The organism is Acinetobacter rathckeae (genome assembly GCF_015627125.1).
In the GTDB taxonomy this organism is placed as follows: Bacteria; Pseudomonadota; Gammaproteobacteria; order Pseudomonadales; family Moraxellaceae; genus Acinetobacter; species Acinetobacter rathckeae.
In genome coordinates this window covers 1-57,671 of the sequence record NZ_VTDO01000001.1, presented here as the reverse complement: position 1 = coordinate 57,671, position 57,671 = coordinate 1, and the positions used below count along the sequence as shown (strand labels likewise).

The window sequence follows — 57,671 nt, the reverse complement described above, 5'->3', positions numbered from 1 at the left end:
ACATTCAAAAAATAGAATATATCTTTTTATATCAGCAACTTAAAAAACACCATTAAGATTAAAAGTTTTTTTCGATAAAATTATTAAAAAATATTATATAAATCGATAATTATTATAAAAAAATGCCCTAACTAATTAGGGCACTTTTTTCAAGTAAATCTCTTTTAATAAAGCATATTATGCTAACGTAAAAATAACTATAGAAAAACCAATACAATACAAACCAAATATATGCCACTTTCCATGTTCTAACCAAGAAGATAGCCATTTGAGTGCCAGCATCCCTGCAATAAAACTTAATACCATACCTAAAAGACTGGGTAGAATAATGTGCTGTATGCCCTGAGTTGCCAGTGGGCTATGCATTAAGCGAAGTAACTCTTTTACAATAATGACAGGGGTTAAAACAACCGCCAAAGCAAAACTAAATTGCTCTGCCTTTTCCCTTGAAATACCTAAAAAAAGACTGGCTGAAATGGTTGCACCCGAACGAGAAAATCCTCTAAAAGGTAAACACAATGCTTGTACTGCACCAATAATTGAAGCGCGCTTTGTCGTCATGGGTTGGTTATCCCCCCGATCTAAATAAGATGACAGCCAAATCACTACACCGGCGGCACATAAAGCACATGCGATCAACTTACTGTTACTAAATAATTGTTCAATTTCAAACGCACTATCATGTGCAAAAAAAGTATGTTTAATGATAAATTGTAACAGTAACCCTAGAACACCGGTCACAGCAGTTGCAATCACAATATATTTAGCATGCTGTTTAAAATCCTGTACCGATGAAAAATAGCTCTGACGCCATGATTTCCAAAAATACAAAATCACCGCAAACATTGTTCCTGTATGCAACATCACCAATAAAAAAGTCATTTCAGGTGCAGAAGGGTCTAACTCTAATAGTTTTTCTGCCATAATCACATGGGCAGAGCTTGATACAGGCAGTAACTCAGCAAAGCCTTGTATCACCGCTAAAATAAATACATGCAATAATGTCATTGTTATACTCTATTTTAAAATTATGCTCCTTTATATAAAAATGCCATTAAGTCAAAATTAAAATTATTTTTTAAAGACCATATAACCAACATCTAGCTGAAAATCACCATTTGTTTGTATCTTAAAATGCGATGTCACCATACTAGATGCCATAGACTGTAAATAACGAATCGCATCTATGGCTTTATTTGGGGTATGCATACGTTTCACCCAATCAGCTAAGCAAATTGGTAATGTTTGTCGCTCAACATACAACGGCGTAAAACCATGACTTTCACTCAAATTTAACCATTGTCCTAAACTGTAATTACGTACATGGCTTGGGTCACGAAGCAACTCTACACTTTGCAAAAATGTATCTAAAATAGGTTGATTCGAGCCAATACTATCTACCACAATCAATATTCCATGTGGTTGAAGTACACGGTAAATATGTTGCATGGCCTGCTGTATATCTTGCCAATGATGTGCAGAGAAACGTGTTACCACAACATCAAACATGGCATCATCAAACGGCAAATGCTCCGCACAACCTTGCTGAATAGCTAAATTTTCTATGCCTCGTTCTTTCGCTGTTTTTGCCACTAAATCAAGCATTTCTGTAGACAAATCATATGCCACGACTTGTTCACATAAATTTGCAATTTGATAACTTACATGCCCTGCACCACACCCCAAATCAAGCACCTTTACAGGCTGAGATTGATTTGTGAGGACTTTCCTTATCTTTTCAAATTCAATGCCTTGTGCATGATTTTGGCTATTTAAATAATTCTGTGATTTATTGTGATATTGTTGCTGGTTAATCTGTTGTTGTGTTTTCATTGAACGGGCTCTTTTATACAATAGCTTTGAGCATACGCCAAAATACCAATATAAAAATTGATATATTTTTGGACAAAAAATAACTTAAAGTTATATATTTATTATTTAACTCAACTTTCACTCAGGTTCATTATGACAAAAACAAATGATTTAGATTTTATATGAGTGAACTCATTAAACTGTCAGGTAATCAAAGAACAAATGTGCCCTTACCAGATGATGACCTCATTGCTCAATATGAAAAAGAGATAGGATTTTCTTTCTGTACAGACTATAAACGTATGCTTAAAGTGGTTAGTAATATTCTATATGGAACAATAGAGTTATTATGTTTATCGAAAGATAAAATTTATTCTGATGAGCTCATTTCAACCTTACACACAGCGAGAGAACAAGGCTTAGCAAAAAATTGGCTACCTTTCTGTGAAGACAACGGTAACTACTATTGTATTAATTCAGATGGCATTATTAAATATTGGTCACATAATGGCTATACCAATGAACAATGGCCTAATCTAGCGAGTTGGATACACAATGTATGAATTTTAGAACAATGCTTTTATTTTCATTAACCCCATCTTCAGCATGAAAGCCATTACACTTGCACCACAACAGCACTAAAAATAAAATCTCCTACGGCGTTATGAACATTTTATTGACTTAAACATCTATAAATTAACACTTTAAAATATTTTTTCGCTTTACATTCTGTCTATTTAGACCCTTAATAGAGCCATAAGCGACATAACAATAGACCCTAAATAGATGTCAAAACAATCGCCTAAATATTTAGAACAACCACCCAATTGGGCAGAGGATGAACGCCCTGTCATACCAGGTTCACCACCTGCACTTGACCATGCCCGCTTCAAACGTTATGCCTACTTTATTATTGGTACTTTTATTGCACTCACTGCAAGTTTAAGCAATGGCTTTATTACGGCTAACCTACCACAACTTCAAGGCGAATACGGGCTAACACCCAGTGAAAGTGCATGGTTACCTGCTGTTTATGTAATGGCAAATGTGAGTGCGAACCTTGTTTTATTTAAAACCAGACAGCAATACGGCTTACGCCTGTTTACGGAAATTTCTTTACTGTGTTTTATTGCAGTCATGCTACTGCATGTATTTGTACAAGATGGCCGTATGGCCTTGGTTATTCGCTGTATTAGCGGTTTTGTAGCCGCACCGCTCAGCTCTTTGGGCATGTACTACATTATGCAATCATTTGGCAAAATCAACCGCTTAAAGGGCATCTATGTTGGTTTCGGATTTAACCAGTTAGGCATTCCTTTGGCGTGGGTGATTTCGCCATTTTTGGTCAATGCCAACCATTGGGTGAATCTCTACACCTTTGAACTCGGCTTAGCCATTTGCTGTTTTGCCATGGTTGTTGCCATCAAACTCCCTCGGGGTTTAAAAATAGATGTGATTGAGAAAAAAGACTTCATCACATTCTTACTGCTTGCTCCTGGGTTTGCTTGCTTATGTGCTGTGTTATCTCAAGGGCCTATTTTATGGTGGTTTGACTCGGCATGGCTTGCATATGTGCTTATGGCAGGGTTCACCCTCGTTGTACTTGGCTTTTTCTTTGAACATCATCGTGCAAACCCACTCATTTTAACCCGTTGGCTCGGCACTGCATCGGTCATACGTTTTGTCATTGGTGCATTTTTCTTACGCTTTTTACTGTCTGAACAAAGCTTTACCGCAGTTAATTTTTTAAAAACCATGGGAATGGGACAAGACCAGTTTGTTGGTCTATACAGTATTATTTTTATTGGCGTACTCCTCGGCACATTATTTAGTGCCCTGACTTTCTCAAGAAACCATCTATTTTGGCCATTGCTGTTAGCAACTTTACTCATTTTAGTGGCTTGTCGGCTCGATGCACATTTAACCAGTGATGTCAGACCACAAAACTTTTTCTACAGCCAGTTTTTAATTGCTTTTGCTAATGGTTTATTTATTGGACCTTTACTCCTCACAGGCATGGGACGGGCACTCAAACAAGGCACAAACCATGTCATTACCTTTATTATTTTATTTTCAGCCACGCAAAATTTTGGCAGTTTAGTTGGGTCATCATTTTACAACACCTACCAAAAACACCAAGCACAAGTCTATCAACTCGATATTGAACAAACACTTGATCGCACAGACCCAAACGTGACCAACCGCATCAAACAATATACTGCCATCTATAGCCCTCACCTGACCGACACCACCTTAGACCAAGCCAAAGCCACACAGCTATTAGCACAAGTGGTAACACGAGAAGCACAAGTACGAGCATATAACGATGTCGTCAATATCAATAGCATCATCGCCATTTTATTATTTTTATGGACACTCACATACATCGCTTGGCAAAAATACAGCACACAACGTAAATAAAACGAATGAGATCACATCATGACCGAAAAAAATAGCACTAAGCAAGAACCCAGTAAAACCATTCCGACCAGTTTACCCACGCTTGTGGTCATGGCTGTGGTACTGATGGTTGGGATTACTGCCATTTTATGGGCATGGCGTATTGGGCCATTTCATACCGCTATAGAAGAAACTGACAATAGCTATGTAAAAGGGACAACCACCGTTTTACCATCACAAATTAATGGCTATATTCAAGAAGTATTAGTCAATGACTTTGACCATGTAAAACAAGGGCAACCACTCATAAAAATTAACCCCGACCGTTATGACCAACAAGTCATACAGGCTCAAGCCAGCGTAGAACAAAGCCAAAATAACTTTGCCAATCAAACCCAAACCATTGCACAACGCCAAGCAGATATTATTTCAGCTCAGGCTAAAGTTGAGCAAACGAAGGTACAATATAACTTATCTCGTCAGCAACTGAGCCGTTATCAACAACTCCTCAATAGCGGTGCATCATCAAAAACCGAACAAGACACCGTTGCTGCCAACAATCAAAATAATTTAGCACTTTTAAAACAAGCTGAGGCAAATTTAGATGTTGCAAAAGAAGCCCTAAAAACAGCCCAAGTTGCACAAGTTGGTTTACAAGCACAAATTAGAAATGCACAAGCCAGCCTAGACCAAGCTAAAATTACTAAAAATTATGCTGTAATTACTGCCCCTATGGACGGTCAACTGGGTGAAGTTAGCCCTCGCCTAGGGCAATATGTCGCAGCAGGCACACAACTGCTTTTTTTAATTCCACCAAAACGCTGGGTCATTGCTAATTTTAAAGAAACGCAAATTGAGCATATGAAGATTGGTCAAAAAGCATCGTTTACTGTAGATGCATTGGGTCACGAAAAATTTACAGGTACAGTAGAGCAAATTTCCCCCGCCGCAGGTTCTGAATTCAGTATCATTAAAGCAGACAATGCCACAGGCAACTTCACCAAAGTGGTACAACGTATTCCCGTTCGCATTCAGATTGACCCTCAGCAAAAAGATACGGCATTATTACGTCCTGGTATGTCTGTGATAACCTCTGTAAATACACAGCAATAAATGATGTTATGTTGACACAAAGCACCCCTATTCAGTCTATTTTGCACAATCAAGACCTTGTACTAGATATAAAGCGTTTAGATCAAATTCACCCATTTGTATCTGGCAATAAATTTTTTAAGCTAAAATACAACTTACAAGAAGCCGTTCGCTTAAAAAAAACCAGCCTGATCACTTTTGGTGGTGCATATTCTAACCACATTGTGGCGACAGCATATGCCGCCAAACAATACCAGCTACAAAGCATAGGCATTATTCGTGGTGATGAACTGGCAAACAAACCACGCAACGCCACACTACAGCAAGCCCAAGCCTTTGGTATGCAATTACAATTTGTAAACCGCACCGACTACAAACAAAGACATGACCCACAATTTTTAGCACAATTACAACAGCAATACCCCAACAGCTATATTATTCCCGAAGGGGGAACAAACCAATTGGCCATACAAGGTTGCCAAGATATTTTAACCATTGCCGAAAAACAATATTACGATGTTATTTGCGTGGCGGTGGGTACAGGTGGCACCATTGCAGGGCTGATTGAGTCAACCACAGCCGCCACTCATATTTTGGGGTTTTCAGCACTTAAAGGTGACTTTTTAAAACAACAGATTGAAAGCTTAACGTCAAAAACACATTGGACACTACACAGCCAATATCACTTTGGGGGGTATGCCAAAATATCAGATGAACTGATTCAATTTATACAAGACTTCGAACAGCAACACCAGATTCCACTTGAGCCCATTTACACAGGAAAAATGATGTATGGCATGTTTGATTTAATCGCTCAAAATTATTTTCCTAAAAATAGCAAAATATTGCTCATTCACAGTGGTGGCTTACAAGGTAAAGCCAGTTTAATGCCATAAAACCACAGCGTATTTCACAAAAACTCAGGTATAATGCCCTGCTTTTTTCAGTACGGCGTAACTTTTATGAATAACCACTTTGATGTGATTGTACTTGGTGCAGGTGCAGCAGGACTCATGCTCGCAGCACTTGCGGGTCGTCGATGCCGTCACGTACTGGTATTAGAAAAAGCCAACAAAGTGGGTAAAAAAATACTCATGTCTGGTGGTGGTAAATGTAACTTCACCAACTTAGATGTTGAACCCAACAACTACCTATGCCACAACCCACACTTTGTGAAGTCTGCACTGTCTCGCTATACCCAATGGGACTTTATTGGCATGGTCTGTGACCACAAAATTGAATACGAAGAACGTAAACACGGGCAACTATTTACCACCAAAGGCTCAAAACTGATTTTAAAAATGCTACTCGATGAATGTGAAAAAAGTCAGTCAGTGACCATTAAAACCCAACACGATGTCAGCCAAGTAAGAAAACAACCCAATGGGCACTTTGTTGTAAAAACATCACAGGGCAATTTTAGCTGTGAATCGGTTGTGGTCGCTAGCGGTGGCTTATCTATTCCAACACTGGGTGGCTCTGGTATTGGTTATCAGATTGCAAAACAGTTTGGACATCATGTTTTTGATACTCGTGCAGGGCTCGTGCCTTTTACATTTTCAGATTATATTAAAGATACAGCCACAAAGCTCAGTGGTAATGCTTTAGATGTCACACTCTCTAACCATAAAACTGCATTTACAGAAGCCATGCTTTTTACTCACCGTGGCTTAAGTGGGCCAAGTGCTTTGCAACTGTCTAACTACTGGCAAGCAGGTGAATCTTTTGCAATTAACTTTTTTCCACAGCATGATCTTGCGCAGTTTTTTAAAGAGAAAAAGCAACAACAAGGCAAAGCTTTACTACGCACTATACTGCTTCCACTCACCACAAAAAGTATTATTTTAGAATTACAACAACTCATCTGGCCACAAGAAAGTGAACTTGCCATTGGTCAAATCAATGACCAACGCTTAAATGCGATTGCCAAACAACTGCATGCCTTTGATGTTAAACCCTCAGGTACAGAAGGCTACCGCACAGCCGAAGTCACACTTGGCGGTGTAGATACAACAGAAGTGTCTTCAAAAACCATGCAAAGTAACTATGTAAATGGTTTATTTTTTATTGGTGAGATTTTAGATGTGACAGGACATTTAGGTGGGTACAATTTTCAATGGGCATGGGCATCTGCGGCAGCTGCCGCAGAATACGTATAACACCTATTTAGACGTCAGTGGCTCGTCTGTCTCTGTATCATTGGCCAAATCATCAACATCTTTTGGTGCATTACTTACAGTACGAGGTAACGGCTTAGGCGTTTCTTCAACTGGATCGGCTGATGCACCCTCTACAAATATTGCTTTATAGGCTTTATAAAGCACACCTGCGGTGATTCCTGTAATCACCAATGGAGCTAAATAACCTGGTTTTTTATTACGACCAAACATACAACTCTCCTAAAAACCATTCGACTGTCAAAAGACAGCCGAATGGGTTAAACATTTAACAACCCAATTTAAGCACTTGGATTTTCATCTTTTGAATCTTTTTGCTCAATTGCTGATTTTGGCTCTTCTTTCTCTGCTTTTGCTTTGTCTAGTAAGCAAGTTAACAAGCGTTCTGCAGGTTGACGACCACCAAGACCAAAGGCCAAAGCAAATGCAACAGCCACCGCACCCAAAGTTAAACCAAATGCAAGGTTAACAATGGAGTCTGCAATGCCCATAGCACGTAAACCCATGGCAAGTACAAGACCCATTATAAGAATACGAACCACATTACCCAACCAACGAGAGCTACTATATTCACCACGTTGTACAATATTGGCAACCACATTAGCCAGCCAGAAACCGATCACCAAGATCACAGCACCAAGTAAGATGCTTGCACCAAACTGAATAAACATCGCAATCAGATTGCTAATTTGTTCAAAACCTAAACGGTTTGATGCCTCAGACACGGCAAACAGCATGGTGAAAAATACAATCAGTGTACCCACAACCGAAGAAACTTTTGTTTCTCCCATAAAGCGTTGCACATCTAATTTTGCAGGAACATTATCTACACCAGTCCCTGAAAGCACATCACGCACTAAACCTGCCACAAAGCGTGACACAATGTAAGCAATAATTAAGATCAAACCTGCCGCAATAATATTTGGCACGGCGTACATAATTTGATTCAACATTGCTGTTGCAGGCTGAGAAATTGCTTCAATGCCCAAAGCTTCAAATGCAACAATTAAGCTTGTTACAATAATTAAAGCAAAAGCAAATGAACCAAGCACTTTACCGATACTGGTATTTTTGAATAAGCCAATTTTTTCAACTTGTGCTTGCAAGCCAAAACCATTGACAACACCTTCAATAATTCCACGTACAATTTTGGCAATAATATAGCCAACAAAAGCAATCACACCTGCAATAAAGATATTTGGTATAAAGCCAACAACATCATTCACCATATTTTGAATAGGTAACAATAGGCCATCTAAATGCAAAATTGACAATACAATTGGTAAAAATAGCAATAAAATCAACCAATAGACAATACTAGCGATATTTTCACTAACAGGTTGCACACCCACTTGACTACTTAACTTCTCATCAAGTTCAGTTTTTGCCAAGAGTTTAGTCAGTCCTGCTTTAGCAAGACGCGCTAAGATCCATCCAATACCACCAACAACAAGTGCTGAAATAATATTCGGAATAAATACCAGTACTTGTGTAATCATTTGGCTAAACGGCGCACTCACACTATTAATATTTAAAATATTGAGTGCCGCAACAATCCCTAAAATGAGAATAAACCAAAACACAAACTTCGATGTTAAGCTCTCATAATCTGGCGTTTGACCTGTTGCTGAAGACAAATGTTTATTCATATTGGCCACACCGAGTGCTTTTTTAACACCCGCTGCGATTGCCAATGCCAAAATCCAGCAAATAATAAAGACAGCAACTGCCCCTAAAATTGGCTGTAATTGACTCCAATAATAATTAAAATCTGCACCGCCTCGCATATTCGACAAGTAATCATTCATTTTTATACCTCTTGTTTTTATTGCAAATTAAATATTTTGTCACTCAGCCCGCTGTATATATCAAATTAGCCATCTATGCTTTTTTCACAATACACATGCAGCTTTTTTACGAGCAACATACCTTCATTTCAAATAATCATACGGTAAAAATATTTTTGTATTGTCATAACAACAACGAACAAAAATGTGTTCTATTTATCACAAAAATAGCAAACAGATACTTTTTTATACGGATTAAGTATACAATCTAATCATTTTTTTCTTATTCTAAGTAACAATAAACATAAAAATAACTGCATGAATGCAATACAAAAACTCATGGCAACCGCAGAAGTAAACCGATTAACCTTATTTTATGTCGATATAAAAATGAGGTAAAATATGCATTAACCTTTAAAAACCGTTATTGTATGGCATACACACTCACTCCTATTTCACTTGACTTAAATACAGACATGACTCACCAATGCCACGTGCATTTAACACGTGACCAACATATTATTGGTATTATTGAGTTTTATAAGGCAGGCTATACCCTACAATGGGAAGACCTTGAGTATATACGCCGTAGAACAGATGAGTTTTCGCTTTTACCTGCACCATATGATTGTATTACTGCAATGGTGATCGATATTCGCAACGTTACGCCTTTTATAGACCAAGAAACACCAATTATTCCTTGGCGCTTGGTCGATGAGGAATGCCTTATTCGCCTTGTGATTCCGTCAGACCGTGTCGAACTGTATTCAGGTTTTTTTGAGCCAACATGGCTTACTTCCGACTTAAATACTGCATTGGCTGAAATACGTCAGACCTTAGATGCATTTGCACACTAAACTACCAATAGTTTTCAACTGCAATATTGCCTTCACCACGCCTATTCATGAGTAAACCTTTGGCTTTCAAGGCACTTTTAGTATCTTCAACCATTTGCGGATTACCACACAACATCACATGACTTGTTTCTACACTCAAGCAATGACCTGCAAATTCTTCAAATCTACCTGTTTCAATCAAAGTGGGTAATCTTTGGTTGAGTACTGCCTCTGGATCACGGGTAATAATTGGAATAAATTTAAAGCCCTGATGCCCTTCTGAAAACACCTCTAAAATCTGCTGTATTTTATCAGCATATGCCAATTCTTCAGGTGTACGCACGCTATAAGCCAAGAAAATATGTTGATAGTCTTTCCACACAGCAAAATCTTGTAACATCGACAAAAACGGTGCAACACCTGTCCCTGTTGCCAATAACCATAAATCTTGTGGCTGAGGTGCTTGATAACGTGCCAATGTTAAAAAGCCATAGGCGACTTTTTCTAAATAAATTTCAGTGCCCACAGTTAAATCTTTCAAATGTGAGGTAAAAGCACCATTTGGTACAACAATTGAAAAAAACTCTAAAGTATCATCATAAGGCGAAGACACTACAGAATATGCTCGAACCACCAACTCACCATCTACAGATAACCCAATACGAGCAAACTGCCCTGCGGTAAATTTAAACGATGCTGGACGAGTCATGGTAAAACTAAATAAATGATCCGACCAACGGGTCACTGACAATACAGTTTCAATGGTAAATTTTTCAAGACTCATAATTTCAATGTATGTATAAGAAATGGTAACCTCATGTTAGCATGACAATATAAATATTGATATTTTCCATTTAAGGCTACACTAACTATGCGTATGACGTTACGCCAACTGGCTGTTTTTGTCGCTGTCGCACAAGAAGGCACTGTTACCAAAGCAAGTGATGCCGTTAAGCTGACTCAAAGTGCAGCAAGTATGGCACTTGCCGACCTTGAAGATGGTTTAGGTGTTCCACTATTTGACCGCTTAGGTAAAAGACTACAGCTCAATGAGCTTGGTCGATTTCTACTTCCACAAGCACTGGAAATTTTAGGCAGATGTGAGTCATTTGAACTGGTTGCTCGGGGTGAGTTACAAAACATCGACTTACGTTTAGGTGCAACACTAACCATCAGTGACTACCTCATGCCAGACCTGATGGCAGACTTTTTAAAATACCAGCCACAAGCACACTTACAATTACAGGTCGGTAATACAAGACAAATGATTGAAGCTGTTAGTCAATTTCAATTAGATGTTGCACTGATTGAAGGTGAATGTCATTTGCCACAGCTACACACAATGCATTGGCATGATGATGAATTGGCGGTATGTTGCTCACCAGACCACCCTTTAGCCAAACTGAAACGCCCTTTAACCATCAAAGACTTTCAAGACATTGAGTGGGTTTTAAGAGAAGAAGGCTCTGGTACACGAGATGTGTTTAATCATGTGATTTTAAAAGACCTTAAAGGTGCCAGTATAAGGCTGACCCTAGGTCACAATGAAGCCATTTTAAAAGTGGTTGCAGGTGGCTTAGGGCTTTCTTGTATTTCTAAATTAGCACTCAAACCCATGCTAGAAACAGGACAGTTGGTCACGCTCAAAACACCGTTTTGGTCACTCAAAAGACCGCTGTATATGCTCATGCATCAACAAAAATACCAAGGGCCTGGGCTTAAATTATTTATGAAGTTTTGCGAGGCAAAAGTATCTAGACCACTTGAAGAGATTTAAAAAAAGCCTGTATCAAATCTGATACAGGCTTTAAAAAAATTAATCGCCTTTTTGCACACTACCAAAAATCTTATCGCCAGCATCACCTAAGCCTGGCACAATATAGCCTTGCTCATTCAATCCTTGATCAATCGATGCAGTAAAAATACGTACATCTGGATGTTTATCTTCTACTTTTTTAATCCCTTCAGGTGCAGCAACCAATACCATCACACGAATATCTTTACAACCGCTGGCTTTGAGTACATCAATGGCAGCAATCAAAGAATTACCTGTGGCTAGCATTGGATCGATAATCATCGCAATACGGTTTGCTACATCAGGAACGAGTTTTTTATAATAAGTACGTACTTCAAGCGTTTCTTCATCACGTTCTAAACCTAAAACACTAACTTTTGCACTTGGAATTAAATTTAAAAAACCATCAAGCATGCCAATACCAGCACGTAAAATAGGTACAACTGTAATTTTTTTACCTGCAATACGCTCTACAGTGACAGAGCCTGCCCACCCTTCAATCTCTTGATCAACCACATGTAAATCTTGCGTGGCTTCATAAGTTAGCAACATAGTCACTTCCTGTGATAACTCACGAAAGTTTTTTGTGCTTATATTTTCACGGCGTAATAAACCAATTTTGTGGCGAATGAGCGGATGACGAATTTCTTGAATGGGCACAGAGATATACCTAACTACAAACCAAATTGTTTTTAGTATACCGCTTTTCATTTAGAAATTAAAAAACTCTTGTACTGCAAACATGCAAATATCTGCCAAATACGTTTTAGCATGGCATTTTTTTTAAAGTCCAAATTAAAAATGCTTAAATTTACGTCTATTTACTATTAAACATATAAATACTGGTATAAATTTAAAAAATGTAGCAGTTCTTATACAGATCAAAATCGTTGAGATCAGCTAATATCAAAATATGGATACAATACCGAAATAATAGAGGGATTAGCTATGAATTTAGAATTTAATCATAAATCAAATTATTTTTTAGGAGCTCAACTGGTTATTCGCCATATCCAAGATAAACTATTTAAAGAAAAAACCGACCATCTTAGTTTCTCTTTACAAGAGTTTAAAACCTTATTTCAAAACGATATGGCCTCTGCTTCAGTCAACCTAGATGGCATTTTACACCTTGCAAGCAAGTATGTTGTTGAAACTCTTTCTGGTGATGTCACACTGATTAACCACTATGACATTCACTCTAATGAACACACCACAACCATTTTCCTCAATGAAAGTGCAGTGAACGCTTTAGTTGATGATGCACACCCGCTTATTCCACCTGATGCAGCAACCTACGAATAAAATAGGGGCTTTAAATGCCCCTTTTTTTAGTGTTATAGAATTGGTATTACTTTAATTCTATGAAATATTTAAATAATTAACTCAACCAAAAATCATTTTATATTGTTTTCTATACAGTAGTTCTTCCATTTATTTTTAAAGCTTTCTATAGATTTTTCTGCTTCTTCGTCTTTGCTATAAACAGGTGATTTCTTTACTTCATCTACGATCTGATTGAAAACCTCACTATCTTCTTTGAAAAGTTTTCTATAAATACTTTTCGCTTTTTCTACATCTGAACCCATCTGATGAAAAGTCATTAGTGTGTCTGCAGCATATGCAAGGCCATCACACTGTTCACTCTCTGCTGCATGTGAAATGGAACAAACAAACGGTAAAGCTAAGAAAATAATTGTTTTTTCATCATAGAAAACTTAATTTTAAAACTGAATACTAAAATATTTTATAAATAATAACATCAGTACAATTTCAAATCATTGAAGAAGATTTAAAACTTCCTTTCAGTTATATCGCTAAACTATAAATATTGACCGACTCGATTGTATTTTTGGTAAAAATGTGAGATCAATAATAAAACCGACATACACAATAATCTGACACACTAAAAAAGTATTTTTAAATGAAAGCACCTAAATTTGAAACAGAAAACCTTTTGCTCTGTCCCTTAGAATCAATAGATGCAGATCAGATTCAAGCCACTTTCCCACAATGGGAAATCGTTCGCTATCTTGCTGCTAATTTCCCTTGGCCATATCCTGAAGATGGTGCATACCAATATGTAAATAATATTGCCCTTCCTGCATCGGAAAAAGGAACTGCTTGGCATTGGACCATTCGACGTAAAGAAGAGCCAAATACAATCATCGGAATGATTTTACTCACAGAAAGAGAAGATGACCATCGAGGTTTTTGGCTTACGCCAAAATGGCAAGGCAATGGCTATATGACAGAAGCAAGTACGATTATCACTGACTTCTGGTTCAATAGCTTGAATAAAAAGGTTTTACGTGCACCAAAGGCAAAGATGAATTTTGCATCAAAAAAAATATCTGAAAAAGCAGGTATGCGATTAATATCAACCAGTAAAAAACAATATATCGCTGGAGAATTTGATACTGAGCTATGGGAAATAACAAAAGAAGAATGGAACGAAAAGTTTGCTTCAATTTAATATAGTAGAAGACGATATGAAACGAGGGCTACTCGCTCTCGTTTTTTTCAAAATGGCTACACTTTCCAATATGCGATTGGCGTATAAAAATTTATAACTAATATCCTTATCAAGTAAAGTGACACTATTTAAACAAGCTTGCATTAAATAGGTACTTAAAAGTGGGCTAAGCACCTTATAGAGTTATTCTCGTATTTTTATGCTTTATTTAGATTTAGAGTGTACGCTTGGACGGATAGCAGGCCAAGTCATGGTAAAACGAGCCCCTTTTAATGTTGGGCTTTGATCTACATTAATCGCTCCACCAAACCAAAATGCAATACGACTCACAATAGATAAACCCAAACCATAGCCTCCAGAAGCACGAGTACGACTGTCATCTAAACGGGCAAAAGCCTCAAAAACACGCTCACGATCTTCTTCTGCAATGCCCTCACCATCATCCTCAACACAGACAAATGCCAAACCATCTTCTTGAATACCGCCACTAATACGAACTTTCGTATGGCAATGCCTGACTGCATTTCCGACCAAGTTTTGTACAACTCTGTGTAAATAACGGCGCTCTGCTTCTGCCACTACATCTGCGGCAGGTGCGCTTAAAATAATCTCTTTACCTGTTTTTAAAGCTTGCGTTTCTGTAAGCACTTGGCTTAATACCGACGCAATATCAATCTCTTCAATATCTAACGATGGTGTACCCTGCTCAAGCTTGGCATAGGTCATAATTTCATCAATAAGTGTATTTAAAGCTTCAATATCTTTATCGATCATCTCAACTTGGCTTTGTCTAAACTCATAATCATCTTCATCTGCCAACATTTCCATACCAAAGCGAATACGTGCAACGGGGGTCCGTAATTCATGTGATACTGCACGCATAAGCTCACGTTGGGCTTCAATTAAGCGCTCAATATGATTTGCCATATCATTGTAGCTAGAAGATAAACTGGCCATTTCATCATAGCCATCTACATTTAAACGTGCCGATAAATCACCACTTTTAATCTGGTCTAATGCCCCAATGGTTTGTTTGACTTTGCGTTGGAGTGGAAAAATTGCAAAATACACACCTATACAGAGTAAGAATAAACTCAGCAAGGTGATCGCAGCCGCTAACTCTACAGGCATCCAATTAAACATAGGCACAGGGCCTATCACCAACACTTCGGATGGATTGTTTAATAGAGGTGAAACAATAGAGATGGTTGTACCACGCATGGTTGCACTGTCGCGGTACAACAAAATACTTTGGTCTTGTCTGAGACGACCAATTTGCTCAGAGTCTAAACCTAAATCGAGAACTGAACGCATTTCTATCGGATAAGAAAAATGCTGTTGTATGGTTTTTAGGTGTTGTTGCTCTTGACCAGGGTAATAAATTAAATAGTCTAAAATGAAGATCGGTAACGCCTTCATTTGACGTTCGCCAATTTTATTGACGTTTAATAATAGATAATGCTTGCTGTCTGTTTTTAAGCCCATATAAATATTTGCAACCATGCTTTGTGCATCATAACGCACCACGGCCTGCTGATTATCTATACGCTTTTGCTCTGAACTAGACAGTTCTATCTGGTTTGCATCAACCAAATGTAAAGGTAAATCTAAAAGATCAGACGCATCTGAAATCCAATCTTTCTTTTGTTGCATAGTGGCTTGACGCTCTACCCCTTGGGTCATCACATAAGAAATACCATCTGTGAGTGACTCTCGGTACTGCTGGGCACGGTTATAATTAACCACTTGCGTAGAAAAGTACGCAAAGACTGTGATTAAAACTACCATACCAACAACAGTTGCATAAATACGCAGGAATATACTGTGTTTAAGCACGAATCGTTTTCCTTAGGGTAAAGCAATCACACATTATGAATTAAAGGCCACTTGTTTCTTTAACAAATAAGTAACCTTTACTGCGTACAGTTTTAATACGTTTCGGGTTTTCAGGGTCATCGCCAATTTTTGGTCGAATTCTTGAAATACGCACATCAATTGAGCGGTCTTGGCCATCATACTCAATACCACGTAAACGCTCAAAAATATCTTCACGTGACAAAATACGGCCTGCATTCGATGCAAGTAACCATAATAGGTCATACTCAGCGCTGGTAAAATCAACAAGCTCACCATGTAATGTCACTGATCGACCACCGTTGTCAATCACAAGGTCATCAAATTCAATACGTTGTGAACCTTCATCTTCCACAGTGTTTTCTGTACGGCGTAATAATGCGCGAATACGTGCAAGTAAAACACGGGGTTGTACAGGCTTAGCAACATAGTCATCTGCACCCATTTCTAAACCAAGTACTTGGTCCATATCTTCTGTACGTGCAGTAAGCATTAAAATAGGTTGATGGTAATGTGCACGAACTTCACGGCAAACCGTTAAGCCATCTGCACCAGGTAGCATCACATCAAGCACAACCATATCTGGTTGTTCTGCAATAATACGGCGGATTGCACGGTTACCATCTGGCTCAACAGCGACTTCTAACCCATTACGAATTAGGTATTCTTGGGTTAAACGTGCTAGACGCTCATCATCTTCAACAATTAAGATTTTCGGTAGCTTTTCTTCTTGGCTCATTTACAGTCCCCTGTCAATTCTGATTTATATTTGTAATTTACATTTAACAAATACTTTCTCTCTAATGAGCAATATACACATGTTTACATTGTAAACAAGATCATTTTCACCAAACTGATACATGAGTAACGTAATTTGTAATAATTAGATTAGTTTATGAAAATCATAATTTTTTATTGAATAAAATACTGATTTAAAAATCAGCAAAGCTTTTTTTAGTCTCGTGATTTTGAAAAAAGATGCAACAAAATATTCTATATTGCGGTGAAGCTAAGCCCCCAATAAATCAAATTTAATACAACCAAAACAATCACTGCCCATGCTTCAACTTGTTGTTTATTAAAATACTAACCCACACATAAATACACTCAACCAAGATATGACAATTCATTTTACCCACTCACAAACAGCACCCACTCAAGCTATAAGCAACTGAATTAAAACATTAATTAAAAAGCCACACCCTTTTATAGCTTAATGAATTGTTATCCTCTTTGAATAAAAGATCTTACATAGCCAAGGAAACAATGCATCATTAAAAACGAATAGAATAAACATACAGAGGGCTACATGATGATTTGCTTCATAGGTCATTCAATACTTTGACCAAAAATCACTTATAGTATGTATAAATCAATAATAATGACTCTATATAGGTGATTGAACTGAATCAAATGGCTGATTACGCTAGAAATCAAAGCATAAAAGTCACTTTAAAGCACAAATTTATTTCAAGATAAAACACGCATTAGATTAAAAAAGGGCCAACTCATGCGAGTTGGCCCTTTTCATTTCAAGTCATCACTGACCTGTTAGTTTTTCTTTTTAGGCCCAAGAAGCATACCCATTTGGCGACCTTCCATTTTCGGTGCTTGTTCAACAACACCTAGGTCAACCACATCGGCTTCAATCTTTTGCAACTGCAAAAGACCAAGTTCTTGGTGTGCCATTTCACGACCACGGAAACGTAATGTGATTTTCACTTTGTTTCCGTCTTCTAAGAAACGAATGATTGCACGTAGTTTTACGTTGTAATCACCCACATCTGTGCCAGGACGCAGTTTAATTTCTTTGACTTGCACCTGATGCTGTTTTTTCTTCGCATCTTTTTGTTTTTGCTTTAAGTCAAACAAATGTTTGTTGTAATCCATGACTTTACAAACAGGTGGTTCAGCATTCGCCACAATTTCCACCAAGTCAAGATCATCTTGCTCGGCAACACGAATTGCTTCTGCTAAAGAGACAATTCCTTTTTGTTCTCCATCTGCACCAACAAGACGAACTTCTTTTGCACGAATTTCGTCATTGATAGCAGGGCGATTGCTTTTACTTGCTTGTTGGTTACGATCAGTCGGTTTAATCTTTCTTACTCCACAATATGCCGGCCACGTTCGGCAACGGCTGATTTTACTAGATCAACGAAAGCCTCTGTTGACATAGTACCCAAATTTGTTCCTGAACGTGTACGTACATTCACTGTACCTTCCTCTACTTCTCGGTCACCAAGAACCAATAGATATGGAATACGCTCTAAGGTACGTTCACGAATTTTAAAGCCAATTTTTTCGTTTCTCAAGTCTGAAATTGCACGAATCCCTTGGGCTTTCAGTGTTTCTACCACGTTATTACATGCTGCAGACTGAGTGTCGGTAATGTTCATCACGCAAACTTGCACTGGTGCTAACCATGGTGGCATAAAACCTGCGTAGTGTTCAATAAGTATACCAATAAATCGCTCAAAGCTACCAAGAATTGCACGGTGCAACATGACTGGCTGATCTCGTTCGTTGTCTTCTGTGACAAACGAGGCATCTAAGCGTTCAGGTAGGTTAAAGTCACACTGAATTGTACCACACTGCCAAACACGACCTAAGCAGTCCTTAAGAGAAAACTCAATTTTAGGGCCATAAAATGCACCCTCACCCGGAAGTAGTTCCCACTCTAAGCCTGCATCATCAAGTGCATCTGCCAGAGATTTTTCAGCCATATCCCATAATGCATCTTCACCCACACGCTTTTCTGGGCGTGTAGACAACTTCATTTGTACATCTTCAAAGCCAAAGTCTTTGTAGACATCTAGGGTAAGCTGAATAAATTCAGCAACTTCTTGACCAATTTGTTCTTTAGTACAGAAAATATGACCGTCATCTTGCGTAAAGCCACGCACACGCATAATACCATGTAGTGAACCTGATGGCTCATTACGGTGACAAGAACCAAACTCAGCCATACGAATTGGTAACTCACGGTAAGATTTCAACCCTTGGTTAAAAATCTGCACGTGACATGGGCAGTTCATTGGCTTAATGGCATAGTTACGGCTTTCTGAATGTGTGGTAAACATATTTTCAGCATAGTTTGCCGCATGGCCTGACTTTTCCCACAATACAAAATCAACAATTTGCGGTGTACGCACTTCTTGATAATTGTGTTGCGCTTGCACTTGACGCATGTATTGCTCAAGTGCTTGATAAATTGTCCAACCATTTGGGTGCCAAAACACCATACCTGGTGCTTCTTCTTGCATGTGAAATAAATCTAATGCTTTACCAATTTTACGGTGGTCACGTTTTTCTGCTTCTTCAATACGCTTAACATAAGCAGCAAGCTGTTTTTTATCTGCCCATGCTGTACCGTACACACGTTGTAGCTGTTCGTTTTTCGCATCGCCACGCCAATAGGCACCAGAAATTTTAGTCAACTTAAATGACTTTAAAAATTTAGTGTTTGGTACGTGTGGGCCACGACACATATCTACATATTCTTGATGGTAGTACAAACCCATTTGCTGTTCATCTGGCATATCATGAACAAGGCGTAATTTATACTCTTCACCGCGTGCTTCAAACACACTAATCACTTCAGCACGTGGTGTCATTTTCTTCACCACGTCGTAGTCTTGTGCAATCAAAGATTTCATACGTTCTTCAATTTTAGCCATATCCTCTAGTGTTAATGGACGTGGCATTTGAATATCGTAATAAAAGCCTTCTTCAATCACAGGCCCAATCACCATTTTAGCTTCTGGAAATAATTGCTTCACAGCATGACCAACCAAGTGAGCACATGAATGGCGTATGATTTCTAGACCTTCATCATCTTTTGGGGTAATAATTTGTAAAGTTGCATCATTGGTAATTAAGTCGCACGCATCGACCAATTGGCCGTTTACTTTTCCTGCAACTGTATTTTTAGCAAGCCCAGGCCCAATACTTTGTGCAACGTCCATGACAGATACAGCATGGTCGAATTGTTTTTTGTCGCCATTTGGCAAAGTTATAATTGGCATAAAAAATCCTTAAGGAGTGATGCCCCATACCAAGGAGCATATCACCGCAAGATTATGATGAAGGTTAGACCTCAAAAATAAAAACGGTGGTGGTAGAAAAAATAGTGGCATTGATTTTACACAACTGCAAAAACAGATCAATGCTTATATGACAATTAGCCGTGTGGAATGGCCACACTATTAACCACGAGATTTGCCCTGATCTGAAAGCAAAGCCACTTGTTGTACGTAATTCAGTACTTTTTGTCTGGCTTGTTCTAGCTCTTCAGCTGTCGCTTGTAGGCTTTTATCACGGTGGTAACGTAACACATGCTGACGTAAGGTATGCTTTTCAGTGGCATTAAAATGCTTACTAAAATCATGTATCGCACTGTCGCCTTGTTCAATCATACGATCAACCCAACGTACCAACTGAGCTTGCTTTTTCAAGCCTTGCTTTGGTGTTAGATAAGACAGTACCATCTCTTCATCTTCATTACGCAGTAGTTTACCAATACGTTGAAATTGGCGACGACGTGCTTCAAATGATGTGATTTGTTGCACATCAAGCAATGCATCGATCAGACGTTCATCAACAGGAAGCTGTTGAATCTGTTTTGTTGAAAGTTCTGCCAGTTGTTCACCAAGTGCGGCCATACGTTGTACAGCACGTTTTTGCTCACTTTTACTCGCGCGGCCTTCTAAAGATTCAAAATCTTCATTGCTATAGCTTTTTTGCGGTCGACGTGCCACGATTAATCTGCCTCATAAAATTTTGCGGTGAACAGTGCTTTCACATCTGTGACTGCCTGTTCTTCATCTGGCCCTGTGACCACTAAACGTAACGTTGTTCCTTTACCTGCACCTAACATGAGTAACGCCATAATATTTTTAGCATCAATCAGTTTTTCACCTTTTCCAAGTTGAATGCTCGATTGGAACTTCGTGGTCACTTCAATGAGCTTTCCAGAGGCTCGAGCGTGTAAACCAAGTTTGTTAATTACATCTACTGTTGTGTCAATCATGACCAGTGCTTCATTTCTCTATGTAAAATTTGAATAGCCCAATCAGCAGCAAGTGCTTTTTGAAGTCTATCTACCATGTAAACAGATCGGTGTTGCCCACCTGTACAACCAATCGATACCGTCAAATAGTGTCGATGGCCTTTTGAGTATGCAGGCAACCATTTTTGTAAAAATAGATAAATGTCATTATACATGTCTGTTACTTGGTCATGCTTGACTAAAAACTGCTGGACGGGTTGGTCAAGTCCAGAGAGTTTTCTCAGTTGCAAATCCCAGTGCGGATTTGGCAAATGTCTTACATCAAACACATAATCTGCATCTAGCGGAATACCGTGTTTATAACCAAATGATTGTAAAATGACAATCAGTTTATCTGACTGCCCAAGCTTCGTTAAAAGTGTATGTTTTAAGTCATGCACACTTTTATCTGTGGTATCTATATTTACAGTCGATCTGAGCTGTATGGGTAATAATAAACTTTTTTCTTCTTGAATGCATTCATTTAGGCTTTGACACCGTCCTGTAAGTGGGTGTGGTCGTCTAGATGCACCAAATCTTGCAATAATTTGTTCATCTTTTGTGCTTAAAAAGATAATATCGACCGAACCATGATGTTGCAGTTGCTCAAATACATTTTCAAAATCTTGCAAATCTGCTTGAGTGCTTCGAACATCTACCCCTAAAGCCAATTGCTCTAAGTTATTTTCATGGTCAAGTTTCGCCACAATTTCTGGTAACAAGGCCAACGGTAAGTTGTCTATACAGTAATAACCAAGGTCTTCTAAAACTTGAAGTGCAGATGTTTTACCTGAACCAGATTGGCCTGTAACAATCAAGATACGCTTCATCGCTCTATCCTTTCATACGAACATATTTAAGCTGTGATTAATTTTACGTGTAAATTATCAATTAAACGTGTTGTACCCAGTTTAGCTGCGACAAATAAAACCACATCGGTATCTGTACTTTGTATAGGCGTTAAATCAGGGGTAAATGCTTCTACGTAGTCAATACTAAAACCTACTCGTTTTAAATGCTCTTTGATACCATGAAGTACTTCGGCAAGTGCTGTACCTGCTTGAAGTGCTTGTGCTGCTTGTAAAAGACTTTGATAAATATTGGGAGCGATTGCTCTTTCTTGAGCGTTTAAATAGCCATTACGAGAGCTAAGTGCCAAGCCATCTTCAGCACGAATGGTCGGCGATGCAATCACTTCTACATTAAGGTTTAAGTCTTGTACAAATTGTTTCACTACAGCGACTTGCTGAAAGTCTTTTTGTCCAAAAAACGCATAGTGTGGCTGCACAATATTAAAAAGTTTGGTCACCACCAACGCCACACCATCAAAATGACCGGGACGTGACGCACCACATAAAATATCTGTAATACCCGTTACTTGTATGCGGGTGACAACAGGTTGTTTAACATACATTTGTTCAACAGATGGTGCAAAGATAATATCACAACCTACATCGACCAACAGTTGACTATCTTGTTCCCAAGTACGCGGGTAATTTTCAAAGTCTTCATTCGGGCCAAACTGGGTCGGATTGACAAAAATACTAACCACGACCACATCACAAATCTTTTTCGCCTCACGAACTAAGCTTAAATGCCCCTCATGCAAGTTACCCATTGTTGGCACAAAACCAATGATTTTTTTTGCACTACGTGCACTTTGCAATGATGCAGCAAGGCCATGTATGGTGGTTTCAGTTTTCATTATTTTAGCTCAATTTGAAAGGTCTGTTCTAATGCAGGAAATATATTTGTTGTCACTGCATGGTGGTATGTTTTTATTGCATCTAAAATAGCATAAGGACCAGATTGTGTGCTCATAAAATTATATACAAATTTTGCAACATGGCCTTGAGTCAGACCCAACATATCTTGTACAACCAAGACTTGTCCATCTGTATCTGCACCTGCGCCTATACCAATAACAGGTGTTTCTGGAAAGGCCTGTGCAACTTCTTTTCCAACTTGGGCAGGCACACACTCTAACAATAAAATTGCGGCGCCTGCTTCAACTAAAGTACGGCACTCTTGAAGCAGTGTGTCTGCAGCTTGGCGAGTTCTTGCTTGAACTTTATACCCCCCAAACACATTAACCGACTGTGGTGTAAGCCCTAAGTGCATACATACAGGAACACCATTACGAGTTAATGACGCAACGGTATCGGCAAGCCAAGCACCGCCTTCGATTTTGACCATTTGTGCACCCGCCTGCATGACTTTTTTAGCATTCTTCAATGCATCATTCGTCGTTGCATAGGCCATAAATGGCAAGTCAGCCATAATAAAAGCATGCTGGTTTGCACGGCGTACACATGCTGTATGGTACACCATGTCTCGCACTGTTACAGGGAGTGTGGAATCATGTCCTTGTATCGTCATACCCAGTGAGTCACCAATTAAGACACTATCAATCTGAGCAACTTCCATGGCTTTAGACATGCTCGCGTCATAGCATGTTAAGCATGAAAATTTTCGGCCTTCTTTTTTAAAGCGACGTAAATCACTTAGACTAATCATGGCGTATCCTTCAACGATTTCTTCACTGTATATTTTGCTTGAACCAATCAGCAGTCGCAATTGGTACCAAAGTACTGTGCTTTACAACATCTAAAGCCTTTAATAACGTACCTTGCACCACCATTTCTGGGTTTAAATCTAATAATGGTAATAAAACAAAGTCTCTTTCTAGCAAACCAATATGTGGCACAGTTAAACGATCACACTTTAGATTTTGATCGTCATACCACAACAAATCTAAATCTAAAGTACGTTCGCCCCAACGCCGTAACCGAACACGCCCAGACTGTTGCTCAAATGCTTGTAAGGCATCAAGCAAGGCCAATGGTTTAAGCGTTGTTTTTAGCTCGACCACAGCATTTAAGTAGTCTGGCTGATCTTGTGGTCCCATCGGAGGGGTTGAGTATAACTGCGACACATTAATAGTACCGAGCGTGGCAAGCTGTGCCACGGCTTGGCATAAAATGTGTCTTGAGTCACCTAGGTTACTTCCCAAACCAATATATGTGATGTGCATTATTGTGTTGGCCCAAAAGTGACATCAGATAAATTACGCTGTACACGCTTACGCTTTAAGATAGGATGGTTCACACCAATGTCTGTCACGTTTTGATCACTACTTTTACTCTGCTGACCATGACTTGCAACAGCATTTGTAGCTGTATTGGGTTTCGCTTTTCTTGAGAACTTCGATCTTGGTCGTTCCTCTTTAACCAAAGGCGCTTGCGTATCAATCACTTCTACAGGATGTTGACGTTTTTTATTACGCTGGCGATTATATTTGGCAATCACAACCTCTTTTTGATCACGAGATAGATGTTGGTAATCTTCCCACCATTGCCCCATACCCTCAGTGGTGGTATCACCTGATTTTTCACGCAAGTACAAAAAGTCAAACCCAGCTCTAAAACGTGCATGCCCTGCCAAAGCTTCGATATGCTGTGGTTTAGGGTTCAATAAACGCACTTGCATTTCCCACACTTCACGAATAAAAGTTTCAGTAAAGCGAGGAATCACCGTACGTGTGCATTGACGCTTAATCACATCTAAACCTGCTTGTGCTCGAGCTTCAGCAGGAGGCAATTGCTTATTTAAATAGAACTGGGTGCGTTCTACAAATTTTTCCCACAATAATACTGCATAGAAAAATGCAGGATTAATACTTTTACCCATTTGTATACGCTGGTCTGTATTGCAAGCAACACGCTCTATAAATGGGGTCACTTTGGGTGGGATATCTGCAAACAGTTGTTTCCATATATCAAATTTAATCAGTAAAGGTAATATCTGATTTAACGCACCCATAGTAAACATTTTCTGCGACTCATCATATAAACGATGAGGTGAGATATCTCGTAGCAGCTTCGCCATGTCTGGTGTAAAAACGTTTAAAATATCTTCTGCAATATCAAATTTCAACTTTGCAGCAAAACGCAGTGTACGTAACATACGGACTGGGTCTTCCTCAAAGCGTTTTGCAGGCTGACCAAGTAGACGTAATGTTTTACTTTCAATGTCATCAATCGCGTTGCAAAAATCTAAAATAATGCCCTTTCTTGGCTGATAATACATGGCATTAATTGAAAAATCACGACGTGCAAAGTCTTGTTCAATTGTACCCCAGTTGTTATCTCGTAAGATCATACCTTGGGCACTAGTCACTTCTTTTTTCGGTGGTGCACGAAACGTGGCAACTTCTATCAGATCTCGGCCAATATACACATGGGCCAACTCAAAACGACGACCAATAATACGACAACGACGACCAAAGGCGGCTTTAATTTGTGCAGGTGTAGCATTGGTCACAGCATCAAAGTCTTTTGGGCTTAAACCCAAGATTAAATCTCTGACACCACCCCCAACAATATAGGCTTCATAGCCAGCTTTAGTTAAGACATCAATCACTTCAATAATTGATGGTGGTAATTTTTTAATGGCTAAGCCATATTTTGACGCGCGTAAAGTGTGCAAAAGACGCTCTCTCCTACGTCTGTAATGAATAATTCATTGTTTCCAATTTTAAAACTGCATAACTTAGTATGGCAATTTCTTGGTATCTTATACTAAGCATGCCCCAGTTTCACCCTCAAGTTTTAAAGAACTAAAATATCTTTGTTTTTTTCAAAAAGTTTTTCACCAATACCAGACACATTTTTAAGCTCTGAGAGCTGCTTAAATGGGCCATGTGTTTGGCGATACTCAATAATGGCTTGGGCTTTTTTCTCTCCGACACCATGTAATTGTTGTAACGTTTTTAGATCAGCCTGATTAATAGAAATTTTACCCTGTACCTGATTTACTGTTTTACTTGTAGCTGAATTCTGCTGTTTGACATAACTCGACTGATTTTCTTTCCACTTTAAATACTGTTGGTCATACTGTGTTGGGTTCGTTGCATAAACCACACTTGTCATTATACACAGCAACCAAAGCGCAATTTGTTTCATCATCTGTTCTATTTTTCTTGCAGTTTGGCCTGATCCCACAATGCATCCATCTGCTCAAGCGTCATTTCAGCCGTTGTGGTCTTTTGTTGTTGGGCGGCTTGCTCAATAAAAGCAAAACGGCGTCTAAATTTTGTAATCGTTGAAAGCAATGCCACTTCACTCGATATATTGAGCTTTCGCCCCACATTAATCATGGCAAATAGGCAATCACCAAACTCATCTTCAATTTTAGACTGATCTTGGCTATGTATTGCCTCATCAAGCTCTGCCCATTCTTCATGCACTTTTTGCATGGCATCTTGCACAGTGGCAAAATCAAAACCCACTTGAGCCACATTCTTCTGAATGTCTTGTGCCTGTATTAAAGCAGGGCCATGTTTCACATCATCTAAACGTGACTCACTGTCGCCACGTTGCTGATTTTCTTGCTGTTTAATTTGATCCCAAACGACTTTTACTTGATCGGCAGTCAAGCATTCAAAATTTTGTTTATCAAACACATGCGGGTGGCGACGAATCAGTTTTTCAATAATGGCATTGACCACATCATCAAAATTAAATTGTTGCTGCTCATCATACATTTGTGACTGAAAAACTACTTGTAACAGCAAGTCACCCAGCTCATCTTTAATGGCATGAATCTGCCCAGAGCGTACCGCATCTTCAACCTCATACGCTTCTTCAATAGCATATTTCGTGAGACTCTGAGGGGTTTGCTTTTGATCCCACGGGCACTCTTCACGCAGGAGTTGCATAATCTGTTTTAGTTTTTCAATCGGTGCTTGGTCTTGCATGTTGTATACCTAAAAGGCCAACCAAATAATAGTTGACCTTTTTAATTAATTGCCTTGAATTAAACGTCTTGCACTAATAATTCCGGGTTGTTGCTCTAGGCGTGCTAGCAGCCGTGACAATTGTGCTAAACCCTTCACTTCTATCATGAGCTTCATATTTGCAATGCCATCACTCTCTGAAATAGTATTGACTTGACGAATATTAATATTGTCGGCAAAAATGACTTGGGTCAGATCTTTTAATAAACCACGGCGGTCGTAAGCTTCCACCACAATTTGTATGCTTTGGCCACGTGTGGGTTGTAACTCCCAATCTGCATCAACTGCACGTTCAGGTTCATTGGTAATCATACGAAGATAGTCCTGACAACCTTTTTTATGAATACTGACACCACGGTTTAGCGTGATGTAACCACCAATCAGCTCACCATGCACAGGCTGACAACACTGTGCAATATTCAACTCTACATTGTCTAAACCATCAATTAAAATACCATGTGCAGACAGTGTATGACTGGCTCTAGGGTTAAGTGTTGGTTTAAGAATCAGCTCAGGCTCGTCCTGATCTATATTCATATGGCGATTCACTTGGTTCATGAGTGCATGTAAACCAATATCACCATTCACCAAAGCCACTAAAATATCATCACCCGTTTTAACATTAAAGTGGTTACAATATTCATTGAGGTCAATACTTTTAGGATGAATTGCCAGACGTTGTAATTCTTTGGTGAGTAAATCACGCCCCACCTCAAGGTTTTTACTGCGGTCTTGCTGTCTAAACCAGTGACGTAACTTATCTCTAGCACGAGCAGTTTTAATATAACCCAGTGAACTGACTAACCAATCACGGTTCGGCTCTCGGTCTTTTTTGGTAAAAATCTCGACCTGCTCACCTGTTTTTAAACTATAGGTGAGTGGCACATAACGTTGGTTTACACGAGCAGCGTAACAGTGATTACCCACTTCAGTATGTACATGGTAAGCAAAATCTAAAACCGTAGACCATCGTGGTAGCTCTTTAATGTCACCATCACGGCTAAAGACATAAATTTTCTCAAAGTCTTCAAAATCTTGTATATTTTCGTAGTCTTCTTCATCTTTAGCATGGGCACTGGCTTCATTACGCTCTTGATAATTTTCAAGTACGGCACGTAATGAATGTAAACGATGATTAAATGAAAAATCAGTCGACTTCTCGCCTTCTTTATAATTGAAATGTGAGCAGACCCCAAGCTCAGCTTCATTGTGCATTTCATGGGTACGAATTTGTATTTCTAACGAACGATGATCTGCAATCACAGCCGAATGTAATGAGCGATAGCCATTGGCTTTGGGGTTGGTAATGTAGTCATCAAACTGATGCGGAATATGTCTCCAAATCTGATGTACAATGCCTAAAACGTGGTAACACTCAGACACTGAGTTCACAAGTACACGTAATGCCCGAATATCATATAACTGGCCAAAGCTGAGATTTTTACTCTTCATCTTACGGTAAATAGAGTAAATATGTTTGACTCGACCGCTAATGTCTGCCTCAATATTGATTTTCTTCAGCTCACCTTTTAGGCGATTTACAACATCCTCAATATATTGCTCTCGCTCTAAACGCTTTTCATTGAGTAACTTGGCAATTTCTTTGTAACGATCTGGTGCAAGATAACGAAAAGCTAAATCTTCAAGTTCCCACTTTAATTGTGCAATGCCTAAACGATGTGCAAGTGGTGAGTAAATGGTTAAAATTTCTCGAGCCACTCGTTCTTGGCGGTCTTTTGGCGACTTTGCCAGCTCACGAAGCTCAAAGGTTCGTTCTGCAAGTTTAATTAAAACCACACGGACATCTTCTGTCACAGAAATCAGCATTTTATAAATGCCTGTGAGATGCTCACGCTTATTGTTATTAAAATGATCTTCTAAACGTTTATTTTGCTCAATCAGTTCTGACAATTTACCCATGGCAAGCGTACCACGAACAAGATCTAAAACTTCTTTACCGTAGTTTTCTTCAACTTCTTCTAAAGAGGTTCGCCCTTCCCTGACACTACGGTAAAGTACCGCAGCAGAGAGTGTTTCTTCATCGACATATAAATGCGCCAAAATATCTGCAACGCCAATACCTGTAACAAAGGTATTGTTTCGACTAGGAACAAGTGATTGCTGTTCTTTTTCTAGTGTATGTTTCGCAACATCTTCAAGCTGTTTTAACTCACTGCCCGTTTGAAGACGTACTCGATCTAACCACTCAGCAAGGTCTTGTTGCTGTAAAGTATGGCTTACAGCAGTCTCTTCTGTGAGTTGAGTCAGTCGTTCAGGTAATTGTTCACGTACCGTGACCATACCTATCTCCTATTAATTGCGTCATTCACTTTCGTTATTACATTGCTGTATTTTTTCAAATAAGGTAATCGACTCGACATGGCTCGTATGCGTAAACATATCCATCACCCCTGCCTGTTTAAGTCTATACCCTTTTTGCACGAGTATGCCTGCATCTCGTGCCAATGTTGCAGGGTCACAAGATACATAGACAATTCGTTTGGCATCAAAGTTGGCAATATATTGCATCACTTGTTCAGCACCAGAGCGTGGTGGGTCGATCAACAATGCATCAAAGCCTTGTTTCGCCCACGGCTGTTTTGAAAAATCCTGGGTCAAATCTTGTGCATAAAATTCAATATTTTTGAGCCGATTACGTGTTGCATTTTCTCGTCCTCGCTCAACCATTGCTTCACTACCTTCAACCGCAACCACATGCCCTTGCTCGCCTACACATTGTGCAATCGGCAATGAAAAATTACCTAAACCACAAAATAAGTCGAGTACTCGTTCTCCAGCACGAAGATCAAGCAACTTACATGCCAAGTTAATCATTTGTTGATTCACGCCATCATTGACCTGTGTAAAGTCTGTGGGTGCAAAGCCCAGTTGTAATCCAAAGTCAGCCAACTGATAACTCAACCGCATCGGTGCATCTGTATCAATACGATGCACACTCCCTGCATCTTTCGGCTGTAAGTACAATTGCCAACGTTTTTGCTGTGCAAATTGTTGTAGCTTGTTTAGATCAGATGGCGACAAAGGTGCAGTATGCCGAATCAATAAGGCAATCTCATGACGCCCCATAGACAACTCAATATGACCGATGTCCTTTCGAGCAATTAAACGATTTAATAGTTGATATACCTCTGGCAAAGCCTGATCTAACTCAACGTCTAAAACTGGACAATGTTGTATCGGTACTAAGCGATTGGTCTGTCTCGCACGAAAGCCCATCACTAATTTTTTTGATGACTCAACATAACGTACGCCGATACGAGCACGACGACGATAGTCTTGACGCGTTGAGCGAATCGCAGGTAACCATATATCAGGTGCTAAACCAGAAAAGTGCTGTAAATGAGAAGCTAAAGTATTTTGTTTTACTCGAATTTGTTCATCGGCTTGCATATGTTGCAAACTACAGCCACCACACACAGTAAAATGTTCACAGATCGGGGCTGTTCTATATATAGACGGTGCTGAAAGTAGCTCTATGGTTTCTGCTTCTTCAAAACGCTTACTTTGACGAATAATTTTTGCAGACACACGCTCATCAGGCAAAGCAAACTGAATAAAGACTTTTTTACCTTGTTTATCTGTCGGGTGGTCTAAGCTCTCATGATAATGGCTGATCCCACGCCCTTCATGTGACAAGGCTTCAACTGCAAAAATATGCGTTGCTGTTGTGGTTTTGGCTTGGCGAGAATATTTCAAAATAGTACTCAAAAATTAATCATGAAAGAATGTACGACTCAGTGCAGTATGTTCAGCAACAGCTTGCCAGTGCGTTAGAAAGTCGTGCTGTTGCGTGTGTGCTTTTAAACACGCAATCACATTTTGGATGGCGTCTTCATGCTGTGGCTGTGTTAACTGCCCTTTTAAAAGCACCCAGCGTAAATAAATCAGCCATGTTTGAATCACCGCTTGCTCAGACTTCACCTCTACAGGTGTGGTTATTTTATCACGAAATGGTAGTCCTAAAAATGCAGCGATATCATCTAGCTTTTGAAAATTTTGCCGATTGAACATCGACATACTATCCATTAAATCAATATGTTGCTGATGATATCTATTTTGATAGTTATTAAAACGGCGTTGCTGATCAATTTCGCCTTGATCAAATAAGCGTGGTGCAGATAAACCATAGTACATGGCTCTTAGCAAAATCACAGGCAAATCAAACTGTGCCCCATTCCAACTCACCAAAATAGGATGTCGCTTTTCAAAAATAGATAAGAATTTTTCTAATATTTCTAACTCTGTCAGCGTTGTATGAGAAAATGAAAATAACCTCAAACCGTTCTCATCAACCCAAAGCCCTGAAATACAGCTAATTTTATGTAAAGGCAAACGTTGAAAATCTGAACCCGTTTCTTGACGGCGTAGTTTATTCAGTGCCTGCTCAATGTCTTGTTCTGCTAAATGACTTAAACCGTGTAAGTGTGCACCCGAAGTCAAATCAAGGGTTGTTTCTATATTAAATACTAAGATGGGTAACCGCATGGCATTTAACCCTCATCTTGCACAGAAAACAAACCAGTCGATAAATAACGATCACCCCGATCACAAATAATACAGACAATCACTGCATCTGGATTCTCTTGCGCAATTTGTAAAGATGCCCACACAGCACCACCTGAAGACACCCCTGAGAAAATACCCTCATGTTTTGCTAAAGCACGCATGGTCTTTTCTGCTTCAATTTGAGGAATATCTATAATACGATCGACACGTTGTGCATCAAAAATTGTTGGTAAGTATTCTGTTGGCCAACGGCGAATCCCTGCAATACTTGCCCCTTCAGTCGGCTGCAGGCCAATAATTTGAATATCTGGATTTTGTTCTTTTAGGTATTTAGACACCCCCATAATGGTGCCTGTCGTACCCATTGCACTCACAAAATGTGTGATTTTACCTTGGGTTTGTTGCCAAATTTCAGGGCCTGTGGTTAAGTAGTGTGCATTGACATTATCAGGGTTCCCAAATTGGTTCAGCACCACGCCTTGCCCTTTTTCTTGCATGGCCAGTGCCAAATCTCTCGCCCCTTCCATGCCCTGCTCAGGTGTCACTTCAATGAGTTGAGCACCATAGGCCAACATGGCGTCTTTACGCTCACTGCTCATATTATTTGGCATAATAAGCGTCATACGATAACCACGCATGGCTGCAACCATCGCCAAAGCAATGCCTGTATTGCCACTGGTGGCTTCTATAAGTGTATCACCCAGACGAATATCACCACGCTTTTCTGCCTGTAAAATCATATTATAGGCAGCACGATCTTTAACTGAACCCGCAGGATTATTTCCTTCTAGCTTCGCCAAAATGGTGGCTTGACTTGTTACAGATAAACGCTGTAAACGCACCAATGGCGTGTGACCAACATAATGGTCTAAAAGAAATTGTGCTTCTGCAAAAAAATTAGGCTGATTCTGGCTCATAGTCGTTACATTTTTCTCGATGCATTTATTGTATGAAAAAAAGCATGTTGCTGCACTCATTTCACATGCTTTATTCGCCACATGCTTCATCACATTAAGCACAAACATGCTAAAATAAAAGAAATGAGCCTCTTATCTTGAGTCATGGCAAAATACAAAAAAAATATTTTACAGCAACTCCCACTGAACCATGCATATGGTCAATTGGTATTACTTATTTTTATACCAATTGCTATTTTAGCCGTGGTCAGTACCTATTTTGTACTCAAAGAAACTCGCCAGTCTGCGCAAGAGCAACAACGCTATGCTGCAATTACAATTCTAACCCGTTACCAATACACCGCACAGTTACTTTTTGAAACAATAGAAAAAAAACCTGCTTTAAATAGTCAAGTTCAAAGCATTTTACAACGTATGCTCAGCGACCCACACGTACAACGTGTGGCACTCATAGACCAAAACAATCAAACCATTTTAAGTATTGGTAGCCGAAATGACCTCAGTTGGCCAGCAATCCAAAGTCAGCAAATGTTTATTGGCCCACTGCCTAACCACGGCAATAGTGTTTATGCACAAAAACTGACCTCAAATCATACAGGGCAGCACAGTTGGCTCGTAGTTTCTTTAAATAACCAAGCTTTAGAGCTTGCCAATTACCATATTTTAGTCGCCATTATCATTACCATATTTATTACATTGCTCTTGCTCATGATGTGCCTCAACTTTTATTCACGACGTTGGGTTGCACCACTGTATGAAATTCGCATGCAACTTCAACGTGTACATGCAGACAACCTGAATGAGCCCATCACACAACAAAACAGTAGTGAACTTCAACTGCTTGAAAAAGACCTAGAGCATACTTTTCAACGCTTACACCATAGTTTCTTAGAGCTAAGAGATCATACTGAACAAACTGAAGACGACTTACGGCGTACTCTAGATACGCTTGAAATGCAAAACATTACCTATAGACAAGCACGTGACCAAGCGGTATCTGCTAACCAATCTAAATCCGTTTTTCTCGCCAATATTAGCCATGAATTACGTACGCCACTCAACAGCATAGATGGCTTTATTCATTTAATGCTACGACAAAGCAATCTCACCAACGACCAAAACTTATACTTACAAACCATTAGAAAATCTTCAGCACACTTACTGGCATTAATTAATGATGTCCTCGATTTCTCAAAAATTGATGCAGGAAAACTCGAACTAGAAACAGCCTCTTTTGACTTAGAAGAAACCATGTTTGATGTAATGGACATGCTGTCACCGCTTGCTGCTGAAAAAAATATTTATATGGCATTTTTCTTTGCTCCCGAGCTACCACAGCGTGTCATTGGCGATGCACTTCGTTTTAAACAAATTTTAACTAACCTTATTTCTAATGCCATTAAATTTACGGCAAGCGGTGAAATTATTGTTCATAGCGAATTAAAAACTGCTCACGGCAGAGAGTGCCTGATTTACTTTAGTGTACAAGACAGCGGTATAGGTGTCAGCGAGGCGGATCAACGAAAGCTATTTGACTCCTTTTCACAAGTTGATACCTCTATTACGCGTCAATTTGGCGGTACAGGACTTGGCCTTGCAATTTCCAAACAACTGGTACAAATGATGCATGGTGAGATTGGTTTTGAAGATAACCAACAAAAAGTCACTGCGGAAAAAGGCTCAACCTTTTGGTTTACAGCACAATTTGAAATAGAACAAGCGACACAGCATACCGAACCACTGTCTCATATTCATGTCGTATCTTTTATTTCCCATACCAAAACTGCCTATATTTTAAATCAATATCTCAGTAATGATCATATAAACCACCAAGCCAGTAGCTCAATTTTAGATTTATTTAGTCGATTAAACCAACTACAAAACAATAAAAACACATGGGTGATTGTAGATCATGGTGGCGACACACACACGCTACTCAAAGAAATTCGCTCTCGATATCAAGGCAATTTAGCCATTTATGGTTATCAAATGTCACTTGAGCCAAGTGTATTGGCTTACTACAAAGCTACGCCTTTGTATCAACCCTTGAGTAGGCATGCGTTGCTACAAACGCTAAACAACCAAAAAATCGACACCGCATCGCACAAACAACAAACCTTTGATGGTCAAGGTTTGCATATTTTAGCAGTGGATGACCACCTGCCTAACCTGATTGTACTTGAAGCGTTACTCGGGGAGCTGAATGTAAAAACCACCAAAGCACTCAGCGGACAAGATGCATTGAATTTAATTAAACAGCATTGGCAACAAAATACACCGTTTGACTTGGTCTTTATGGATATTCAAATGCCAGTCATGTCTGGCATTGATACCACACGTGCAATTCGATCTTTAGAATCAACCACCGAACACACCACTGGACTACCCATTATTGCCCTTACAGCACACGCACTTGCTGATGAAAAAGAAAAATTGCTCACTGTGGGTATGAACGACTATGTGACCAAACCCATTCAACTTGAGCAGTTAATTCATATTCTTACCACGTGGACAACAACTAACCAGCACTTCGAGCAAAGACATACACGCAATACACTAAAGCATGATCAAAATACAGATATTACGATTTTAGATTGGACTCAAAGTGTGCAACTTGCTGCCAATAAAGAAGAACTTGCAATTGATTTGCTAAAAATGCTGATCGATAGTTTTGATACTGAAATTGAAGAAATGCATTTACTGATTGAACTTGAAGACTTCCCTCAGCTTGAGCACGTTTTACACCGTTTATATGGTGCAACACGTTACGTAGGTACAGTCCGCTTACAGCAAGTCACAGGTGACTTTGAACAATTCATTTCAACCTTGCGTAAACAACAGCGTAAAGCAGATGAACAGTTTACACATGAAACATTACAACGGTTCAATGAGCTCAAAGAGGTCATTGAACTCACTAGAAAAGCCGCTCAAAATAAAATACACCAAACTTAATTAGTAAAAATATAAAATATTTAAACACAATTAAAAGTGTGATAATTGTCACGCTTTTAAAGTTGCCGTATTATACTATATTCGAGCAAAATCTATACTTGACTAAACACATCTCATTTGGTTAGCACTTTACAATGAAGAAAATAATTTTTATTTTGGCATTGCTTTTGGCAACGCCTTTGAGTTTAAACACATCGAAACATTCAAGCGTCTTACCACTCGATAGCTATAAAAAAGCGACAATCAAGCCCAGTCAAAAATAAATCAATGCTCAAGCCATTTTCTACCACTGCATTCAAATAATTTATCTGTGTTTTATCTGTACAATAATTGAATTTTTCAACTAAAAAAGATATATTACTCAGTCAACCATATATTTGGAAAAATGAAGTTTTATGAATTTAGAACCATCGCCCAGCGCTTCTAATTCTCACGACAATTTAGGTCAAGTACAATCTCAAGATGTACAAGACTGTTTAAAAGTTATACATGAAGCACTTACAGATGTAAAAGCAAAAGATATTCTTGAGCTAGACGTCAGCAGTATCAGCAATGTTGCAGATGCAATCGTGATTGCAAGCGGAACATCAACACGCCATGTCAAAGCATTGGCAGACAATGTGGCAGATGAAGCTCGTAAAGCAGGCTTTCGCCCACTTGGTATTGAAGGTGAACGTGATGCAGAATGGGTACTTGTTGATCTAGGTCATATTATTGTACATGTCATGCTACCAACAGCAAGACAGTTTTATGATTTAGAAAGCTTGTGGCGTACAACAGACGCGCCTACTCGCTAAGAAATATAAAGCGATAAAAAAAGCCACAATCGTTGTGGCTTTTTTATATCTGACAAAAAGTAAGGCTTTGCTTATATGCAAAGCCTTAACTGATGTTAGTGGCCTGAGCCATTCACTGATTTTGTCATGTCTTCTACAACTTTTTTGGCATCACCAAAAATCATCATGGTTTTTTCATCATAGAATAAGTCGTTATCTAGGCCAGCATAACCCGTTGCCATAGAACGCTTAATGACCATAATGGTACGTGCTTTATATGCCTCTAAGATTGGCATACCATAAATTGGTGAGCCAGGGTTATCTTTTGCAGCAGGGTTAACCACGTCATTTGCACCAATCACCAAAACAACATCTGTCGCAGGAAAATCTGAGTTAATCTCGTCCATTTCCAAAATGTCTTCGTAAGGTACATCTGCTTCTGCTAAAAGTACGTTCATATGACCAGGCATACGACCTGCAACAGGGTGAATCGCAAAGCGAACTTTAACCCCTTGCTCTTTTAGTATCGTTGACAGTTCTTTTACTGCATTTTGTGCACGACCTTGTGCCATACCATAACCCGGTACAATCACAACACTGTCTGCATTTGACATTAAGAAACCAGCATCATCGGCAGAACCTGAGCGATAGTTACGCTCAACCTGTGCACCACCTTGTGCAGCAACAGCAGCACCGCTACTCATTGCACCACCAAACAGTACATTAATAATGCTACGGTTCATGGCTTTACACATAATGTAAGACAAGATCGCACCAGATGAACCCACAAGTGAACCTGCAACAATGAGCATATTGTTTTCTAAAGTGAAACCAATACCTGCTGCCGCCCAACCTGAGAATGAGTTTAAAAGTGATACCACTACTGGCATATCACCACCACCTACAGGTGCAATCCATACCCAACCAAAGGCAAGTGCAAAAACAGTCATTAACCAAAATGCAGTCATGTTGCCACTGGTAAAGAAGTATGCACCACAACCCAACATAACAATAAACAAGATGGCTTGAAGTGGTTTAACCCAACCACCAGCAATGGTTTTTGCCCACTTTTTAGCAGCCAATTTACCATAAGCAAACAATGATGCTGTAAAGGTAATTGCACCAACAAAACAACCCACAAACAGTTCAAAGAAATGAACTTTGCTCATGTGTGTTTGTTCTACACCTGCATTTTGTAATGCCGTTGCATTTTCACTAAACAAAGCCACCAAGTGGTTATTATGTAAAATTGCGGCAACAGCAATCAATACCGCAGACAAACCAACCAATGAGTGCATCAATGCAACAGTTTCTGGCATTTGCGTCATAGGCACTGTACGTGCACGAGCAATACCCACCACAGCACCCAAGGCCATCGGTGCTAAAATAAGCCAAACAACCACATGGTCAACCACAAAGAATGTCGTTAGCACGGCAATTGCCATCGCAACCATACCGTAGGTATTACCACGAATCGCTGTTTTTGGGCTAGATAAACCACGTAAGGTTAAAATAAACAGTATGGCACCAACCAAATAAAGCCACCCTGCATTGTCTCGAATAAACTCCATGATTTAGCCCCTTAGTTTTTCTTTTGTTTTGGCTTAAACATTTCTAGCATACGTGCTGTAACCGCAAAGCCACCAAAAATATTAATACTTGCCAAAAATACTGCCACTGCACCCAAAATACTGACTGCATTTACACTTTGAAATGCAACATTTGCATCTATACCCAATACAGGCAAACCTGTGGTTTGAATCATTGCCCCTACAATCACAATCGAAGACAGTGCATTGGTTACTGCCATTAATGGTGTATGTAGTGCAGGTGTTACACCCCAAACAACGTAGTAGCCGACAAAAATTGCCAAGACAAAAATAGTAATTGTTTCAATCATGCCGATCTCCTTAACCGCGTTTTAGCAATAATTGGCCGTCATGTGCCACTAATAGTGCTTTTTGAATTTCATCATCTAAATTAATGTTAACTTTCTGATTTTCATCAAATAACGTGCTTACAAAATTAAAGACATTGCGTGCATATAATGCAGATGCTTCTTTTGCCACAGTAGATGGAATATTTGGTACACCTAAAATTTTAACGCCATTTTCAGTCACAACGGTTTCATTTACAGCAGAACCTTCAACGTTACCACCCGTTTCAACAGCCATGTCTAAAATCACAGAACCAGCTTTCATTTTTTGAATGGTGGCAGCATGAATCAAACGTGGTGCATTACGCCCTGGCAATAATGCTGTTGTAATCACAATATCTGCATTACTCACTGCTTTATCTACAATCACCGCTTGATCTTTAATGTATTGCTCACCCGGCATCCAACCATAGCCATTTTTCAAGGCATCATCGGCACGTTGCTGTTCTTCTGGTGACATTGGCACGTCTAACCATTTACCGCCCAGAGACTCAACTTGCTCTTTTGCTGTAGGACGTAAGTCTGTTGCTTCAACCACTGCCCCTAAACGTTTTGCTGTAGCAATCGCTTGTAGACCCGCAACCCCTACCCCCATCACAACAACACGTGCAGGTTTTACTGTACCTGCAGCAGTCATTAACATTGGGAATAAGCCCTGATACTCTGTTGCTGCCAACAATACTGACTTATAGCCAGATAAGTTTGCTTGTGATGATAAAACATCCATATTCTGAGCACGAGACAGTGTTCGTGGTAACAGCTCTAGAGAAAATGCAGAAATACCTTGTTTGGCAAATTCATCTAACTCGGTGTTACGAAATGGATCAAACATTGCAACGACAATCGTACCAGATGTAATGGCTTTAATTTCGTCACCAAATGGTGCTCTTACTTTTAAAATAATGTCACTGCTTTGGTACGCATTATCTACAATGCTTGCACCTGCTTGTTCATAGGCCACATCGACATATGCTGAGTTGGTGCCTGCACCACGCTCAATCACCACGCTATGACCAGCACCAATTAACTTTTTTACAGTTTCTGGTGTTGCTGCCACACGCTTTTCATCTGCTACAACTTCGGTTGGTATTCCAATCTGCATGAGTATTCCCCAAGCTAATGTAATTGTTTAAACATGGCGGTCTTGTAGTTTTCAGTACTTGGCCGCTGCTCATCTACTGCATCGATTCTATGTATTTTACACAAAAATACCACCCATTATTTATTTTATAAATGAGCAGTATTTTAATATCAAATTTTATAGCACATCGTAAAATAGATATAATATCAAGGTTTGCCTTTCAGATTAGCGAAATTTTATCGTTAAATACAATTAGCCTTTTGTCTTAGGTTTTATTTTTAAATGTATAAATAATGACTTAGCCTAAAGCTGACAATCAATAAAGCTCCCTTAACTTTGTAACTTTTCATGAATAACCAATATTTACTCTAAGGCATAATCGTTTAATGTGTTTATTTTTTAATATTGCTTTATAGAAATGAAGAAGATGATATGTGAAAGGCATGGATGTAAATGCCTTATTTAATCGCATTTATTTGATAAAATTAGCCCCTATGCACCACTAAAACCTTAAAACCACCACTATTCAGCTACTGTTTTTAGTAAGTAATAGAAAAAAACCATAATTTGAATCACACTAAAAAAGGTAATCACCCAATCAATTACGGTGCTCGATCTGGACTTACCTTTCCAATGAGGTCGTGCAATACGGAGCATAGCAAATAAACCTTAGCTTTTATAAAGTAATATCGGTTCCCAACCTGCACCTTTTGATACACATTTTAAAAACTCAGATGTACCTGCAATATACAAATCACGTTCAAAAGTACACGGCATGAATATAAGAAACTCTAAATAAGGTGCAGAAAATATAACACTATTGCTCATAGTCATATCATTATATGGGTTATGCAACTCTTCAATAGAATGACGATCTATATCCACCTCTTGCACATCTATGTCATAAAAACTCTTTGAAAAAATATCATCAATACAGGCAACATAAATTTTACTCAAGGATAAATCCAGCAGAGCCTGTTCTAAATAAATGGCATCTTCATCAAAAAATTGATGATCATCCCAACTGATCGTAGCCCACAATTTACTACGAATAAAATCTAAATTGAATCCACAATCATTAAGTAAAGCATCTCTTAAATCAGATAATAATTTTTCTGTAGCACATTCTTTTAATTTTTTAATAAAGATCACTATATAATCTCATTACATCAGTATCCTCATATAGAAGATCACCCAACATTCACTCTGGAATACTACCTTATTTAATAACAAAGACTGGTACAAAATCATTTCACTTATAAGAACTATATTACAACCTGTATTTGATTTAATTTTTCAGCGACTTTCCAAATAACTAGTGCATTATAATTATTGAAAAACAAAGTAAACAAATGATTTAAACACTTCTTTCATATCAGCTAATGATTTCCATTTTAAATCCGCTCACAATCTCCAGTGTTTCATCGCAAGATACTAATAAATATTTATATAACTTCAGTCCATCAAGATAGCCATAATTTTGCGCATTTAACCAATCATAAAGATCGATATCACCGTCATTTACCAACATAAACCCTGCTCCATAGTTCTCTATTTCAGATTGCATCTTTAGTGTCTTTCTTTCTTGAGTGACACGAAAAGAATGAACATGATTAAACTTAAATTGATGCTTAACCTTCCCCCAAAACCCAGTAATATATAAATCACCATTTTCATATTTGAGCTTAACTTCATCTGGTGTTGCATATAGAGTATCGGCGATAAAATCATCAGTCATAGTAGTCTTATCCGTTGATTATTTTATAAAAATACACTGCCAAAAGTTAGTATCACTGTACACAAGCTTACTATGTTTCTATATAAAAATTTCTAAAAAAAAGTAAAATAACACTTATGATTTAGCAATATGAGAAAAGACATGCAAAAGGCAATGTTTGGCGGTGGTTGTTTTTGGTGTATAGAGTCCGTTTTATTAGAACTTAAAGGCGTACATCTGGTTGAAAGTGGCTACGCGGGTGGCAAAACTACAGACCCAACCTATGAGCAGGTCTGCACAGGAACAACAGGTCATGCTGAGGTGGTATATATTGAATATGATGAACAGGTGATCACCTACCAAGACCTATTGAACGTCTTTTTTGGCATGCATGATCCAACCACACTCAACCGACAAGGCAATGATGTGGGGACACAATACCGTTCTGTGATTTTCTTTTATGATGAATTGCAAAAAACTATTGCGACCACAATGGTTCATGATTTAATTACAGAAGGGATAAACGTTGTCACAGAGATAGAGCCTGTGTCTAACTACTATAAAGCAGAAGAGTATCACCAAAACTTTTATGCAAAAAACCCAGAACAAGGTTACTGCAACTTTGCTATTCCACCAAAGCTATTAAAACTACGTCAAAAGTTCCAACACTTACTTAAAGCATAATAAAAAGGAGGCTAAACAGCCTCCTTTTTTATTAGTTTTCACTCATAAAGGACAGATCACTTAGACCCGCCTCACTGGCTCTAGACATGACTTGAGCAACCGTATCATAACGCGACTCTTTGTCTGCACGTAACTGAACTGTTGGTTTTTGCTCTGCCTGACCTGCTTCTTGGAAGCGTTTTGCTAACTCATCTAAAGTAATGACTTCAGCATTCCAAGCCAGCTCACCCTTCGCGTTAATACTAATCGTAATTGCTTTAGGTGGCGGTGTTGATATTTCCGCTGTCGTTTTGGGTAAAGTCAACGGAATAGATGGATTAGACACTGTTGCTGTGACCAAGAAAATGATCATTAAAACTAGCATAATATCAATCAATGGAATGAGGTTCATTTCATTCATGCCAGAATCTTGATCTTCACCCAATTGAAAGCCCATTAACCCTCTCCTCTCGCTTGAGGTTGTGTTGCTTTAACATCTAACATGGTGTTAATTAACAAGTGATGTGCTTGGTCTTGTAAACCATGAGCTAAAGCACGATTACCACGTAAGCAAATGTTATAAGCCAGTACCGCAGGAATCGCAACAGCCAAACCAAAACCAGTCATAATAAGTGACTCACCTACTGGGGTTGCAACCTGAGCAAGACCTGCTTGGCCTGTGCTTCCCACTGCTACAAGTGCATGAAAAATACCCCACACTGTACCAAACAAACCAACAAATGGTGCAAGTGATGCGATTGTTCCTAGTACAGGCACGCCTTTTTCAATACCTGTTTTTTGCTCTGCAATTTCACGTAACAATGCTTGCTCAGCAACCGCTTTACGTTGTTCAAAGGTCAAACCTGACAATTGTGCTTTTAATGTTGTTAACGATTGTTCTAAACGTGCAAATGCAGTTTGCTTAAGTTTACGAGTCCCAATCAAACGCACAAAAAATACCGTCCATGTAATAATAGACATCGTTAATAGTACGAAATAAAGGGTTTTACTTACTGCATCTGCACTTTGCCAGTACACTGAAAAATTCATTACTTGTTTCCTAATTTGTTAGCAATATTAATTAACTTAAGTCAAATGGTTGTTGTGCTTTAATCGGATAAGCCACGCCATTTTCCATATACGGTTTAAATTTTGCACCACGTACAGCACGTAGTATTTTTTGGTCAAGTGCAGGTATCCCTGAGCTTTTCACAACAACCACACTGATAATTTTGCCTTTCTCATCGGCTTCAATCAGTACCACAATCGAACGAGGAGAACCTCTTAAATCACTTTGCTCATACGAAGGTTTCGGAGAAAGACTCCATTGCACACCGCTACCCCCAATACTTACACTTTTCGGTGTTTTTTCTGCAGGCTCTGCAGCAGGTGCAGGTTGAGGAGGTGCTGGTGCAGGTTCTGGTTGCGGTACAGGCTTTGTTTCAACCGTAGAAACTACAGGAGGTACAATCACGGGTTGAGGTTTTTCAACCTGTTGCACTTCTCTTTTTGGTTGCTCAGCCTTTTTCACTTGCTGTACTTTTTCTACTTTTTTAGGTGGTGGCGGTGGATTTTTAACAATCTTGACCTCTTTCACCTCTTTTTTCGGTTTTGGTGGCTCTTTCGGTTTTGGTGGCAACGGTTTTGGAGGTTGCTGAATTTTCACAAAATGAGCCTGAATCGGTACTTTTTTCACTGTTTTTACTTCATGTGGCTTCATTTGCCCCAGAGCCCACAAAACAGCAATATGGCCAACCACTACAGCTGTGAAAGCAACACCCGCTTTGATTTTCATATTTTTAGGAGAAGGATTTGAATTTAACACAGAGGAGTGACTCATAGCACAATAGTGACCTTGTTATATGATCTGTTGAACGGTTATACAACCATATATTTAATTAGATGATACTACTCACCTATAATAAATGAGAAGTGTTTTCATTTGCAACCTGTTTTTGCAGGCATTATGTAGGTTTTAAGTACTTATCTGAATACAAGCTAAGATGCAAATAATGTATAGTTATAACATAACAAATACTATAATTATGCATGAATTTATTTTTTATTTTCGCTATAGACAAAGATAATGCACCACTAAACCTATATTTTACATAGGTTTAGTGGTGCATTAATCTTTTTAAGCAGAGGTCACTTCTTTGGTTGGCAAGTGATCAACATCTTCATCTTTCGTATAACGATCAACCACAACACTCACCATCATATCGCCTTCAACATTGACCATCGTTCTTACTGTGTCTAAAACACGGTCAATTGGCAGTAAAATAGCAATGGCTTCGGCAGGTAATCCTACAGATTGTAAAACCATAATCATGGTCACCATACCTGCACTTGGAATACCAGGTGCGCCAAGTGATGCAATCATGGCAGTTAAACAGACAATTATTTGCTGTGTGAGGCTTAAATCTAAGCCAATCAAGTTCGCTACAAATAAAGCTGCTGCCGCTTCATATAAAGCAGTACCATCCATATTTAAGTGAGAGCCTAAAGGAATCACAAAACCTGTAATCTTAGGACGAACACCTAAATTTTCTTGTGCACACTTCATACTCAAAGGCATGGTTGCAGAACTTGAACTGGTGGCAAATGCAGTAATAAGTGCTAAACGAGCACCTTTAAAGAATTTCCACGGCGACATTTTGCCAAAAATCCATAACAACAGTGGCAATACAATCAAACCATGAAACAGCGTTGTACCTGTGACAATCGCAGCAAATTCAGCAAGACGGCTTAATACAGATAAATCTTCTTTAGCAATCAATTTGGCCAAGAGTGCAAAGATACCGAATGGCGCTAACTTCATGACCCAAGAAACAACCATCATCACCAAGTTAAAAAACTCTTCATTAAAGGTGCGAATGTTTTGAAACTTTTTACCGCCATACACCAATGCCAGACCAATAAGCATGGCAAACACCACAACAGATAAAACATTACCATCACTAAATGCTTTAAATGGATTGATTAAGGTATTTTGAATAAAATTGGTAATAAATGAAGATGTATCTAGACTTTGGGCAGGGCTATGATACTGGTCCATGGCATGCTTAAACAAAGTTACATCCATGCCCTTACCCACTTCAAAGATATGAGCACAGGTTAAACCTAAAATCAGAGATAAACTCATGGTGGTAAAACTACACATGAGTGTAACTTTCCAGACTTTACCCAGTTGCTTACCCGACTCTAGGCTGGCAACCCCCACCACAATTGATGTAAAAATCAGTGGCACAAGTAGCATCTTTAAACAACCAATAAAAATGCTACTCATAATACTTAATCCATAAATACTGTTGCTAAACAACGTAGTATCAGGATAAAGACGCAGAACACAACCAACGACAACCCCAAGCAGTGCTGCGATAAAAATTTGGGTATTTAGACTCATAATTGTCCATTTTTATCTTGTTCTAATACTTAATCATATAACATTAGTTAAAATTTGCATCACTTTTTTTAAACAAAAATATGAAATTTTTTATTAAAACAGCACTTTACTCGTGTTATAGATTAGGACTCCCGTAATCGCATTAAGCCCTCTTGCACAGTGCTACAGACAAGCTCACCGTCTTGCCACATGTAGCCATAATTCATGCCACGTGAGTTACTGGTCACTGTTGCTTCCATGTCATATAGCACCCATTCATCGGCACGCATCGGTTTATGAAAGTAAATGGCATGGTCAATACTGGCACACTGAATGTTTGGCGAAAGATAACTCAAGCCATGTGGTCGAAGTGCAGTGGTCATCAAAACAAAATCTGAATAAAAGGCTACAATTGCTTGATGCAATGCCACTTGATCATGTTCATTTTGCAATACATCGTGTGTTTTCACATAATGTGCATATACAGGTTCAGCAGGTTTAGGACGAAAGAAATTACGCACATCACTCAACGGCTTTAGCTCAATGTGTCGTTCACGCATAAAACTTGGTTTGAGGGGCTCAGGTATAAAGCGAAGCATACTTTCTTTAATCTCTTGCTCGCCTTGTAACGTATCTGGGTGTGGGTAGTCTGGTTGTTTTTTCTGATACTCCAATCCTTCTTCAGCAGAAGCAAAAGAAATCAAAGCAGTGAAAATGGTACGCCCATATTGAATTGCACGGACTTGTCGACTTACAAAACTTTGCCCATCTCTTAAACGTTCAACCTCGTAAGTGATTGGCTCATTAATATCTCCACCACGTAAAAAATAACCATGCAATGAATGTGCAGGGCGATCTGTAGTATATGACGCAGCACGTAATGCTTGACCTAAAATTTGACCACCAAATACACGTTTCCCGATCAAATCACGACTTTGACCAAGGTATTTATTTTCATCTAGTTTTTCTAACGTTAAAATTTCGATCAGTTCTTGCGTTAACCTAGTCATTCTTACTCAGCTATTGATTACTATTTTTAAAGTAAGTGTATTAGATCATTTTTTTTTGACGCTGTATTTTGCTATTTCTTCCACTTTTTTACTATTTCTGTCTATATTCAATGGCATTTTTTATAGTTTTACTGTCTTAAAAGACACATTTTGGGTAAAATCACCGTTTCGAGCGTATGTTAGCTCTATTTATTCATGTTCAATCAAAGTAAATAGGGTGTTTAGAGGAGTGTTTCATGCCCAAGCGTAGTTTTGGTCAAATCTATCGTAGATTATCAAGTAAAGTGCTTGACCTAGTGGTAAAACCACGCGTACTTGGCGACGTCCCTACCCTACAAGCAACAGAACAAGACACACCTCAAGACCATGAACACCCAACTGCTGTCTGCTACGTATTGCAAAGTTACTCTCGAAGTAATGCTTTGGTACTTGATGGTGAAACACGGCGTTTAGCCCTACACCCTGCACTTGAACCACTGCAATTAGAACAACACATAGAAAAAACCTCAGTCTTCTTTTTGCAACATCAAGACACCAGTTATTTAGCCAAACATAAACACGCACTTCCACCCAAGCTACTACGCCTTATTGCGTTTATCGAAGCCAATCCAAATGCAGACATTCAACTGATTCCTGTTACAGTCTTGTGGGGGCGTTCGCCAGACAAAGAAGACTCTTTATTTAAACTACTTTTTACCGACACATGGGCTACACCAAGCAAGGTTAAACAACTGGTCAACATTGGCTTACATGGTCGACAAACTTTTTTAGAGTTTCATAATAAACACTCTTTACGTGCATTGGTTGCCACAGCAAAAGAAACACATGCCAATCTTTCGCCTGCAACCTATATTGTCAACCATTTAAACCAATATTTAGACCGTCAACGAGAAGCAGTACTTGGGCCAGATTTATCTGACCGCCGTAACGTCATTCAATCTTTGATGAAATCGCCCGATTTAGAAGAATCTATTCGCCGTGAAAGTATTCGCAGTAAAATCAGTTTATTTGAAGCTGAACGTAGAGCGGTTGGCTATATCAATGAAATTGTATCTGACTACTCATATTCCACCATACGCTTTGGTGATATGGCACTTACTCGACTGTGGACGCAACTGTATGACGGCGTTGAAGTGCATAACTTTAATACGGTACGTGAGTTAGCCAAAGACTACGAAATCATTTACACCCCATGTCATCGTAGTCATATCGACTATTTACTTTTATCTTATATTATTCACCGTCGTGGCCTCATGGTACCATATATTGCCGCAGGCGATAACCTCAACTTACCACTCGTTGGACAATTTTTACGTGGTGGCGGTGCCTTTTTTATTCGTCGCTCGTTCCGTGGTAATGGACTATACACTTCGGTATTTAAAGAATATTTATACAGCATTGTATCTAGAAATACGCCTTTAGAGTACTTTATTGAAGGTGGTCGCTCTAGAACAGGTCGCTTACTGCCACCAAAAACAGGCATGTTAGCCATGACTGTACATAGTCACCTACGTAATAAAGGTAAAAATAAACCAATTGTATTTATTCCAACCTATATTGGCTATGAACGCCTTATGGAGGGCTCAACCTATATTGGTGAGCTACAAGGTAAACCTAAAGAGGCCGAGTCTATTTTAGGCTTAGTCAAAACCATTCGAAAAATTGAACGTATCTTTGGGCAAGTACATCTCAACTTTGGTGAGCCTGTATTTTTAGATGATGTGTTAAAACAACATCAAGCCGATCATATTCGCATTGAAAAAAATGACGACCCAATTCCAACAGAAATCTCTGAGGCCATTACCAGCTCAGCCTATGAAATTTTAGAAAAAATTAATAATGCGGTCGTGATTAATCCTGTCACATTATTATCACTCATTCTACTTTCAACAGAAAAACATACCGTCAGTGAAGAGCTCTTAGTCAAACAACTAGACACCTATCTAAGCATTGCACGAGCACTCCCATACGATACACGTACTGAAATAACGAAATTTTCAGGTGCAGAAATCATTGCACACGGGCTAAAACTCAAACTAATTCAGCGTGTACCACATGCACTGGGTGACATTATTGCCATTGCAGATGACCAAGCCGTTTTACTCACCTATTTTAGAAATAATATTTTACACGCCTTTATTTTACCGTCACTCATTGCATCGCTCGTTGACTTAAATGGTAAAATTGCGCGTACAGACCTCGTTAACGTGATGGTTACACTGTACCCATTCTTGAAAGCTGAACTGTTTACCAAATGGGATAGCACAACGCTTGCACCTGCGATTGAACAATATATTGACCAACTGATAAAAGTCGGCCTGATCAGCACAGATGGTACATACCTCATTAGCCCAACGCCAAATACAGAAACCCATGACCAAATTGTCATTTTGGCAGGTTCAGTCAAGCAAAGCCTTGAACGCTACTACATGATTTTAGCCATTATTACACAGCGTGGTTCAGGCAATATTTCGGTTAAACAAGTCGAAGATTTAGGCTACCTACTTGGTCAGCGTTTATCTGTACTCTACGAATACAACTCACCTGACTTTTTTGATAAATCGTTGTTCCAAAGCTTCTTAAAAGTACTCACACAAAAAGGTTATATTCGTGTACAACAAGGTTTAATTGAGTTTGATCAATACCTTACCAATACCGCACAGTATGCAAATTTAGTCTTAGATGACACCAAATTAAATATGCTCAAACACATCACCCAATTTAGTGATGAAGAGCTACAAGAAGCCTTAAGTGCATTGGCTGCTGATAATGCAAAACGGCGTTCACGTAAAAAAACCAAAAAATAAGCCAACCAAAAGCATCAGTCATCTGATGCTTTTTTATTGATGACTAGTTGCTTCAAATACACATCAAAGCAATTTGGATACTCAAGATCAAAACCCAAAGCTTGTAGATTCGTTGCATAGATTTTTTTGCCTGTTTCAGCTGTAGCCTTATATTTGAGTAAAGGTAGCCCACATTGCTTTTGAAACCACATTAACACCTCATGTAATGGATACGGTTTTGAATCACTGACAATATAATGTGACTTCAACGTCTCTAATGTAGCAAGTGTTGCTAAAAACCGTGCTAAATCATCTATATGTATACGATTTGTCCAATGCAATTGTTCATACTGTGTCGTATTTTTGGCAAGCTTAAGCATACGCTCTACGCTGGCACCATAAATACCCGATGGCCGAACAATCACACAACGTGTAGTAAATGCCTGCGCATAAGCCTGTTCCATGCCATGCAAAATCTGCCCTTGCACATCATTCGTTGCCACTGGGGTATCATCATTCACCACACCACCCACATGCCCGTTATAAACACGTGTTGAAGACACCACAATACAGCGTTGTATCGGGTGCTGACCTAAAGCCTGAATAATCGCCTCTGCACTGTTCAAATAAGTATCTTTATAACTTTCTATACTCCGCTGTTGTGGGCTCAATAAAATATACACACAATCAATCGGATCGAGCTGACTTAAATCAATCTGAGCAATATCTTGGCATAAGTGAGGCACACCTGTTTTTTCTGTACGACTCAGTGCAGTAATTTGATGACCTTGTGCAAATAAATGTTTTGCAACTCGCTGTGATGTTTTACCATAACCTATAAATAAAATATGCATGATATGACCTAAACCCATATGGCTTTAATTCGTGACCTCAAAGGCGTGACCACAACCGCCTGCAACCTACTTGAAAAGCTCCATCTATTTAGCACAGATGATCTGCTGTTTCACTTGCCTCGTGATTACGAAGATCGTAGCACGATTGTTGCCATGAACCAATTAAGCATTGGGCGAAGCTACTTGCTTGAGGGGGAAGTCAAATCTGTCGACTTTCCACCAGGTAAACGTAAATCTATGGCTGTACAAGTCCAAGATGAGTTTGGCAAAGTCACTTTACGCTTTTACCATATTTATAAAGCACTTACCGACAAACTCACCATCGGCCAACGTGTACGCTTCTTTGGTGAAGTCCGTATTGGCGCAAGGGGGTTAGAACTGTATCACCCTGAAATACTCACATTAGAACCTTTAAGCCAACACAGTCGCTTAACAGCCATTTATCCAAGTACAGAAGGGCTGAACCAAAAAAAACTGAGAGAATATATACAAAAGGCCTTTGACTTACACAGCCAAGAATTAACAGAATTACTACCCGCAAAATTCAGCAATGGTTATGCATTGAAAGATGCATTGTCCTACATACACCACCCACCGTTACAAGCCAACATGCAACAGCTTATGCACGGTCAACACCCTGCACAGCAACGGCTTATTTTAGAAGAACTGATCAGCCACCAACTCAGTTTACTCACGCGTAGAGCCTATGTTCAACACACGGCATCTGCACGCTGTCAGCCCAGTAAACAGCTTGTTAAAGCACTTTTGGCAACCTTGCCATTTTCACTGACCAATGCACAGCAACGTGTTTCACAAGACATACTCAATGACCTCACACAAAATAAACCCATGCTCAGGTTAGTACAGGGCGATGTGGGTGCAGGAAAAACCCTTGTTGCCGCCGTGGCTGCCTGCCATGCTCTAGAGTCAGATTGGCAAGTCGCTCTTATGGCACCCACTGAAATTTTAGCGGAACAACACTACCTTAACTTTAAACGCTGGTTAGAACCCTTAGGCATACAAGTCTCTTGGTTATCGGGTAAACAAAAAGGCAAAGCACGCCAAGTTGCAGAGGCGACCATACAACAGGGCATTGCTAAAATGGTGGTAGGCACACATGCCCTATTTCAAGACAGTGTGGCTTTTAAACAACTCGGCTTAGTCATTATTGATGAACAGCACCGCTTTGGCGTAGACCAACGCCTTGCCTTAAGAGATAAAGGGCCCAACCACACCACACCACATCAACTCATCATGACCGCCACCCCCATTCCTCGTACACTCGCCATGAGTGCTTATGGTGACCTAGATACATCAATCATTGATGAACTGCCACCCGGGCGTACCCCAATCCAAACGGTTACTGTACCGTTAGAACGCAGAGAAGATGTCTTACAACGCATTGCCAACAACTGTGCTGAAGGTAAACAAGCCTATTGGGTCTGTACCTTAGTTGAACAATCTGAAACCCTAGACGCTCAAGCCGCTGAAGCCACCTACGTAGAAATACAACAACGCTTTCCCGAACTAAATGTCGGTTTAGTACATGGAAAAATGAAAGCCAACGAAAAACAAGCAGTCATGCAATCTTTTAAAGACAATGAACTACAACTACTCATTGCCACCACAGTCATCGAAGTCGGTGTCGATGTACCCAATGCAAGTATTATGATTATCGAAAATGCAGAGCGTTTAGGTCTTTCCCAACTGCATCAGCTCAGAGGACGTGTTGGACGAGGTGCACAGGCCAGCTTTTGTGTATTGCTTTATAAAAACCCACTTTCACAGCATGGTCAAGAACGCCTTAGCATTTTAAAAGAAAGTAATGATGGCTTTGTGATTGCAGAAAAAGACCTACAAATTCGAGGGCCGGGCGAACTCCTTGGTACAAAACAAACAGGCGACTTAGGCTTTAAAGTTGCCAACTTAGAAAGAGACCAGTACCTACTCGACCAAGCACAACACATTGCACAGCAACTCATGCAACAAGACCCAAAAACCGTTGATGCCCTGCTCAACCGTTGGCTACCCAATGCCCCTCGTTATGCTTATGTTTAATCTACTTCTTTCAAAACTTAGCACACTTCAACCATGTGTGCTGTGTGAACATGCAAACGCTCAAAATCAACGTAGTGTTTGCAACGACTGTTGGCAACACTTAAAAGTCCAACCACAACATCTCAACAAGCAAGATATTTCAATCCTTACCACAGCACAGTACCAATATCCGATCAATAAAATTATTCAAAAATTCAAGTACAACCATCAACTACAATACCTCAGGCTATTTAGCGACTTGCTCGATCAGATTAAAATACCCAACGTGCAAGCCATAGTCGCTATGCCCATCTCTACCGCTCGTTTACATGAACGAGGCTTCAACCAAGCACATCTTCTGGCAAAGATCATTGCAAAAAAATACCGCCTACCCATTTGGGCCCCCATTGAACGCATTAAAGAGCACAGCCAAAAAGGGCAAAGCCGTAGCGAACGACTCACTAACAATATTCAGCAGCAGTTTAAAATAAAAGACAAACAGCGTATCAAATATCGTCATGTTTTAATTATTGATGATGTGGTCACCACAGGCAGTTCTATTCAAGCATTGAAACTCAAACTAGAACAAATCGGCTGTAAACACATTCATGTCATTTGTATCGCTGCTGTCGCATAAAATTAAGGCACAACCTGATCTTGTGCACCCCATTTGGGTTCAGGTCTTTGATAGTTCTCAAATTGTGTAACCAAGGCCTCAATCTGATCAGACACACACAGTGCTGTGGCAAAACGTGACTGCGTAAACCCAGTACGAACCGTCTGCTCAATCATCTCTAATAACGGTTGATAAAACCCCTCAACATTTAAAAAACCACATGGTTTTGTATGTATACCCAACTGAGCCCAAGTCCATTGTTCAAAGATTTCTTCTAAAGTACCCGCGCCTCCAGGCAATGCAATAAAACCATCTGACAACTCAGACATCTTTAACTTACGCTCATGCATAGATTCGACAATATACATTTCCGTCAAGCCCTTATGTGCAAGCTCCATACCCACCAAAGCCTTTGGCATGACACCAACAACTCGTCCACCTGCCTGTAATGCACTATCAGCAACAACACCCATTAAACCTGAACGACCGCCGCCATACACCAAAGTTTTACCCTGCTTAGCCAAATAACGGCCCGTCTGTTCGGCAGATTCAATAAAACACGGTTCAAGCCCGGGTTTAGAACCACAAAAAATTGCGATAGATTTCATAAAAACGACCTAATTATCAGTAATAATAAAGCAAAGTGTATGTTTTTCATGCAAACAAGAAATTGAACACTGTTTTTAATCTTTTGCTTGACTAAAATACACACATCATTGCAACCATTCTACTCAAAGGAGAACATGCTCCAATGCTTGAAGCTTTTTATGCCACAGAGCGTGGTAGTTTGGAAGATGGCGCCATCAACGGCGGCTTTGACCTACACCCAGACTGGGTATGGGTCGATCTTATCGCTCCATCTCAAGAAGAACAACAATGGGTCACTGATGCCTATCAACAAAATCTTCCAACGCTCAAATCGTTAGAAGATATTTCATCATCTGCGCGCTTCTACCGTGATGATGATGGCGTACTTCATGTGAGTACCTACTTTCTCACCAAAAATAGAAACTATCAAGCAGACAATGAGCATGATGATGACGGTATCTTAGCCACCGTACAAACCGTTGCTTTTATTTTGAATCAAGAACGCCTAATTACCCTACGCGGTGAAAAACTTTTAGCTTTTCGTGCCTTTCGCTCACGTGCAAGACGTAATGACTACGACCGTGACTACAAAGACCCAATTTGGATTTTACTTGGTTTATTTGAGGCAAAACTTGATGAACTCGCCGATATTCTAGAAGACATTCACAAAGACCTTGAAAAATATTCGACCGATGTGCTTAACAACCATCACCGAGAAAAACATCTCGACCTAGATGACATGATTACCCGTTTAGCACAACAAGAGGACATGCTCGGTAAAGCACAGCTTTGCCTGATTGATTTACGTCGTATTCTCACTTTCTTGTCTAGACCACGGGCCTTAGGCAGTCATATTTATGACTCAGAAATTCGTGAAATGAGCGAAGATGTACGTTCACTGGTTGAACATAATGCATTCTTATTCCAAAAAGTCCGCTTTTTAATGGACACCACTTCAGGGTTCATTAATACTGAACAAAATGATACTATTCGACGCTTCTCTATTTTACCAAGCATGCTTGCACCACCCATGCTCATTTCTAGCGTATATGGTATGAACATTGAAGAACTTCCTTATGCACATAGTCCCATTAGTTTAGTCATTGTTGGTGGTTTTTTATGTCTTTCTTTTATTGGTCCCTATTTTTATTTTAAATGGAAAAAATGGATTTAAAAAACAAAAAAAGCATCATTCAGATGCTTTTTTTGTTCGTTGATGTTATGCAACCATCTTTAGTTGATGCTCTAAATGACAAGACTGTATAATCTTCAACATTTTATTTGGCACAGACTTAAACACCAAATCATCAAAACTTGGTACTTGACGTAACCATTGCACAAACACAGCAAGCACCAACGTATTTCCATGTTCTAAAGCAGATAAATCAATCACGACTGGGAAAGAAGCGTGCTTCAAGATCACCTTTAGCCCTTGTTGATACACTTGCTCGGCATTGGTAAAGTCAATCTTGCCTTGAATCACCAAAGCCTGATTGACCACCCTTAATTCAGCTCGCATCGCTTACTTCTTCACTGCTGCATCAGCATCGGGTTGGAAACTTGCAATCGCTTTATCTAAATCACCACCTGAACGTTGCACACTCGAAGCAAATTGATTTCTAAACTGTAAACCTAAATCAATACCCGCAACATTGATATTACGAATTTTCCATTGATTATTGTTATCAGACAATTGGAAAGCAATCGGGGTTTTTTGACCCTGATTAATAAAGTCTAAAGTCACCACCTGATAAGCGCTTGCCGATGGACGATATGGACGAATCGCATATGACTGATTTGAATATTTAGCCAAAGCGGAACCATAGTTTTGAATCAAACTTTGACGTAAACTCTTCTCAAAATTTGCACGCTGTTGTGGGGTACTACTTTGCGGAGAAGCATACGTCCCCATCACAATACGGGTAAAAGCTTGTACGTCTACATACGGTTCTAAATTTTGTTTCACAATTGCATTTACTGCAGCTGGATTATTTTGTAATTGGTTATGCTCCGCTTTTAAACGGCCAATCAAACCGTCAGCGACAGTTCTAATAAAGTCATTCGGTGCTTGGGCTGGAGCCGCAACTGCTGTGCCAATACTTGCAACTAAAGCAGTCGCTACCATCATTTGTTTAAATACATTTGTCAAAACATTCACTCCTAAAACACTATTCAGTAAACGATGGTTGTGCATCTTTTGTAGATTGGGCTGGTGCAGTATCTGAAGAATTGGCTTCAGTACTTGGGCTTGATTTACCCATACCTGTCACAAACTTACTAATTAAATCTTCAAGATCCATCGTACCTTGAGTATTATTAATACTTGAACCAGGCTTTAAATAACTTACGCCACCGCCGGGTACAATTTTCAAGTATTTTTCACCTAGCAAGCCATTGGTTGCAACCATAATATAAGCATCTGAATCTATATTTGTAATGGATTTCATGCTATCTAACAGTTGTTTTTCCATTTCTTTTTGTTTCTGAGCGTTTGCTTGTTGATAATCATCGCCATAACGTAATTCTTCTAACGAATCCTTTTCAACTGATTTTAATTGGTCAGGAGAAAATGTCGTTAAGTTTTTATCAAGCGAAAATGTTACCTTTGCTAAACGTGATACAGGATCTAAACTAATTGCATCTACACGACCAACAGTCACACCACTCATAGTCACTTTAGCACGGTTTTTTAGCCCATTTACATTATCAAAAGTTGCTGTCATTTGATAGGTTGTACCTAAACTACTACCTGCTAAACCACTGACTTTCATCGCTAAAAAGAATAAAGCTAAACCGAAGAGAATCACAAATATACCTACGGTCAATTCACTCACACGAGCTTTCATTAGACGCCTCCAAACATGACCGCAGTCAACACAAAATCAAACCCTAAAACACATAATGATGAATACACAACTGTTCTTGTTGTCGCTGTCGCAATTCCTTCAGACGTTGGATTACATGCATAACCTTGGTAAACAGCAATCCAAGTACATACCACTGCAAAAATAATACTTTTAATCACGCCATTAAGTACATCATGAAAAAAATTCACACTACTTTGCATGCCACTCCAAAATGAACCAGCATCTACACCTAAAAAGTCCACACCAACCAATTTACCACCAAAAATTCCAACAGCCGCAAAAATTACTGTCAGCATAGGCAAACTTACAATACCTGCCCATAATCGTGGTGAAACAATTCTTTTTAGAGGGTCAACACCAATCATTTCCATGCTAGAAAGTTGCTCTGTGGCTTTCATCAGCCCTATTTCAGCAGCTAATGCAGAACCAGCACGGCCTGCGAACAATAATGCTGCAACGACAGGAGCAAGCTCTCTTAACAAAGTCAGAGCAACCATTGTGCCCAACATAGACTCACTACCAACGTTTACTAAAATAGTATAGCCTTGCAAACCAATGACTAAGCCAATAAATAGGCCAGACACAACAATAATTAGTAAAGATAACACACCGACTTTATACATTTGCTGTATAAACAAACGTATGCCGATCACTGTTGGCTTAGACAGCATAATCTGAAGCAGTAATAAGGTAGCAACACCTATACCACGTACTGCATTAATCACATAACGACCTAATAAGGCTATCGCATTCACGACGTTACCTCTTGGTTTAAATATTCAGTGGAATTAAATTGAAAACCTACAGGACCCTCAGCATGACCATTTAAAAACTGCTGTACAAAAGCAGATTCGTGCTGAACAAGCTGTTCAGGTGTACCTTCACCCTGAATACGGCCATCTGCCACAATATAAATATAATCAGCGATCGACATGGTTTCTTTAACATCATGCGACACAATAATTGTTGTTAAATCTAATGCATCACGCAATGACCGAATTAAACGTGTAAGTACCCCCATAACAATAGGGTCTTGTCCTGCAAAAGGCTCATCATACATAATCAATTCTGGGTCAAGTGCAATCGCACGTGCCAAAGCAACGCGACGATTCATACCACCAGATAACTCAGATGGCATTAATTTTTCAGCACCTTTCAAACCCACAGATTCTAATTTCAAGGCAACAAGTTCAGCAATCAAATGTTCTGGCAGTTGAGTATGTGCACGTATCGGGAAAGCGACATTTTCATAGACTGACATATCAGTAAAGAGTGCACCACTTTGAAAAAGCATACCCATTCTTGCACGTGCAGCAAATAAGTCATGCCTGCTCATTGTCGAAATATCGACACCATCTAAAAATACAGTGCCTTCATCGGGTGATAATTGACCACCAATCAAGCGGAGTAATGTTGTTTTACCTGTACCAGATGGACCCATAATTGCAGTGACTTGACCACGTCGAATTTGCATATCTACATTTTCGTAGATTACTCTGTCACCACGTTTAAAACTTAAGTTTTTAATGCTAATTAATGCATTTAAATCTGATGATGCAATATTATTCATAATAAGTGCTTCATGGCTATTTAACAGGTAGCATAAAGAAGTTCATTTATTTTATCTACATTATTTTAAAAGCAAAACTATAGTTTTTTTGAAATCGAGTCTTCATGATTCACTATTAATTTTTTCCAGCATAAAAAAAAGCCCCCTTATTATAGGGGGCTTTTTAAGGAATAAGATGCTGGCGATGACTTACTCTCACATGGGTAATCCCACACTACCATCAGCGCGAAGAGGTTTCACTTCTGAGTTCGGGAAGGGATCAGGTGGTTCACTCTTGCTATAGTCGCCAGCATAACTGTTTATGGACTGTTTT

Annotated in this window: 55 protein-coding genes, 1 rRNA gene and 2 pseudogenes; 16 read left to right on the top strand and 42 right to left on the bottom strand. The window is 39.3% G+C overall.

The window, feature by feature from the left end:
• Positions 1-177: 177 nt before the first annotated feature.
• Positions 178-1,008, bottom strand: coding sequence for an undecaprenyl-diphosphate phosphatase (locus I2F31_RS00290; RefSeq protein WP_195769925.1), 831 nt, complete (start codon positions 1,006-1,008; stop codon positions 178-180).
• Positions 1,009-1,071: 63 nt separating this feature from the next.
• Positions 1,072-1,833, bottom strand: a complete 762-nt coding sequence (locus I2F31_RS00285; protein ID WP_195769924.1) for a class I SAM-dependent methyltransferase — start codon at positions 1,831-1,833, stop codon at positions 1,072-1,074.
• Positions 1,834-1,994: 161 nt separating this feature from the next.
• On the opposite strand from I2F31_RS00285, the gene I2F31_RS00280 reads away from it, so the two are divergent.
• The 5 genes from I2F31_RS00280 to I2F31_RS00260 all read left to right on the top strand — a co-directional run bounded on the left by I2F31_RS00280 (position 1,995) and on the right by I2F31_RS00260 (position 7,463).
• Complete coding sequence (locus I2F31_RS00280) at positions 1,995-2,375, top strand: SMI1/KNR4 family protein (protein ID WP_195769923.1); 381 nt, start codon at positions 1,995-1,997, stop codon at positions 2,373-2,375.
• Positions 2,376-2,598: 223 nt separating this feature from the next.
• On the top strand, positions 2,599-4,233 hold the full coding sequence (locus I2F31_RS00275) for an MFS transporter (protein WP_195773275.1): 1,635 nt from the start codon (positions 2,599-2,601) through the stop codon (positions 4,231-4,233).
• Between the two features lie 18 nt (positions 4,234-4,251).
• On the top strand, positions 4,252-5,325 hold the full coding sequence (locus I2F31_RS00270; protein ID WP_195773274.1) for an HlyD family secretion protein: 1,074 nt from the start codon (positions 4,252-4,254) through the stop codon (positions 5,323-5,325).
• An 8-nt stretch (positions 5,326-5,333) separates the two neighbouring features.
• Positions 5,334-6,200 carry a 1-aminocyclopropane-1-carboxylate deaminase/D-cysteine desulfhydrase gene (locus I2F31_RS00265; RefSeq protein ID WP_195769920.1) on the top strand — a complete coding sequence of 289 codons (867 nt, stop codon included), beginning with the start codon at positions 5,334-5,336 and terminating at the stop codon, positions 6,198-6,200.
• A gap of 66 nt (positions 6,201-6,266) precedes the next feature.
• The gene (locus I2F31_RS00260; RefSeq protein WP_195769919.1) at positions 6,267-7,463 is read left to right on the top strand and encodes a BaiN/RdsA family NAD(P)/FAD-dependent oxidoreductase; all 1,197 of its coding nucleotides are present in this window, start codon (positions 6,267-6,269) and stop codon (positions 7,461-7,463) included.
• Between the two features lie 3 nt (positions 7,464-7,466).
• Here the strand turns inward: I2F31_RS00260 and I2F31_RS00255 are convergent, their stop codons facing one another.
• Both I2F31_RS00255 and I2F31_RS00250 read right to left on the bottom strand, forming a co-directional pair.
• Positions 7,467-7,694: a hypothetical protein gene (locus I2F31_RS00255; RefSeq protein WP_195769918.1), complete on the bottom strand. Its 228-nt coding sequence runs from the start codon at positions 7,692-7,694 to the stop codon at positions 7,467-7,469.
• Between the two features lie 119 nt (positions 7,695-7,813).
• Positions 7,814-9,289, bottom strand: a pseudogene (locus I2F31_RS00250) (mechanosensitive ion channel); the annotation flags it as partial.
• Positions 9,290-9,699: 410 nt separating this feature from the next.
• Between I2F31_RS00250 and I2F31_RS00245 the strand changes: the two are divergent.
• Positions 9,700-10,125, top strand: coding sequence for a hypothetical protein (locus I2F31_RS00245; protein ID WP_195769916.1), 426 nt, complete (start codon positions 9,700-9,702; stop codon positions 10,123-10,125).
• Between the two features lies 1 nt (position 10,126).
• Here the strand turns inward: I2F31_RS00245 and I2F31_RS00240 are convergent, their stop codons facing one another.
• Positions 10,127-10,888, bottom strand: a complete 762-nt coding sequence (locus tag I2F31_RS00240; protein ID WP_195773273.1) for a ferredoxin--NADP reductase — start codon at positions 10,886-10,888, stop codon at positions 10,127-10,129.
• Between the two features lie 87 nt (positions 10,889-10,975).
• On the opposite strand from I2F31_RS00240, the gene gigC reads away from it, so the two are divergent.
• Positions 10,976-11,881: a LysR family transcriptional regulator GigC gene (gigC, locus tag I2F31_RS00235; protein WP_195769914.1), complete on the top strand. Its 906-nt coding sequence runs from the start codon at positions 10,976-10,978 to the stop codon at positions 11,879-11,881.
• A gap of 39 nt (positions 11,882-11,920) precedes the next feature.
• On the opposite strand, the gene upp is transcribed toward gigC, so the two are convergent.
• Positions 11,921-12,559 (bottom strand): uracil phosphoribosyltransferase, encoded by a 639-nt coding sequence (gene upp, locus I2F31_RS00230; protein WP_195769913.1) that lies wholly within the window; start codon positions 12,557-12,559, stop codon positions 11,921-11,923.
• A gap of 288 nt (positions 12,560-12,847) precedes the next feature.
• On the opposite strand from upp, the gene I2F31_RS00225 reads away from it, so the two are divergent.
• Positions 12,848-13,204, top strand: coding sequence for a hypothetical protein (locus tag I2F31_RS00225; RefSeq protein WP_195769912.1), 357 nt, complete (start codon positions 12,848-12,850; stop codon positions 13,202-13,204).
• 92 nt (positions 13,205-13,296) lie between these two features.
• Here I2F31_RS00225 and I2F31_RS00220 read toward each other — a convergent pair whose 3' ends face one another.
• Positions 13,297-13,503, bottom strand: a complete 207-nt coding sequence (locus tag I2F31_RS00220; protein ID WP_213014770.1) for a 3-hydroxybutyryl-CoA dehydrogenase — start codon at positions 13,501-13,503, stop codon at positions 13,297-13,299.
• A 320-nt stretch (positions 13,504-13,823) separates the two neighbouring features.
• Here I2F31_RS00220 and I2F31_RS00215 point away from each other — a divergent pair, with 320 nt between their 5' ends.
• Positions 13,824-14,375, top strand: coding sequence for a GNAT family N-acetyltransferase (locus tag I2F31_RS00215; RefSeq protein WP_195773272.1), 552 nt, complete (start codon positions 13,824-13,826; stop codon positions 14,373-14,375).
• Positions 14,376-14,579: 204 nt separating this feature from the next.
• On the opposite strand, the gene I2F31_RS00210 is transcribed toward I2F31_RS00215, so the two are convergent.
• The 17 genes and pseudogenes from I2F31_RS00210 to cysM all read right to left on the bottom strand — a co-directional run bounded on the left by I2F31_RS00210 (position 14,580) and on the right by cysM (position 32,520).
• Entirely contained in the window at positions 14,580-16,211 is a 1,632-nt protein-coding gene (locus I2F31_RS00210) for an ATP-binding protein (protein ID WP_195769910.1), read from the bottom strand.
• Between the two features lie 40 nt (positions 16,212-16,251).
• Complete coding sequence (gene bfmR, locus I2F31_RS00205; RefSeq protein ID WP_195769909.1) at positions 16,252-16,968, bottom strand: response regulator transcription factor BfmR; 717 nt, start codon at positions 16,966-16,968, stop codon at positions 16,252-16,254.
• 812 nt (positions 16,969-17,780) lie between these two features.
• Positions 17,781-18,329: a translation initiation factor IF-3 gene (gene infC, locus I2F31_RS00200; RefSeq protein WP_195769927.1), complete on the bottom strand. Its 549-nt coding sequence runs from the start codon at positions 18,327-18,329 to the stop codon at positions 17,781-17,783.
• A gap of 5 nt (positions 18,330-18,334) precedes the next feature.
• Positions 18,335-20,257: a threonine--tRNA ligase gene (thrS, locus tag I2F31_RS00195; protein ID WP_195769908.1), complete on the bottom strand. Its 1,923-nt coding sequence runs from the start codon at positions 20,255-20,257 to the stop codon at positions 18,335-18,337.
• Between the two features lie 180 nt (positions 20,258-20,437).
• Entirely contained in the window at positions 20,438-20,989 is a 552-nt protein-coding gene (gene yjgA, locus I2F31_RS00190) for a ribosome biogenesis factor YjgA (protein WP_195769907.1), read from the bottom strand.
• 2 nt (positions 20,990-20,991) lie between these two features.
• Positions 20,992-21,261: an HPr family phosphocarrier protein gene (locus I2F31_RS00185; protein ID WP_195769906.1), complete on the bottom strand. Its 270-nt coding sequence runs from the start codon at positions 21,259-21,261 to the stop codon at positions 20,992-20,994.
• Entirely contained in the window at positions 21,258-22,109 is an 852-nt protein-coding gene (rapZ, locus tag I2F31_RS00180; protein WP_195769905.1) for an RNase adapter RapZ, read from the bottom strand. The genes I2F31_RS00185 and rapZ overlap by 4 nt, the downstream gene beginning before the upstream one ends.
• Before the next feature lie 26 nt (positions 22,110-22,135).
• Positions 22,136-22,984 (bottom strand): pantoate--beta-alanine ligase, encoded by an 849-nt coding sequence (gene panC / locus I2F31_RS00175; protein ID WP_195769904.1) that lies wholly within the window; start codon positions 22,982-22,984, stop codon positions 22,136-22,138.
• Positions 22,984-23,796 (bottom strand): 3-methyl-2-oxobutanoate hydroxymethyltransferase, encoded by an 813-nt coding sequence (panB, locus tag I2F31_RS00170; protein WP_195769903.1) that lies wholly within the window; start codon positions 23,794-23,796, stop codon positions 22,984-22,986. The genes panC and panB overlap by 1 nt, the downstream gene beginning before the upstream one ends.
• Before the next feature lie 22 nt (positions 23,797-23,818).
• Positions 23,819-24,313 (bottom strand): 2-amino-4-hydroxy-6-hydroxymethyldihydropteridine diphosphokinase, encoded by a 495-nt coding sequence (folK, locus tag I2F31_RS00165; RefSeq protein ID WP_195769902.1) that lies wholly within the window; start codon positions 24,311-24,313, stop codon positions 23,819-23,821.
• Between the two features lie 187 nt (positions 24,314-24,500).
• Positions 24,501-25,767, bottom strand: a pseudogene (pcnB, locus tag I2F31_RS00160) (polynucleotide adenylyltransferase PcnB); the annotation flags it as partial.
• Positions 25,768-25,889: 122 nt separating this feature from the next.
• Complete coding sequence (locus tag I2F31_RS00155; RefSeq protein ID WP_195769926.1) at positions 25,890-26,246, bottom strand: ComEA family DNA-binding protein; 357 nt, start codon at positions 26,244-26,246, stop codon at positions 25,890-25,892.
• A 5-nt stretch (positions 26,247-26,251) separates the two neighbouring features.
• Positions 26,252-27,019, bottom strand: coding sequence for a nucleoside triphosphate pyrophosphohydrolase (mazG, locus tag I2F31_RS00150; RefSeq protein ID WP_323127548.1), 768 nt, complete (start codon positions 27,017-27,019; stop codon positions 26,252-26,254).
• Positions 27,020-27,082: 63 nt separating this feature from the next.
• A complete protein-coding gene (locus I2F31_RS00145; protein ID WP_195769899.1) occupies positions 27,083-29,377 on the bottom strand; it encodes a RelA/SpoT family protein in 2,295 nt (764 codons plus the stop codon).
• Positions 29,378-29,398: 21 nt separating this feature from the next.
• Entirely contained in the window at positions 29,399-30,796 is a 1,398-nt protein-coding gene (gene rlmD, locus I2F31_RS00140) for a 23S rRNA (uracil(1939)-C(5))-methyltransferase RlmD (protein WP_407647850.1), read from the bottom strand.
• A gap of 12 nt (positions 30,797-30,808) precedes the next feature.
• Positions 30,809-31,582: a ribonuclease H-like domain-containing protein gene (locus I2F31_RS00135; protein ID WP_195773270.1), complete on the bottom strand. Its 774-nt coding sequence runs from the start codon at positions 31,580-31,582 to the stop codon at positions 30,809-30,811.
• A gap of 5 nt (positions 31,583-31,587) precedes the next feature.
• Entirely contained in the window at positions 31,588-32,520 is a 933-nt protein-coding gene (gene cysM, locus I2F31_RS00130) for a cysteine synthase CysM (RefSeq protein ID WP_195773269.1), read from the bottom strand.
• 144 nt (positions 32,521-32,664) lie between these two features.
• Here cysM and I2F31_RS00125 point away from each other — a divergent pair, with 144 nt between their 5' ends.
• Positions 32,665-35,472, top strand: a complete 2,808-nt coding sequence (locus I2F31_RS00125) for an ATP-binding protein (RefSeq protein ID WP_195773268.1) — start codon at positions 32,665-32,667, stop codon at positions 35,470-35,472.
• A 395-nt stretch (positions 35,473-35,867) separates the two neighbouring features.
• Positions 35,868-36,269: a ribosome silencing factor gene (gene rsfS / locus I2F31_RS00120; RefSeq protein WP_195769894.1), complete on the top strand. Its 402-nt coding sequence runs from the start codon at positions 35,868-35,870 to the stop codon at positions 36,267-36,269.
• A 95-nt stretch (positions 36,270-36,364) separates the two neighbouring features.
• On the opposite strand, the gene I2F31_RS00115 is transcribed toward rsfS, so the two are convergent.
• From I2F31_RS00115 to I2F31_RS00095, 5 genes are all read right to left on the bottom strand, one after another.
• Positions 36,365-37,819: an NAD(P)(+) transhydrogenase (Re/Si-specific) subunit beta gene (locus tag I2F31_RS00115; protein ID WP_195769893.1), complete on the bottom strand. Its 1,455-nt coding sequence runs from the start codon at positions 37,817-37,819 to the stop codon at positions 36,365-36,367.
• A gap of 11 nt (positions 37,820-37,830) precedes the next feature.
• Positions 37,831-38,148, bottom strand: a complete 318-nt coding sequence (locus I2F31_RS00110; protein ID WP_195769892.1) for a proton-translocating transhydrogenase family protein — start codon at positions 38,146-38,148, stop codon at positions 37,831-37,833.
• 10 nt (positions 38,149-38,158) lie between these two features.
• Complete coding sequence (locus I2F31_RS00105) at positions 38,159-39,286, bottom strand: Re/Si-specific NAD(P)(+) transhydrogenase subunit alpha (RefSeq protein WP_195769891.1); 1,128 nt, start codon at positions 39,284-39,286, stop codon at positions 38,159-38,161.
• A gap of 648 nt (positions 39,287-39,934) precedes the next feature.
• Entirely contained in the window at positions 39,935-40,417 is a 483-nt protein-coding gene (locus I2F31_RS00100; RefSeq protein ID WP_195769890.1) for a hypothetical protein, read from the bottom strand.
• A gap of 223 nt (positions 40,418-40,640) precedes the next feature.
• A complete protein-coding gene (locus I2F31_RS00095) occupies positions 40,641-41,003 on the bottom strand; it encodes a hypothetical protein (RefSeq protein ID WP_195769889.1) in 363 nt (120 codons plus the stop codon).
• Positions 41,004-41,144: 141 nt separating this feature from the next.
• On the opposite strand from I2F31_RS00095, the gene msrA reads away from it, so the two are divergent.
• On the top strand, positions 41,145-41,666 hold the full coding sequence (gene msrA, locus I2F31_RS00090; protein ID WP_195769888.1) for a peptide-methionine (S)-S-oxide reductase MsrA: 522 nt from the start codon (positions 41,145-41,147) through the stop codon (positions 41,664-41,666).
• 31 nt (positions 41,667-41,697) lie between these two features.
• On the opposite strand, the gene I2F31_RS00085 is transcribed toward msrA, so the two are convergent.
• The 5 genes from I2F31_RS00085 to I2F31_RS00065 form a co-directional block, all read right to left on the bottom strand.
• Positions 41,698-42,102 carry an ExbD/TolR family protein gene (locus I2F31_RS00085; protein ID WP_195769887.1) on the bottom strand — a complete coding sequence of 135 codons (405 nt, stop codon included), beginning with the start codon at positions 42,100-42,102 and terminating at the stop codon, positions 41,698-41,700.
• On the bottom strand, positions 42,102-42,695 hold the full coding sequence (locus tag I2F31_RS00080) for a MotA/TolQ/ExbB proton channel family protein (protein ID WP_195769886.1): 594 nt from the start codon (positions 42,693-42,695) through the stop codon (positions 42,102-42,104). The genes I2F31_RS00085 and I2F31_RS00080 overlap by 1 nt, the downstream gene beginning before the upstream one ends.
• A 31-nt stretch (positions 42,696-42,726) precedes the next feature.
• The gene (locus tag I2F31_RS00075) at positions 42,727-43,485 is read right to left on the bottom strand and encodes an energy transducer TonB (RefSeq protein WP_195769885.1); all 759 of its coding nucleotides are present in this window, start codon (positions 43,483-43,485) and stop codon (positions 42,727-42,729) included.
• A 297-nt stretch (positions 43,486-43,782) separates the two neighbouring features.
• Positions 43,783-45,051 (bottom strand): dicarboxylate/amino acid:cation symporter, encoded by a 1,269-nt coding sequence (locus I2F31_RS00070; RefSeq protein ID WP_195769884.1) that lies wholly within the window; start codon positions 45,049-45,051, stop codon positions 43,783-43,785.
• A 122-nt stretch (positions 45,052-45,173) separates the two neighbouring features.
• Positions 45,174-46,040, bottom strand: coding sequence for an acyl-CoA thioesterase (locus I2F31_RS00065; protein ID WP_195769883.1), 867 nt, complete (start codon positions 46,038-46,040; stop codon positions 45,174-45,176).
• Positions 46,041-46,276: 236 nt separating this feature from the next.
• On the opposite strand from I2F31_RS00065, the gene plsB reads away from it, so the two are divergent.
• Positions 46,277-48,847: a glycerol-3-phosphate 1-O-acyltransferase PlsB gene (gene plsB, locus I2F31_RS00060; protein ID WP_195769882.1), complete on the top strand. Its 2,571-nt coding sequence runs from the start codon at positions 46,277-46,279 to the stop codon at positions 48,845-48,847.
• 14 nt (positions 48,848-48,861) lie between these two features.
• On the opposite strand, the gene I2F31_RS00055 is transcribed toward plsB, so the two are convergent.
• Positions 48,862-49,680: an NAD(P)H-binding protein gene (locus tag I2F31_RS00055; protein ID WP_195769881.1), complete on the bottom strand. Its 819-nt coding sequence runs from the start codon at positions 49,678-49,680 to the stop codon at positions 48,862-48,864.
• A gap of 18 nt (positions 49,681-49,698) precedes the next feature.
• Between I2F31_RS00055 and recG the strand changes: the two genes are divergently transcribed.
• Together recG and I2F31_RS00045 are read left to right on the top strand one after the other, a co-directional pair.
• Positions 49,699-51,738 carry an ATP-dependent DNA helicase RecG gene (recG, locus tag I2F31_RS00050; RefSeq protein WP_195769880.1) on the top strand — a complete coding sequence of 680 codons (2,040 nt, stop codon included), beginning with the start codon at positions 49,699-49,701 and terminating at the stop codon, positions 51,736-51,738.
• A complete protein-coding gene (locus I2F31_RS00045) occupies positions 51,725-52,354 on the top strand; it encodes a ComF family protein (protein ID WP_195769879.1) in 630 nt (209 codons plus the stop codon). Before recG ends, I2F31_RS00045 begins: the two co-directional genes overlap by 14 nt.
• A gap of 2 nt (positions 52,355-52,356) precedes the next feature.
• Here I2F31_RS00045 and I2F31_RS00040 read toward each other — a convergent pair whose 3' ends face one another.
• A complete protein-coding gene (locus I2F31_RS00040) occupies positions 52,357-52,941 on the bottom strand; it encodes an LOG family protein (protein ID WP_195769878.1) in 585 nt (194 codons plus the stop codon).
• 143 nt (positions 52,942-53,084) lie between these two features.
• Here I2F31_RS00040 and I2F31_RS00035 point away from each other — a divergent pair, with 143 nt between their 5' ends.
• Complete coding sequence (locus I2F31_RS00035) at positions 53,085-54,095, top strand: CorA family divalent cation transporter (protein ID WP_195769877.1); 1,011 nt, start codon at positions 53,085-53,087, stop codon at positions 54,093-54,095.
• A gap of 45 nt (positions 54,096-54,140) precedes the next feature.
• Here I2F31_RS00035 and I2F31_RS00030 read toward each other — a convergent pair whose 3' ends face one another.
• The 6 genes from I2F31_RS00030 to rrf all read right to left on the bottom strand — a co-directional run bounded on the left by I2F31_RS00030 (position 54,141) and on the right by rrf (position 57,649).
• The gene (locus tag I2F31_RS00030) at positions 54,141-54,440 is read right to left on the bottom strand and encodes an STAS domain-containing protein (RefSeq protein ID WP_195769876.1); all 300 of its coding nucleotides are present in this window, start codon (positions 54,438-54,440) and stop codon (positions 54,141-54,143) included.
• Positions 54,441-54,443: 3 nt separating this feature from the next.
• Positions 54,444-55,070, bottom strand: coding sequence for an MlaC/ttg2D family ABC transporter substrate-binding protein (locus I2F31_RS00025; RefSeq protein ID WP_195773267.1), 627 nt, complete (start codon positions 55,068-55,070; stop codon positions 54,444-54,446).
• Positions 55,071-55,089: 19 nt separating this feature from the next.
• The gene (mlaD, locus tag I2F31_RS00020) at positions 55,090-55,767 is read right to left on the bottom strand and encodes an outer membrane lipid asymmetry maintenance protein MlaD (protein WP_195769874.1); all 678 of its coding nucleotides are present in this window, start codon (positions 55,765-55,767) and stop codon (positions 55,090-55,092) included.
• On the bottom strand, positions 55,767-56,543 hold the full coding sequence (gene mlaE / locus I2F31_RS00015) for a lipid asymmetry maintenance ABC transporter permease subunit MlaE (protein WP_195769873.1): 777 nt from the start codon (positions 56,541-56,543) through the stop codon (positions 55,767-55,769). Before mlaE ends, mlaD begins: the two co-directional genes overlap by 1 nt.
• Positions 56,540-57,358, bottom strand: coding sequence for an ABC transporter ATP-binding protein (locus I2F31_RS00010; RefSeq protein WP_195769872.1), 819 nt, complete (start codon positions 57,356-57,358; stop codon positions 56,540-56,542). Before I2F31_RS00010 ends, mlaE begins: the two co-directional genes overlap by 4 nt.
• A 176-nt stretch (positions 57,359-57,534) precedes the next feature.
• Positions 57,535-57,649, bottom strand: a 5S ribosomal RNA gene (gene rrf / locus I2F31_RS00005).
• Between the last annotated feature and the right edge of the window lie 22 nt (positions 57,650-57,671).

Coding starts and splice junctions, on each gene's coding strand:
- I2F31_RS00290 (WP_195769925.1), bottom strand. CDS start 1,008: ATGACATTATTGCATGTATTTATTTTAGCGGTGATACAAGGCTTTGCT.
- I2F31_RS00285 (WP_195769924.1), bottom strand. CDS start 1,833: ATGAAAACACAACAACAGATTAACCAGCAACAATATCACAATAAATCA.
- I2F31_RS00280 (WP_195769923.1), top strand. CDS start 1,995: ATGAGTGAACTCATTAAACTGTCAGGTAATCAAAGAACAAATGTGCCC.
- I2F31_RS00275 (WP_195773275.1), top strand. CDS start 2,599: ATGTCAAAACAATCGCCTAAATATTTAGAACAACCACCCAATTGGGCA.
- I2F31_RS00270 (WP_195773274.1), top strand. CDS start 4,252: ATGACCGAAAAAAATAGCACTAAGCAAGAACCCAGTAAAACCATTCCG.
- I2F31_RS00265 (WP_195769920.1), top strand. CDS start 5,334: ATGTTGACACAAAGCACCCCTATTCAGTCTATTTTGCACAATCAAGAC.
- I2F31_RS00260 (WP_195769919.1), top strand. CDS start 6,267: ATGAATAACCACTTTGATGTGATTGTACTTGGTGCAGGTGCAGCAGGA.
- I2F31_RS00255 (WP_195769918.1), bottom strand. CDS start 7,694: ATGTTTGGTCGTAATAAAAAACCAGGTTATTTAGCTCCATTGGTGATT.
- I2F31_RS00245 (WP_195769916.1), top strand. CDS start 9,700: ATGGCATACACACTCACTCCTATTTCACTTGACTTAAATACAGACATG.
- I2F31_RS00240 (WP_195773273.1), bottom strand. CDS start 10,888: ATGAGTCTTGAAAAATTTACCATTGAAACTGTATTGTCAGTGACCCGT.
- gigC (WP_195769914.1), top strand. CDS start 10,976: ATGCGTATGACGTTACGCCAACTGGCTGTTTTTGTCGCTGTCGCACAA.
- I2F31_RS00225 (WP_195769912.1), top strand. CDS start 12,848: ATGAATTTAGAATTTAATCATAAATCAAATTATTTTTTAGGAGCTCAA.
- I2F31_RS00220 (WP_213014770.1), bottom strand. CDS start 13,503: ATGACTTTTCATCAGATGGGTTCAGATGTAGAAAAAGCGAAAAGTATT.
- I2F31_RS00215 (WP_195773272.1), top strand. CDS start 13,824: ATGAAAGCACCTAAATTTGAAACAGAAAACCTTTTGCTCTGTCCCTTA.
- bfmR (WP_195769909.1), bottom strand. CDS start 16,968: ATGAGCCAAGAAGAAAAGCTACCGAAAATCTTAATTGTTGAAGATGAT.
- thrS (WP_195769908.1), bottom strand. CDS start 20,257: ATGCCAATTATAACTTTGCCAAATGGCGACAAAAAACAATTCGACCAT.
- I2F31_RS00185 (WP_195769906.1), bottom strand. CDS start 21,261: ATGATTGACACAACAGTAGATGTAATTAACAAACTTGGTTTACACGCT.
- rapZ (WP_195769905.1), bottom strand. CDS start 22,109: ATGAAGCGTATCTTGATTGTTACAGGCCAATCTGGTTCAGGTAAAACA.
- panC (WP_195769904.1), bottom strand. CDS start 22,984: ATGAAAACTGAAACCACCATACATGGCCTTGCTGCATCATTGCAAAGT.
- panB (WP_195769903.1), bottom strand. CDS start 23,796: ATGATTAGTCTAAGTGATTTACGTCGCTTTAAAAAAGAAGGCCGAAAA.
- folK (WP_195769902.1), bottom strand. CDS start 24,313: ATGCACATCACATATATTGGTTTGGGAAGTAACCTAGGTGACTCAAGA.
- I2F31_RS00155 (WP_195769926.1), bottom strand. CDS start 26,246: ATGATGAAACAAATTGCGCTTTGGTTGCTGTGTATAATGACAAGTGTG.
- I2F31_RS00145 (WP_195769899.1), bottom strand. CDS start 29,377: ATGGTCACGGTACGTGAACAATTACCTGAACGACTGACTCAACTCACA.
- I2F31_RS00135 (WP_195773270.1), bottom strand. CDS start 31,582: ATGCGGTTACCCATCTTAGTATTTAATATAGAAACAACCCTTGATTTG.
- cysM (WP_195773269.1), bottom strand. CDS start 32,520: ATGAGCCAGAATCAGCCTAATTTTTTTGCAGAAGCACAATTTCTTTTA.
- I2F31_RS00125 (WP_195773268.1), top strand. CDS start 32,665: ATGGCAAAATACAAAAAAAATATTTTACAGCAACTCCCACTGAACCAT.
- rsfS (WP_195769894.1), top strand. CDS start 35,868: ATGAATTTAGAACCATCGCCCAGCGCTTCTAATTCTCACGACAATTTA.
- I2F31_RS00115 (WP_195769893.1), bottom strand. CDS start 37,819: ATGGAGTTTATTCGAGACAATGCAGGGTGGCTTTATTTGGTTGGTGCC.
- I2F31_RS00110 (WP_195769892.1), bottom strand. CDS start 38,148: ATGATTGAAACAATTACTATTTTTGTCTTGGCAATTTTTGTCGGCTAC.
- I2F31_RS00105 (WP_195769891.1), bottom strand. CDS start 39,286: ATGCAGATTGGAATACCAACCGAAGTTGTAGCAGATGAAAAGCGTGTG.
- I2F31_RS00095 (WP_195769889.1), bottom strand. CDS start 41,003: ATGACTGATGATTTTATCGCCGATACTCTATATGCAACACCAGATGAA.
- msrA (WP_195769888.1), top strand. CDS start 41,145: ATGCAAAAGGCAATGTTTGGCGGTGGTTGTTTTTGGTGTATAGAGTCC.
- I2F31_RS00085 (WP_195769887.1), bottom strand. CDS start 42,102: ATGGGCTTTCAATTGGGTGAAGATCAAGATTCTGGCATGAATGAAATG.
- I2F31_RS00080 (WP_195769886.1), bottom strand. CDS start 42,695: ATGAATTTTTCAGTGTACTGGCAAAGTGCAGATGCAGTAAGTAAAACC.
- I2F31_RS00075 (WP_195769885.1), bottom strand. CDS start 43,485: ATGAGTCACTCCTCTGTGTTAAATTCAAATCCTTCTCCTAAAAATATG.
- I2F31_RS00070 (WP_195769884.1), bottom strand. CDS start 45,051: ATGAGTCTAAATACCCAAATTTTTATCGCAGCACTGCTTGGGGTTGTC.
- I2F31_RS00065 (WP_195769883.1), bottom strand. CDS start 46,040: ATGACTAGGTTAACGCAAGAACTGATCGAAATTTTAACGTTAGAAAAA.
- plsB (WP_195769882.1), top strand. CDS start 46,277: ATGCCCAAGCGTAGTTTTGGTCAAATCTATCGTAGATTATCAAGTAAA.
- I2F31_RS00055 (WP_195769881.1), bottom strand. CDS start 49,680: ATGCATATTTTATTTATAGGTTATGGTAAAACATCACAGCGAGTTGCA.
- recG (WP_195769880.1), top strand. CDS start 49,699: ATGGCTTTAATTCGTGACCTCAAAGGCGTGACCACAACCGCCTGCAAC.
- I2F31_RS00045 (WP_195769879.1), top strand. CDS start 51,725: ATGCTTATGTTTAATCTACTTCTTTCAAAACTTAGCACACTTCAACCA.
- I2F31_RS00040 (WP_195769878.1), bottom strand. CDS start 52,941: ATGAAATCTATCGCAATTTTTTGTGGTTCTAAACCCGGGCTTGAACCG.
- I2F31_RS00035 (WP_195769877.1), top strand. CDS start 53,085: ATGCTTGAAGCTTTTTATGCCACAGAGCGTGGTAGTTTGGAAGATGGC.
- I2F31_RS00030 (WP_195769876.1), bottom strand. CDS start 54,440: ATGCGAGCTGAATTAAGGGTGGTCAATCAGGCTTTGGTGATTCAAGGC.
- mlaD (WP_195769874.1), bottom strand. CDS start 55,767: ATGAAAGCTCGTGTGAGTGAATTGACCGTAGGTATATTTGTGATTCTC.
- I2F31_RS00010 (WP_195769872.1), bottom strand. CDS start 57,358: ATGAATAATATTGCATCATCAGATTTAAATGCATTAATTAGCATTAAA.